The 51,625-nt window shown below is 71.9% G+C and carries 50 protein-coding genes (1 of these 50 only partly in view); 30 read left to right on the top strand and 20 right to left on the bottom strand.

From position 1 onward, the window contains the following. The first annotated feature begins 6 nt into the window (after window positions 1-6). A complete protein-coding gene (locus IE242_RS21780) occupies window positions 7-807 on the top strand; it encodes an ABC transporter permease (protein ID WP_229859241.1) in 801 nt (266 codons plus the stop codon). A 33-nt stretch (window positions 808-840) separates the two neighbouring features. Here the strand turns inward: IE242_RS21780 and IE242_RS21775 are convergent, their stop codons facing one another. Next, on the bottom strand, window positions 841-1,878 hold the full coding sequence (locus tag IE242_RS21775) for an LLM class flavin-dependent oxidoreductase (RefSeq protein WP_189861785.1): 1,038 nt from the start codon (window positions 1,876-1,878) through the stop codon (window positions 841-843). A 451-nt stretch (window positions 1,879-2,329) separates the two neighbouring features. Here IE242_RS21775 and IE242_RS21770 point away from each other — a divergent pair, with 451 nt between their 5' ends. Beyond that, complete coding sequence (locus IE242_RS21770; RefSeq protein WP_189861783.1) at window positions 2,330-2,995, top strand: fascin domain-containing protein; 666 nt, start codon at window positions 2,330-2,332, stop codon at window positions 2,993-2,995. A gap of 87 nt (window positions 2,996-3,082) precedes the next feature. Here the strand turns inward: IE242_RS21770 and IE242_RS21765 are convergent, their stop codons facing one another. Then, the gene (locus IE242_RS21765) at window positions 3,083-3,745 is read right to left on the bottom strand and encodes an NADPH-dependent FMN reductase (protein ID WP_189861781.1); all 663 of its coding nucleotides are present in this window, start codon (window positions 3,743-3,745) and stop codon (window positions 3,083-3,085) included. Window positions 3,746-4,058: 313 nt separating this feature from the next. Between IE242_RS21765 and IE242_RS21760 the strand changes: the two genes are divergently transcribed. Both IE242_RS21760 and IE242_RS21755 read left to right on the top strand, forming a co-directional pair. Further along, the gene (locus IE242_RS21760; protein WP_189861779.1) at window positions 4,059-4,649 is read left to right on the top strand and encodes a GVDTG sorting domain-containing protein; all 591 of its coding nucleotides are present in this window, start codon (window positions 4,059-4,061) and stop codon (window positions 4,647-4,649) included. 142 nt (window positions 4,650-4,791) lie between these two features. After that, window positions 4,792-5,412, top strand: coding sequence for a class F sortase (locus IE242_RS21755; RefSeq protein ID WP_189861777.1), 621 nt, complete (start codon window positions 4,792-4,794; stop codon window positions 5,410-5,412). Between the two features lie 61 nt (window positions 5,413-5,473). On the opposite strand, the gene IE242_RS21750 is transcribed toward IE242_RS21755, so the two are convergent. Next, a complete protein-coding gene (locus IE242_RS21750) occupies window positions 5,474-6,259 on the bottom strand; it encodes a sulfite exporter TauE/SafE family protein (RefSeq protein ID WP_189861775.1) in 786 nt (261 codons plus the stop codon). A 232-nt stretch (window positions 6,260-6,491) separates the two neighbouring features. On the opposite strand from IE242_RS21750, the gene IE242_RS21745 reads away from it, so the two are divergent. From IE242_RS21745 to IE242_RS21700, 10 genes are all read left to right on the top strand, one after another. Continuing rightward, window positions 6,492-7,709 carry an NAD(P)/FAD-dependent oxidoreductase gene (locus tag IE242_RS21745; protein WP_189861773.1) on the top strand — a complete coding sequence of 406 codons (1,218 nt, stop codon included), beginning with the start codon at window positions 6,492-6,494 and terminating at the stop codon, window positions 7,707-7,709. Next, a complete protein-coding gene (gene nirB / locus IE242_RS21740) occupies window positions 7,709-10,330 on the top strand; it encodes a nitrite reductase large subunit NirB (protein ID WP_189861771.1) in 2,622 nt (873 codons plus the stop codon). The genes IE242_RS21745 and nirB overlap by 1 nt, the downstream gene beginning before the upstream one ends. Beyond that, a complete protein-coding gene (gene nirD / locus IE242_RS21735; protein ID WP_189861769.1) occupies window positions 10,327-10,677 on the top strand; it encodes a nitrite reductase small subunit NirD in 351 nt (116 codons plus the stop codon). The genes nirB and nirD overlap by 4 nt, the downstream gene beginning before the upstream one ends. Before the next feature lie 264 nt (window positions 10,678-10,941). After that, a complete protein-coding gene (locus IE242_RS21730; RefSeq protein WP_189861768.1) occupies window positions 10,942-11,274 on the top strand; it encodes a trypco2 family protein in 333 nt (110 codons plus the stop codon). A 2-nt stretch (window positions 11,275-11,276) separates the two neighbouring features. Then, window positions 11,277-14,393: an NACHT domain-containing protein gene (locus tag IE242_RS21725; RefSeq protein ID WP_189861767.1), complete on the top strand. Its 3,117-nt coding sequence runs from the start codon at window positions 11,277-11,279 to the stop codon at window positions 14,391-14,393. 77 nt (window positions 14,394-14,470) lie between these two features. Beyond that, the gene (locus IE242_RS21720) at window positions 14,471-14,761 is read left to right on the top strand and encodes a hypothetical protein (RefSeq protein ID WP_189861766.1); all 291 of its coding nucleotides are present in this window, start codon (window positions 14,471-14,473) and stop codon (window positions 14,759-14,761) included. 10 nt (window positions 14,762-14,771) lie between these two features. Then, the gene (locus IE242_RS21715; protein ID WP_189861765.1) at window positions 14,772-15,746 is read left to right on the top strand and encodes a WXG100 family type VII secretion target; all 975 of its coding nucleotides are present in this window, start codon (window positions 14,772-14,774) and stop codon (window positions 15,744-15,746) included. A 56-nt stretch (window positions 15,747-15,802) separates the two neighbouring features. Next, a complete protein-coding gene (locus IE242_RS21710; RefSeq protein ID WP_189861764.1) occupies window positions 15,803-16,384 on the top strand; it encodes a TetR/AcrR family transcriptional regulator in 582 nt (193 codons plus the stop codon). 71 nt (window positions 16,385-16,455) lie between these two features. Beyond that, window positions 16,456-17,226 carry an SDR family NAD(P)-dependent oxidoreductase gene (locus IE242_RS21705; protein WP_189861763.1) on the top strand — a complete coding sequence of 257 codons (771 nt, stop codon included), beginning with the start codon at window positions 16,456-16,458 and terminating at the stop codon, window positions 17,224-17,226. Window positions 17,227-17,376: 150 nt separating this feature from the next. Then, entirely contained in the window at window positions 17,377-18,537 is a 1,161-nt protein-coding gene (locus IE242_RS21700; RefSeq protein WP_189861762.1) for an alkaline phosphatase PhoX, read from the top strand. 18 nt (window positions 18,538-18,555) lie between these two features. Here IE242_RS21700 and IE242_RS21695 read toward each other — a convergent pair whose 3' ends face one another. Next, on the bottom strand, window positions 18,556-19,050 hold the full coding sequence (locus tag IE242_RS21695; protein WP_229859227.1) for a DoxX family protein: 495 nt from the start codon (window positions 19,048-19,050) through the stop codon (window positions 18,556-18,558). A gap of 94 nt (window positions 19,051-19,144) precedes the next feature. Then, entirely contained in the window at window positions 19,145-20,020 is an 876-nt protein-coding gene (locus IE242_RS21690) for a VOC family protein (protein ID WP_189861758.1), read from the bottom strand. A gap of 85 nt (window positions 20,021-20,105) precedes the next feature. On the opposite strand from IE242_RS21690, the gene IE242_RS21685 reads away from it, so the two are divergent. Beyond that, window positions 20,106-21,056, top strand: coding sequence for an Lrp/AsnC family transcriptional regulator (locus tag IE242_RS21685; protein ID WP_189861757.1), 951 nt, complete (start codon window positions 20,106-20,108; stop codon window positions 21,054-21,056). A gap of 10 nt (window positions 21,057-21,066) precedes the next feature. Next, complete coding sequence (locus IE242_RS39220) at window positions 21,067-21,129, top strand: excalibur calcium-binding domain-containing protein (protein WP_189861827.1); 63 nt, start codon at window positions 21,067-21,069, stop codon at window positions 21,127-21,129. A 25-nt stretch (window positions 21,130-21,154) separates the two neighbouring features. Here IE242_RS39220 and IE242_RS21675 read toward each other — a convergent pair whose 3' ends face one another. Next, window positions 21,155-21,970 (bottom strand): class I SAM-dependent methyltransferase, encoded by an 816-nt coding sequence (locus tag IE242_RS21675; RefSeq protein ID WP_189861755.1) that lies wholly within the window; start codon window positions 21,968-21,970, stop codon window positions 21,155-21,157. A 56-nt stretch (window positions 21,971-22,026) separates the two neighbouring features. Between IE242_RS21675 and IE242_RS21670 the strand changes: the two genes are divergently transcribed. After that, complete coding sequence (locus tag IE242_RS21670) at window positions 22,027-22,746, top strand: GntR family transcriptional regulator (RefSeq protein ID WP_189861754.1); 720 nt, start codon at window positions 22,027-22,029, stop codon at window positions 22,744-22,746. A gap of 177 nt (window positions 22,747-22,923) precedes the next feature. Further along, window positions 22,924-23,472, top strand: a complete 549-nt coding sequence (locus tag IE242_RS21665) for a DUF6415 family natural product biosynthesis protein (RefSeq protein ID WP_189861752.1) — start codon at window positions 22,924-22,926, stop codon at window positions 23,470-23,472. A gap of 221 nt (window positions 23,473-23,693) precedes the next feature. Here IE242_RS21665 and ppdK read toward each other — a convergent pair whose 3' ends face one another. Both ppdK and IE242_RS21655 read right to left on the bottom strand, forming a co-directional pair. After that, the gene (gene ppdK, locus IE242_RS21660; protein WP_373299552.1) at window positions 23,694-26,441 is read right to left on the bottom strand and encodes a pyruvate, phosphate dikinase; all 2,748 of its coding nucleotides are present in this window, start codon (window positions 26,439-26,441) and stop codon (window positions 23,694-23,696) included. 460 nt (window positions 26,442-26,901) lie between these two features. Then, window positions 26,902-28,122 carry an ROK family protein gene (locus IE242_RS21655; protein WP_189861748.1) on the bottom strand — a complete coding sequence of 407 codons (1,221 nt, stop codon included), beginning with the start codon at window positions 28,120-28,122 and terminating at the stop codon, window positions 26,902-26,904. A 119-nt stretch (window positions 28,123-28,241) separates the two neighbouring features. On the opposite strand from IE242_RS21655, the gene IE242_RS21650 reads away from it, so the two are divergent. After that, on the top strand, window positions 28,242-29,714 hold the full coding sequence (locus tag IE242_RS21650) for an MGH1-like glycoside hydrolase domain-containing protein (protein WP_189861746.1): 1,473 nt from the start codon (window positions 28,242-28,244) through the stop codon (window positions 29,712-29,714). Further along, window positions 29,711-31,657 (top strand): amylo-alpha-1,6-glucosidase, encoded by a 1,947-nt coding sequence (locus IE242_RS21645; protein ID WP_189861744.1) that lies wholly within the window; start codon window positions 29,711-29,713, stop codon window positions 31,655-31,657. The genes IE242_RS21650 and IE242_RS21645 overlap by 4 nt, the downstream gene beginning before the upstream one ends. A gap of 15 nt (window positions 31,658-31,672) precedes the next feature. Here IE242_RS21645 and dusB read toward each other — a convergent pair whose 3' ends face one another. Then, window positions 31,673-32,815: a tRNA dihydrouridine synthase DusB gene (gene dusB / locus IE242_RS21640; RefSeq protein WP_189861742.1), complete on the bottom strand. Its 1,143-nt coding sequence runs from the start codon at window positions 32,813-32,815 to the stop codon at window positions 31,673-31,675. Window positions 32,816-32,910: 95 nt separating this feature from the next. Between dusB and IE242_RS21635 the strand changes: the two genes are divergently transcribed. From IE242_RS21635 to IE242_RS21625, 3 genes are all read left to right on the top strand, one after another. Beyond that, the gene (locus tag IE242_RS21635; protein WP_189861740.1) at window positions 32,911-34,356 is read left to right on the top strand and encodes an MFS transporter; all 1,446 of its coding nucleotides are present in this window, start codon (window positions 32,911-32,913) and stop codon (window positions 34,354-34,356) included. Window positions 34,357-34,458: 102 nt separating this feature from the next. After that, complete coding sequence (locus IE242_RS21630; RefSeq protein WP_189861738.1) at window positions 34,459-35,703, top strand: MalY/PatB family protein; 1,245 nt, start codon at window positions 34,459-34,461, stop codon at window positions 35,701-35,703. Between the two features lie 6 nt (window positions 35,704-35,709). Next, the gene (locus IE242_RS21625) at window positions 35,710-35,916 is read left to right on the top strand and encodes a hypothetical protein (RefSeq protein ID WP_189861736.1); all 207 of its coding nucleotides are present in this window, start codon (window positions 35,710-35,712) and stop codon (window positions 35,914-35,916) included. Between the two features lie 62 nt (window positions 35,917-35,978). On the opposite strand, the gene IE242_RS21620 is transcribed toward IE242_RS21625, so the two are convergent. Both IE242_RS21620 and IE242_RS21615 read right to left on the bottom strand, forming a co-directional pair. Further along, a complete protein-coding gene (locus IE242_RS21620; protein ID WP_189861826.1) occupies window positions 35,979-36,374 on the bottom strand; it encodes an SRPBCC family protein in 396 nt (131 codons plus the stop codon). Between the two features lie 5 nt (window positions 36,375-36,379). Beyond that, window positions 36,380-36,991, bottom strand: a complete 612-nt coding sequence (locus tag IE242_RS21615) for a CGNR zinc finger domain-containing protein (protein ID WP_189861734.1) — start codon at window positions 36,989-36,991, stop codon at window positions 36,380-36,382. Window positions 36,992-37,071: 80 nt separating this feature from the next. Here IE242_RS21615 and IE242_RS21610 point away from each other — a divergent pair, with 80 nt between their 5' ends. Both IE242_RS21610 and IE242_RS21605 read left to right on the top strand, forming a co-directional pair. Then, entirely contained in the window at window positions 37,072-37,527 is a 456-nt protein-coding gene (locus IE242_RS21610; protein ID WP_189861732.1) for a VOC family protein, read from the top strand. Window positions 37,528-37,570: 43 nt separating this feature from the next. Continuing rightward, the gene (locus IE242_RS21605) at window positions 37,571-38,029 is read left to right on the top strand and encodes a pyridoxamine 5'-phosphate oxidase family protein (RefSeq protein ID WP_189861730.1); all 459 of its coding nucleotides are present in this window, start codon (window positions 37,571-37,573) and stop codon (window positions 38,027-38,029) included. A 32-nt stretch (window positions 38,030-38,061) separates the two neighbouring features. Here IE242_RS21605 and IE242_RS21600 read toward each other — a convergent pair whose 3' ends face one another. The 6 genes from IE242_RS21600 to IE242_RS21575 form a co-directional block, all read right to left on the bottom strand. Beyond that, window positions 38,062-39,267, bottom strand: a complete 1,206-nt coding sequence (locus IE242_RS21600; protein ID WP_189861825.1) for a vWA domain-containing protein — start codon at window positions 39,265-39,267, stop codon at window positions 38,062-38,064. A 203-nt stretch (window positions 39,268-39,470) separates the two neighbouring features. Then, window positions 39,471-40,790: an AAA family ATPase gene (locus IE242_RS21595; RefSeq protein ID WP_229859223.1), complete on the bottom strand. Its 1,320-nt coding sequence runs from the start codon at window positions 40,788-40,790 to the stop codon at window positions 39,471-39,473. A 139-nt stretch (window positions 40,791-40,929) separates the two neighbouring features. Further along, a complete protein-coding gene (locus IE242_RS21590) occupies window positions 40,930-42,450 on the bottom strand; it encodes a hypothetical protein (RefSeq protein WP_189861727.1) in 1,521 nt (506 codons plus the stop codon). Window positions 42,451-42,560: 110 nt separating this feature from the next. Continuing rightward, window positions 42,561-43,148, bottom strand: a complete 588-nt coding sequence (locus tag IE242_RS21585) for a TetR/AcrR family transcriptional regulator (RefSeq protein WP_189861725.1) — start codon at window positions 43,146-43,148, stop codon at window positions 42,561-42,563. 38 nt (window positions 43,149-43,186) lie between these two features. Then, window positions 43,187-44,191 (bottom strand): aldo/keto reductase, encoded by a 1,005-nt coding sequence (locus IE242_RS21580; RefSeq protein WP_189861723.1) that lies wholly within the window; start codon window positions 44,189-44,191, stop codon window positions 43,187-43,189. 221 nt (window positions 44,192-44,412) lie between these two features. Then, complete coding sequence (locus tag IE242_RS21575; RefSeq protein WP_189861721.1) at window positions 44,413-45,795, bottom strand: glycine--tRNA ligase; 1,383 nt, start codon at window positions 45,793-45,795, stop codon at window positions 44,413-44,415. Between the two features lie 206 nt (window positions 45,796-46,001). On the opposite strand from IE242_RS21575, the gene IE242_RS21570 reads away from it, so the two are divergent. From IE242_RS21570 to IE242_RS21555, 4 genes are all read left to right on the top strand, one after another. After that, complete coding sequence (locus IE242_RS21570; protein ID WP_189861718.1) at window positions 46,002-47,000, top strand: zinc ABC transporter substrate-binding protein; 999 nt, start codon at window positions 46,002-46,004, stop codon at window positions 46,998-47,000. 26 nt (window positions 47,001-47,026) lie between these two features. Next, complete coding sequence (locus IE242_RS21565) at window positions 47,027-47,794, top strand: metal ABC transporter ATP-binding protein (RefSeq protein WP_189861717.1); 768 nt, start codon at window positions 47,027-47,029, stop codon at window positions 47,792-47,794. Between the two features lie 13 nt (window positions 47,795-47,807). After that, a complete protein-coding gene (locus tag IE242_RS21560; protein WP_189861715.1) occupies window positions 47,808-48,710 on the top strand; it encodes a metal ABC transporter permease in 903 nt (300 codons plus the stop codon). Window positions 48,711-48,801: 91 nt separating this feature from the next. Next, window positions 48,802-49,218, top strand: coding sequence for a Fur family transcriptional regulator (locus tag IE242_RS21555; RefSeq protein WP_189861713.1), 417 nt, complete (start codon window positions 48,802-48,804; stop codon window positions 49,216-49,218). Between the two features lie 56 nt (window positions 49,219-49,274). Here IE242_RS21555 and IE242_RS21550 read toward each other — a convergent pair whose 3' ends face one another. Genes IE242_RS21550 through IE242_RS21540 form a run of 3 tightly spaced genes read right to left on the bottom strand, consistent with a single transcriptional unit; the run spans window position 49,275 to window position 51,197 of the window. After that, a complete protein-coding gene (locus tag IE242_RS21550; RefSeq protein WP_189861712.1) occupies window positions 49,275-50,126 on the bottom strand; it encodes an isoprenyl transferase in 852 nt (283 codons plus the stop codon). 54 nt (window positions 50,127-50,180) lie between these two features. Next, window positions 50,181-50,927, bottom strand: coding sequence for a DNA repair protein RecO (recO, locus tag IE242_RS21545; RefSeq protein WP_189861710.1), 747 nt, complete (start codon window positions 50,925-50,927; stop codon window positions 50,181-50,183). A 30-nt stretch (window positions 50,928-50,957) separates the two neighbouring features. Then, entirely contained in the window at window positions 50,958-51,197 is a 240-nt protein-coding gene (locus IE242_RS21540; protein ID WP_189861708.1) for a hypothetical protein, read from the bottom strand. A 339-nt stretch (window positions 51,198-51,536) separates the two neighbouring features. Between IE242_RS21540 and IE242_RS21535 the strand changes: the two genes are divergently transcribed. Continuing rightward, window positions 51,537-51,625 carry the 5' portion of a helix-turn-helix domain-containing protein gene (locus tag IE242_RS21535; RefSeq protein WP_189861706.1) on the top strand. 754 nt of this gene lie beyond the right edge of the window, so the window shows 89 of its 843 coding nt (coding positions 1-89); it begins with the start codon at window positions 51,537-51,539; the stop codon falls past the right edge of the window.

Raw genomic sequence — 51,625 nt, 5'->3', positions numbered from 1 at the left:
ACCCCCCTGGCTCCCGCCCGCGCGACCCGGATCTCCCTCGCCGTACGCGACTCCTCCACCATGCTGCGCCGCAACCTGCTGCACGCCCGGCGCTACCCCTCCCTCACCCTGAACCTGCTGCTCAGCCCGGTCATGCTGCTCCTGCTCTTTGTCTACATCTTCGGCGACACCATGAGCGCGGGCATCGGCGGCGGCGACCGGTCCACGTATCTCGCGTATCTCTTCCCGGGCATCCTGCTGCTGACCATCGGCGGCACCACGATCGGCAGCGCGGTGTCCGTCGCCATGGATATGACCGAGGGCATCATCGCCCGCTTCCGCACCTTGGCGATCCACCGCGGGTCGGTGCTCATCGGGCATGTCGTCGGCAGCGTGCTGCAGTGCATGCTGAGCGTGGCGCTCGTCGGGGCCGTCGCGGTGGCGATCGGGTTCCGGTCCACGGATGCCACCGCCCTGGAGTGGCTCGCGGCGTTCGGACTGCTGGCGCTCGTCTCCCTGGCGCTGACCTGGATCGCGGTCGGAATGGGGCTGTCCAGCCCGAACGCCGAGGCGGCCAGCAACAACGCCATGCCGCTGATGGTCCTGCCGCTCCTGTCCAGCGCCTTCGTGCCGGTCGACGCGATGCCGGGCTGGTTCCAGCCGGTCGCCGAGTACCAGCCGTTCACCCCGGCCATCGAGACGCTGCGCGGGCTGCTGCTCGGCAACGAGATCGGCCACAACGGGTGGCTGGCCGTGGTCTGGTGCGTGGGGCTGGCCGTGCTCGGTTACGCCTGGTCCAAGTCGCTGTTCGACCGCGACCCGAAGTAAAGAAAGGCCGGCCGGCTGCCTGCCCTTCGGGGTTCAGGCAGCCGGCCGCCAGCCCAGCTCCGGCCCCAGATTCGTCGCGATGTCCGTCAGGATCTGGACGTAGTCCTCGTGGTCGAAGCTGAAGGGGAGGGCGAAGGCCACCTCGTCGATCTCGCGGAACGCGGCGTGGGCGTACAGCCGCTCCGCGATCTCCGCCGAGGTGCCGACGAGGTCCGGGGCGAACAGCAGGCGGGCCGGGCCCTGCGGGGACGTGGTGCGCGGCAGGCGCTGGGCCGCGTACGCCTCGTACTTCGCGCGCTGCTCCGTCGTCGCGCTGTCCGTGGGGATGACCACCAGGCCCTGGGAGACGCGGGCGGCGGCCCCGTCCGGGTGGTGGGCGCGGAACTCCCGTACGTGAGCGAGCTGGATGCCGGCGAAGTCGTGACCACCCGGCTCGGAGTCCGGCCCCTCCGCCTTCACCACACTGCTCGTCAGGAAGTTCATCCCGTTCTCGCCCGCCCAGCGCGCCGAGTTCAGGCTGCCTCCGCCGTACCACATGCGGTCGCGCAGGCCCGGCGAGTGCGGCTCGACGCGGTCGGAGAACACCTCGATGCCCTCGACCCCGCTGAAGTCCGTGGCCGGTTCGCCTCCGACGAAGTCCAGCAGGCGGCGCACCCGCTCGTAACCGAAGTTCTCCACCTCGGCCGAGTCCGGGTACAGCGCCTCCTTGACCTGGTCGTAGTGCATCGGCGGGCCGACGCTCACGCCCGGGTTGAGGCGCCCCCCGGAGAGAACGTCCACCGTCGCCAGGTCCTCGGCGAGGCGGAGCGGGTTCTCCCAGCCGAGGGGGATGACGGCGGTGCCGAGCTCGATGCGCGTCGTGCGCTGCGAGGCCGCCGCCAGGACGGCCACCGGGGACGAGATGCCGTACTGGAGGTGGCGGTGCCGTACCCAGGCGCTGTCGAAGCCGAGCCGCTCGCCCAGCTCGATGATCTCCAGGGTGGACTCGTGGCCCGGGCGGGGGTCCGCCCCGTCGAACAGCCCGATGGTCAGGAAGCCCAGCTTCCGCAACGGTTCCGAGGGCAGCGGCACGGGGCTTCTCCTCCGTCGTGCGAGTCCAGTCGTCCTGCCGATTGTCGCAGGTGCGCGCGGGCCGTTTCCGAACAGGACCCCTCGAAGTGAATTCCACAGGAACTGGAAGTTGCACTGGAATTAACGGGGAACCTCCTGATCAATGATGTGACGACCCCCGAAAAACACCTGCCGTAAATGACGCCTCACCAGTTACTCTTGCCGTCGCTTCGCCACGTGGCGAAGCGGCTGCCGTAGCGCCCGGGGAGGGGCGCTGACCGCAGTTGTCGGGGGGTGAAGAATTCATCGCGGGCCCATTGTCCCGACTCCGACTCCGACTCCGCCTCCGCCTTCCCGAAATTCTCCCGGATCCATCCGTATCCATCCGTGTCCGTCTGCCCGTCTGCCCATCTGTCCGTCTGCCCGTCTGTCCGTCCGCCTGACGAAAAGGTGAGGAATACCTGTGCGACGCATGACCTCCGCCCTTCTGTCCCTGAGCGCCCTCGTGGCGGCCACCGCGCTCGCCGCGCCCGCCGCCGAAGCCGCCCCCCGGGCCGACCGTCCGACCGCCGTGCCCGCCGGGTGGGAGGCCGTGGACGGTGCCGACCTGGCGCGGATCAACGCGGAGGCGGAGACCCGGCGGGCCCCGTCCGCCGAGCGTGACGGTGTCTCCGCCCTGGCCGCGGAGACCGATCTCGTGGCCATACAGTCGGTCAAGAACTCCCGGTTCGTCGCCACGGAGAAGAACTACGCCGCCCCGAACACCGGTGCCCTGCGGGCCCGCTCCGAGGCGTACGCCGGCGGCTGGGAGGGCTTCGCCTTCGAGTGGGACGAAGCCAACGAGACGTTCGCCATCAGATCCCTGGCCAACGACCTCTACGTGGCGGTCGAGAAGAACTTCACCGGCAAGTCGCAGAACCTGCTGCGCGCCCGCTCCGAGAGCGCGGGCGGCTGGGAGCGGTTCAACCTGTACTACAGCGAGACCCTGGACCGCTGGGCGATCCAGTCCACGCTGAACGGGCAGTTCGTCGCCATGGAGAACAGCTACACCGGGTCACTCCAGTACGCGCTGCGCGCCCGCTCCGCCGACATCAGCGGCTCCTGGGAGGAGTTCGTCATCTACACCCTCGAGGGCTGACGTCCGTCATTCCCGATGATCCCCGGTACCCGCGCGCTGCGCGGGTACCGGGGCCTTTTCTTCGGTCCGGCCCTTCACCCCGATCCTTCAGCCCGAGTACGGCCTCTTCTCCCTCGCCTCCCGCAGGGCCCGCGCCCACCACACCAGCTGGTCCAGCATCACCTTCGCCGCCGCCTCCGGCCCCGACGGGTCCTTCGGGCGGCCTTCGTCGTCGAAGGCCCCGTGCGCGTTGTGGAAGGACACCGTGTCGCGGATCGTGACCGCGTGGAGCTCCGCGAAGACCTGCCGCAGGTGTTCCACCGCGCGCAGGCCGCCCGCCAGACCGCCGTACGAGGCCAGGGCCACCGGTTTGGCCCGCCATTCCTGGTAGTGCCAGTCGATGAGGTTCTTCAGGGCCGCAGGGTACGAGTGGTTGTACTCGGGGGTCAGGACGACGAACGCGTCGGCGGCCGAGAGGAGCGGAGTGACCCGCGTGAGCGTCTCCGTCGCCTCGGGGGTCGGTGAGAGCGTCGTGGGCAGCGGGACGTCTGCCACGTCCACGACGTCCGCCTCGATGTCGTCGCGGGACCGGATCCGCTCCAGCAGCCAGTCGGCCACCACGGTGCCGAAGCGGCCCTCGCGGTTGCTGCCGACGACCAGGGCGACGCGGACGGGCGTCTCGGAGACAGGGATCTCAGAAGGGATCTCAGAAGGGATCTCGGAGACGGAGGTCTCAGAGACAGGAATGCCATCGGTTCCGTTGGTCCTCATGGCCACACAGCCTCGTACCTCAACCTTTCTTCAGGTCAAGCGCCGGGGCGGAATCGCCACCCGCCGGCACCACCGGCCGGCGTGGTCACCCGTTCACCGTCCGGTGCCCCGCTCTTCGCATTCTTTTCGGCGCCGGCCCGCCCGTACGCCCGTGACCTGCCGGAACATCACCGTCCCGGGACGGACGTCCGGCTGCCCTGACACCCGTTCACCTCGTATGTGACGGGCCATCAGCAAGCGCTCCGTCCCCTGTGCCACTTACCTCGGAAGCAGCCCGCAGGAAGAACCGCTGGAGGAAGAGGGAGCAAGCACCATGCGACGTACCGCCCGGCTGCTGACCGGTACCGTGCTCGCCGTCATCGCCGCGGGTCCGGCCGCCGCGCCCGCGTACGGCACGGTCCCCGGAGCGGACACGGACGGGGGCGCGGGGAAGGTCACGGTGTACCCGTCCGGCGTCGTCCCCGGCGCCGAGGTGACCGTGGGCACCGGGGCCTGCGGCCCGGACGGCACCGCCACGGGCGACGCCTCCGCGGTCGGCGCGGGCACCTTCGGCCTGGCGCCCCGCGCCCACGGCGAGCACGCGATCGGGCGCTTCACGGTGCCGCCGGGCGCCCAGCCGGGGACGTACGAGATCGTCGTACGGTGTGCGGGGGGCGACCGGGACACGACCGGGGAGGCCGCCGACGTCGAGGGGGCCGAGGAGGTCAAGGCGACCGGTGACCTCGTGGTCACGCTGACGCCCGGCCATGCGCAGGTGCATCCCAGAGGAAGCGTGAAGACGGGGGTCGGCGGCGCGCTCGGCCCCGACCCCGTGCAGACCGCGGCGGGCGTGGCGGCCCTCGCCGTCGCCGCCGCGGGCGGTACCTGGCTCCTGCATCGCCGGGCGAGAGGCGACGGGATCTGACGGGCACCCTCCGCTGTCCGTCCGCCGGTACCGCCGACTCCTCCCCTCCGGGCTCCGCGCCCCCCGCCCGGAGGGGAGGACACCACATCAGGAGGGCGGACCTCGTCGGGATCGCCAGGATCTTCGGGCCTCAGGAGGCCGCGTGCGCGTCAGCAACACGGTCATAGCCGGCGTCACCGTGCTCGCCCTCTGTTCCGGCGTCTGGCTGCTGCACGACCCCACCGTCTCCGGCGTCCCGCCCCAGCCGTCGGCGGCCGAGGCCCACGGCACCCGCGCGGCCACCACGGAACCGGACACTCCGACCCTGCCGCCCGCGCTGCCCGATCGCGTCCGTATCCCCTCGATCGGCGTGGACGCCCCGCTCATGGGCCTCGGCCTCCTCCCGTCGGGCAGCCTCGACGTACCGCCCGCCGCCGCGAAGAACCTCGCCGGCTGGTACGAGGCGGGCACCACGCCCGGCGAGACGGGCACCGCGGTCATGGCCGGGCATGTCGACAACCGCGACGGTCCCGCCGTCTTCTACTCCCTGGGCGCGCTGCACAAGGGCGCCCGCATCGACGTGGACCGCAGGGACGGCACCGTCGCCCGCTTCTCCGTGGACGCCGTCGAGGTGTACGACGCCCGGGACTTCCCCGACGAGAAGGTGTACGGCGCGGCCCGGCGCCCCGAGCTCCGGGTGATCACCTGCGGGGGCGGCTACTCGAAGCGGACGGGATACCAGGGGAACGTGGTGGTCTTCGCCCATCTGACGGACACCGGCTGACGGGCACCGGCGGAACGCCCCCCGGGCGAGCGCAACCGCTGTCTCACACCACCCGCCGCCCTCACGCCACCCACTGCTCGTACCCCATCTTCACCACCAGCGCGAACACCACCGTCAGCAGCACCACGCGCACGAACCCGCTCCCCCGCTTGAGCGCCGTCCGCGCCCCGACCGTCCCGCCGACCAGGTTGAACACCGCCATGAGCGCGGCCAGCTGCCAGTACACCGTGCCCTTCCAGGCGAACATCGCGAGGGCGCCCGCGTTGGTGCAGCAGTTGACGATCTTCGCGGTGGCGGAGGCGGTGACCAGGTCCAGGTGGAGCAGCGCGGTGAGGGCGAGCACGAGGAAGGTGCCCGTGCCGGGGCCGATCAGTCCGTCGTAGAAGCCGATACCGACGCCCGCGAGCCCGATCGCGGCGAGGACGCGGCGCGCGGAGACGGGCTCGGTCGAGGGAGCCGAGCCGAAGGCGGGGCGCAGGATCACGAACGCGCCGACCGCGAGCAGCACGACCATCACGACCGGCTTCAGCACCTCCGTGCTCAGCCCGGCCGCCACGAGCGCCCCCGCCGTCGACCCCGCGAGCGCCGCCAGCCCGATCCGTACGGCGATCCCCACGTCCACCCGCGTCTTGCGCGCGTACGTCACCGCCGCACCCGTGGTGCCGACGATCGCGACCGCCTTGTTGGTGCCGAGCGCGTACTGGGCCGCCGACGCGCCGTTCGGCAGGCCGAGCAGCAGGGCCGGGAGCAGCAGGAGACCTCCGCCGCCCACCACGGCGTCGATCCAGCCGGCCGCGAGGGCGGCGATGCAGAGGACGACGACGGAGGTCAGCGATATGTCGGGCATGATCGCGACCTTAGGACCGAGATGGGTGGACAGTCCATCGACCTGAGCGTCTTCTGAGGCTGCGGGGCCCTCGGCAGCACAACGGGTCCGCGGGTCCGGGCCCCTCGGCGGCGGAACAGGCCCGCGGGTCCGGGCCCCTCACAGTCGGGCCGCCCGCGGGCTGAGGGCAGCGTTCCCCACGGGAAACAACGGTGATGCGGCCGGGTAACACCGGCACCGCACGCTGCCGTACATGACCTCGAATACGCGTGTGGTGGTGATCGGCGCCGGCCTCGCGGGCGTACGGCTCGCCCGGCGGCTCGGTGAGCTCGGCACGCCCGCGCTGCTGATCGGCGAGGAGGAACACCGCCCGTACAACCGGGTCCTGCTCGCCGAGGTGCTGGCCGGCCGCTACAGCCCCGAGGTGATCGCGCTGCCCGCGCCCGCGGAGCTGACCCGTGCCCGGGTCACCGGCATCGACCGGGCCGCCCGGGAGGTCCGCTGCGCGGACGGCTCGGTGATCGCATACGACACGCTGGTCCTGGCGACCGGCTCCAACCCCGTGCTCCCGCCCCTGCGCGGCCTGTTCACCCCCGACCACGAGCTCCCCGAGGGCGTGCACGCCTTCCGCACCATGGACGACTGCCTGGGCCTGTCCAAGGCGGTACGGCCGGGGGTGCGGGCGGTCGTCATCGGCGGCGGGCTCCTCGGGGTGTCCGCGGCCCGCGCGCTGGCCGTGCGCGGCGCACAGGTCGTGCTCGCCCAGCAGTCCGAGCGGCTGATGGAGCGGCAGCTCGACCCGGCCGCCTCGCGGCTGGTCCACCGGCATCTGGGCGACCTGGGCGTGGAGGTGCACACCGAGTGCCGGGTGCGCGACGTGCGCTGCGTCGGCGGTGCGGTCCGCTCGGTGGAGATGGCCGACGGATACGCCCTCGACGCCGACCTCGTGGTGCTGGCCTGCGGGGCCCACCCGCGCGTGGGCCTCGCCCGGGCCGCCGGCCTGGAGATCCGCAAGGGCGTCGTCGTCGACGACGAGCTGCGCACCTCCGACCCGCACATCCACGCCGTCGGCGACTGCGCCCAGCACGACGGCACGCTGTACGGTCTCGCCGCCCCGGCCTTCGAACAGGCCGACGTCCTGGCCCGGCTGCTCGCCGGTGACGCGCACGCCCGCTACACCGGCACCCGTTCGCTGACCCGGCTCACCCTCACGGGGGACGGCAGTCCGTTCGACCTCGCCGCGTTCGGCGAGACCGAGGCGCGGCCGGGCGACGACGTCGTCCAGCTCACCGATGCCACCCGCGGCACCTACCGCAAGGTCGTCGTCCGCGACGACCGCCTGGTCGGCGGGGTCCTCGTCGGCGAACTCGGCACCGTCGGCGCGCTGGCGCGCGCCTGGGAGGGAGCAGAGCCGCTCCCGTCCGACGGCGGGCCCCTGCTCCATCTGCTCACCAATGACGGAGGCTCCTGATGTCCACGGCCACCCCGGAGAACAGCCCCACGATCGTGCTCGTCGGCCACGGCATGGTCGGCCAGCGCTTCCTCGAGGCGCTCGCCGAGCGCGGCCTGACCGCCACGCACCGCGTGGTGGTGCTGTGCGAGGAGCCTCGGCCGGCGTACGACCGGGTCCAGCTCACCTCGTACTTCTCGGGGAAGACCCCCGAGGACCTGTCCATGACGGACATGGCGTTCATCGAGGAGCACGGCATCGAGCTGCGCGTCGGTGACCCGGCGGAGAGCGTCGACCGCGAGGCGAAGAAGGTGACCGCCCGCTCCGGGCTCGTCGTCGACTACGACATCCTGGTGCTGGCCACCGGCTCCTACCCTTTCGTGCCGCCGGTGCCGAACAAGGACGCCACCGGCTGCTTCGTCTACCGCACCATCGAGGACCTCCTCGCGATCGAGGAGTACGCGCGGACCAGGGCGACGACCGGCGCGGTGGTCGGCGGCGGTCTGCTCGGCCTGGAGGCGGCGGGGGCGCTCAAGGGGCTCGGGCTGAACGCCCACATCGTGGAGTTCGCGCCGCGCCTGATGCCGGTGCAGGTCGACGAGGGCGGTGGCGCGGCACTGCTGCGCACCATCGAGGAGATGGGCCTGAGCGTCCACACCGGCGTGGGCACCCAGGAGATCGTCGTCGGCGAGGACGGCGCGGTCACCGGCATGAAGCTGTCCGACGGCTCGGAGCTCGCCACCGACATGGTGGTGTTCAGCGCCGGTGTCCGGCCCCGCGACCAGCTGGCCCGCGACTGCGGTCTGGCGGTCGGCGAGCGCGGCGGCATCAGTGTCGACGAGCAGTGCCGCACGGTCACCGACCCGCATGTGTTCGCGATCGGCGAGTGCGCGCTCGCGGTGGACGGGCGGGTGTACGGCCTGGTCGCGCCGGGCTACGAGCAGGCGCAGACGGCGGCGGCGACGATCGCCGCGGACGAGGCGGCCTTCACCGGGGCGGACCTGTCGACCAAGCTGAAGCTGCTCGGCGTGGACGTGGCCTCCTTCGGCGACGCGCACGGCACCGCCGAGGACTGCCTGGACGTCGTCTACTCCGACTCCCGCTCGGGCCTGTACAAGAAGCTGGTCATCGGCCGTGACGGCACCCTGCTGGGCGGCATCCTGGTCGGTGACGCGGAGGCGTACGGCACGCTGCGGGCGCTCACGGGATCGGTCCCGCCCATCGCGCCCGAGGCGCTGGTCCTGCCGGCCGGTGCCGGGGCCCCGGCGCAGCTCGGCCCGTCCGCGCTGCCGGACGAGGCGGTCATCTGCTCCTGCCACAACGTCACCAAGGGCGCCATCCGTGGCGCCGTCACCGAGCACAAGTGCACCACCGTGCCCGAGGTGAAGAAGTGCACCAAGGCGGGCACCGGCTGCGGCAGCTGCGTGAAGGTGCTCGGCCAGCTGGTGGACGCCGAGCTGGAGGCGAGCGGCATCGAGGTCGACAAGGGCCTGTGCGGCTGCTTCGCCCAGACCCGCGAGGAGCTGTACGAGATCGTCCTCGCCCTGCGCGTCACCTCGTACCAGGAGCTGCTGGACCGGCACGGCCGGGAGGCGGCGCGCGGCGGCGACGGCTGCGAGATCTGCAAGCCCACGGTCGGCTCGATCATCGCCTCCCTCGCGCCCACGATCGGCGCCGACGGCTACGTCCTGGAGGGCGAGCAGGCGGCGCTCCAGGACACCAACGACCACTTCCTCGCCAACCTCCAGAAGAACGGCTCGTACTCGGTCGTCCCCCGCATCCCCGGCGGCGAGATCGCTCCGGAGAAGCTGATCGTGATCGGCGAGATCGCCCGGGACTTCGGTCTCTACACGAAGATCACCGGCGGCCAGCGCATCGACATGTTCGGCGCCCGGGTCGAGCAGCTCCCCTCCATCTGGGCCCGGCTGGTCGACGCGGGCTTCGAGTCGGGGCACGCGTACGGCAAGTCGCTGCGCACGGTGAAGTCCTGCGTCGGGCAGACCTGGTGCCGCTACGGCGTCCAGGACTCGGTCCGCATGGCGATCGACCTGGAGCTGCGCTACCGGGGACTCAGGTCGCCCCACAAGCTCAAGTCGGCGGTCTCCGGGTGCGCCCGCGAGTGCGCCGAGGCCCAGTCGAAGGACTTCGGCGTGATCGCCACCTCCAACGGCTGGAACCTGTACGTCGGCGGCAACGGCGGCGCCACCCCGCGCCACGCCGACCTGCTGGCCCAGGACCTGTCCGACGCCGAACTGATCCGCCTGATCGACCGGTTCCTGATGTTCTACATCCGCACCGCCGACCGGCTGGAGCGCACCTCCACCTGGCTGGAGCGGATCCCCGGCGGCCTGGACCACGTACGGGACGTGGTGGTGCACGACTCGCTCGGCATCTGCGACGAGCTGGAGTCCCTGATGGCCGCCCATGTCTCCCACTACCGCGACGAGTGGGCGGAGACCATCAACGACCCGGAGAAGCTGGCCCGGTTCGTGTCCTTCGTGAACGCGCCCGACACCCCCGACCCGGTGGTCGCCTTCGTCCCCGAGCGCGACCAGATGAAGCCCGACCTGCCGCTGCTGTCCATCGGCCTGCGGCCCGCCGAGACCCTGGAAGACGTCCTGGAAGGAAGCGCCCAGCGATGACCCTGGCACCCGAGACGACCGACCTGAAGATCGAACTCCGGCTGAACGAAGACTGGTTCACGGTCTGCGACCTCAGCGCGCTGTTCCCGGGCCGCGGGGTGGCGGCCCTGCTCCCGGACGGTCGCCAGGTGGCCCTGTTCCGCGACCGGAACGGCCGGCTGTACGCGATCGACAACCGCGACCCGTTCACCGGTGCGGCGGTCCTCTCCCGCGGCCTGACCGGCACCCACCAGGGCCGCCCGTTCGTCGCCTCGCCGCTGCTGAAGCAGCGGTTCGACCTGGAGTCGGGGCAGTGCCTGGACGACGAGACGGTACGGATCGCCACGTACGAGGTACGGGCGCAGTGACATCCGGCGTACGGACGTAGGGGGACGAGTCCGTTCGCCATGGCCCGGAGCCGCGGTGCTCCGGGCCATGCCGTCCTGCTCAGCGTGGTGTTCAGCTGCCGTGCCAGAGCCTGCGGCCGAGGCCGGGACCGGCGGCGACGGTCCGCTGAGCTCGACGTGCCCGAGCTGCCCCGCCACGGGAAGTACGCGGGCAGGGTGCACCCCGTCTCGCGGCGGGCTAAGTTAACGGTGGTGACGCGAGGGCCAGTTGGTGAGCGGGGGACAGTGAGCGACAGGATCGAGCTTGCCGAGGTGGTCGGGGCCGTGCGCGACGGCCTGGTGGAGGCCGCGAGCCAGGGAGCCGGCAAGGGACTCCGCTTCGAACTCGGCGACATCCAGATGGAGTTCATGGTCGAGGTACGCCGCGACGCCCGGGCGAGAGGCGGCGTCAAGGCGTGGGTCGTCGACGCGGGCGCGGAGGCCGGCCTGTCCGCAGCCCGTACGCACAAGGTCTCGTTCACTCTGAAACCCAGGGACACGGCGACGGGCCAGGACTGGCTCATCGCCGACGACGACGAAGGCGATGTGAGCGGCTTCCCCGCCGCGGCCCGGGACTGATCGTGCTGCCCAGAGACCGGGGCGGCCCCGTCACGGAACGGCTGGTCGCGGTCCGCTGTGGGGGCCGCCGGGGCAGTGGCTATCTCCTCTCCCCGCGCATCGTCCTGACCGCCGCTCACGTCGTCGCGCAGGGCTCCGACCTCCGGGTCCACATGCCCGGAAGACATGAGCCGGTGCGGTGTGAGCGCGTCTGGCAGCGCGAGGACCCGTCCTGCGACGCCGCCCTGCTGCTGGCCGGCGAACCGCTCACCGACGACGACCCCGACCGTGCCTGGAACCGCTGGGGCAGGGTCAGCGGCATCGCTCCCCTGCCCGGCTGCGAGGCCATCGGCTATCCGTACGTCCAACGGGACGGCGCGGGCCACCTGGAGAGCGAGCACGTCACCGGCACCCTCAAGCGCGGCTCCGCGCTGATGAGACAGGTGTACGTGATCGACATCGACCAGGTGCCCGCGCCCCGCACCGGCGGCGGCTCGCCCTGGGCCGGATTCTCCGGTGCCGCCCTCTTCGCGCGGGGCCTGCTGGCCGGGGTGGTCACCGCTGACGCCGAGGGCTGGCGGCACAGTCGTATGAAGGCCACACCGGCCGGGGAGTTACTGGGCGACCCCTCCTTCGTGGGAATCCTGGCCGAGTTCGGCTGCCCCGTCCCGGACCTCCGCGATGTCTCCGGCCCGGCGCCCGACCCGGACGCGGAGTTCGAGGAGCGGTACGCCGCCTACGTCCGGGCCCGGCACAGTCGCCTGACGATCTACGGCGTAGATCTGAACCATGACCGGGAATGGCCGCTGGACGCCTCCTACCTGAGCCTGGAGGCCAGGTTGACGCAGCGCCGCCCCGGAACCTCCGGCTGGCCCGGCCGCACCGTCCCGTTACCGGCCGACCAGGCCCTGTCGAGCCGGGACCGCGTGCTGTTGCGCGGAGTCGCGGGGTCCGGCAAGACCACCCTCGTCCAGTGGCTGGCGGTCTCTGCCGCCGGTGGCCGGGCGAGGGGCGCCCTGGCCTACCTCGACGGGCGCGTACCGTTCGTCCTTCCCCTGCGCCACCTGGCCCGGGGCGGAGCCCAGCTGCCGCTGCCCGAGGGCTTCCTGACCGCCGTGGGCTGCCCCATCGCGGGGACCCAGCCGAGCCGCTGGACGGACCGTGTCCTGGCCGGCGGGCGCGGCCTGCTCCTCGTCGACGGCATCGACGAGATCCCGGAACCGGACCGCGAGCGCACCCGCCACTGGCTGCGCGACCTGATCGTCGCCTATCCGGACAACCTGTGGCTGGTCACGTCCCGGCCGTCCGCCGTGGGCCACGACTGGCTCGCTCCCGCCGGGTTCGCCGAACTGGCCCTCGCCCCGATGAAGCGCGACGCGGTCACGGAGTTCGTCGAACGCTGGCACACCGCCACGGGGGCCGGCACGTCCCTCGCCCGCAGGCTGCTCGCCGCCGTCCACACCAAGCAGGACCTGGCCGCTCTGGCCACCAACCCGCTGATGTGCGCCCTGATCTGCGCCCTGCACCGCGACCGTCAGGGCTATCTGCCGCACGGCCGCAAGGAGCTGTACGACGCCGCGCTGTCGATGCTGCTGGAACGCCGGGACCAGCAGAAGGGCCTCGCCGAGACCATCGGCGTCCAGCTGACGAAGGAGCCGCAGATCAAGCTGCTCCAGAAGCTGGCGTACTGGATGATCCGCAACCAGCACACCGAGCTCCATCGCAGCCGCGCCCATCAGATCGTCACAGCCGCCCTCCCCTCCGTACCCCAGGTGGCGCGACTCGGCGACGCACAGCAGGTTCTGGACCATCTGCTGCTGCGCAGCGGACTGCTGCGCGAGCCGGCGGTGGACGCGATCGACTTCGTCCACCGCACCTTCCAGGACTTCCTGGCCGCGCGGGCGGCCGTGGAGGAGGGCGACTTCGGCCTGCTGGCCGACAACGCGGACAAGACCCAGTGGGAGGACGTCATCCGGATGGCCGTCGCCCACGCTCGTCCCCGGGAGTGCGCCGCACTGCTCAAGAAGCTGGTCGAGCTCGGTGACCAGCGCGGCGACCGCCGTGTCCACCTGCTGGCCATGGCGTGCCTGGAGCACGCGGCGGAGCTGGACGAAAAGGTCCGCAGGTCGGTGGAGGACCGGGCGTCGCGCATCATCCCGCCCCGCACCATCGAGGAGGCGGACGCGCTGATCAAGGTCGGGCCGATGCTTCTGGAACTGCTGCCGGGCCCGGAAGGTCTCACCGAGTGGGAGGCCGGCTACGTGCTGGAGACCGCCGCGGGAATCGCCCACGACGCGGCTCTGCCCCTGCTCGCGCGGTTCTGCGCGGCACCATGGCCCCGGGTGCGGGAGCGGGTCGTGGACGCCTGGGGATCGTTCGACGCCGCCCGCTACGCACAGGAGGTGATCGCGCACCTCCCGGCCGACGACATCCTCACCGTCAGGACGCCCGGGCAGCTGGCGGCCCTGCGGGAGCTCGGCGGCCGACCGCGGATCCGGCTGCGCGGCGACTTCGACGAAGCCGCGCTCACCGCCGCGGGCCCGCACCCGCCCGGCAGCTCATACGAGCTGGTGGTCAGCAAGAACAGCTCCCTCACGGGCCTCGGCTTTCTCAGGGAGTGGGCAGGACTGCGCCGCCTCACCCTGTCGAACTGCCCGAACATCCGGTCCGTCGACGCTCTGGCGTGGCTGCCCGACCTGGAGCACCTCTCGGCGGCCGAACCGGGCCGGTTGCCCGTTCTTCAGGACATCGGGCGGTGGCCCGCGTTGCGGTCGCTCGTTCTCGGGACGGACAACAGCCCCTCGTGCGCGGCGGGCTGGGAGGCGGTCCAGCGTCACCCGGCGCTGGAGGACCTGACGATCTCGTCGCATGCGCTCGCCTGGCTCCCGCCGCGGCAGGCCGTCACCGGGCTCCGGCGGCTGGCCCTGGTCGGCTCCCTGCCCTACGGCCACCTCGCGGCGATGCCGGGGCAGTTCCCGAACGTGTCCGTCCTCGACCTGGGCGGCGGCATCCGCGCCGAGACGGCCGGGGTACGGCCCTTCCCCCGGTTCCCGGCACTGAAGCAGCTGATCGTCCGCGAAGGGACCGCACTGACCGGCCTGGACCGGCTCTCCGGCGTGGAGATCTTCGAAGTCCCGTAAGTCAACTCGCCCCTACGGAAGGACGGAAGAATAGTAGTCTTCCGCCACACGAGACCTGAGTGACGGGGAGGGGCTCATTGGCTGTGCAGCGCTACCAAGTCGACCTGGACGAAATGGACTTGGCACTCCGCCGGCTGTACGGCATCGTCCGTCGCATGGACGCCGCGGCATCGAAGGCCCGTTACGAAACCGGCCTGGCCCGTGAATCGCTCGGCACGGGATTCGACGAGGTGTACGAGTTCTACGCCGAACAGGCCGCGGTGAAGACGCACGTGGAGGATGTCACCACCCATCTCTGTGCTTTCGCCGAAGAACTCACCCGCAAATTGAAATGGACACGGGGCGCCTACGAAGACGCGGAGTATTAGGCACAGCCGCATGGCAGAGAAGGAGTACGACTACCTGCCGCCGGGCCGGCGCTATGCGAGCAGGCACTCCACCGCGTTCGCGGCCAAGAGCCTGCCGCAGATGAAGGCGATGGTCGTGCACGCCGACCCTGAGCAGGCCCGGACCGCCGGCCACGGCTGGGACGCGTTCCGCGCGGACCTCGTCGGAGGGGAGGACGGCGGTGTCCTCGGTATGCTCGACGCCGTTGTCGCCCGGCTCATGCAGTCCTGGCAGGGCGAAGCGGCCGAGGCGTTCCGCGGAGAGGCGGAGCGCTTCCGCCACAAGATCGCCGACACCGCCGAATACGCCGGGTACCTCTCCGTCGCCCTGCAAGGCGCCGCGAACGCGTTGCAGGAGTACAAGCCCCACATCGACGCGATGACCCCGGCCGACGACGCCCCGGACAGCCGGGCGCGGATCAGCGCGGACCGGACGAGCAGGGTGAACGCCGAGGATCTGCTGAACGCCGACCGGGGCGGGCTGTCCGCCGCCGAGCAGCGCGCTCTCGAAGCGGCCGTCGTGATGGAGCAGTTGGGCGCCGCGTACAACTCGCAGGTCGAGGCCATGGGGTCCTGGAGCCGGGACAGCTTGACCGCGCCGACCTGTCCAGGCCCGCCCGGCGGTACCCCACCGCTGGCGGAGGTGCGCCCGATCCCGTACTCCGTGTCGCCCCGCCATGCCCCGCTGCCCCCTCGCCCACGTCCCGCCGAGCCGCCGGGCCGGCCGGGGACGGGTGGCGTCTTCGGGGGCCGGAGGAGGAGCACCGACGCCGCCTCCGCCACCGGCCGACGGCCCGATGCCGTCCCAGGCGTCACGGGCGGCATCCTGCAGCAGGACTCCGCGCGCAGCAGGAACCGGACCGTACCGGTTGTCCTCCTCGGCGCCGCCCTTCCCATTCCGCGTCCCGGCCCGGCGGCCTCGCAGGGCGGCTCCGGACTCCACCGGGGCCGCGGCCAGGGCCGTTGACATCACACACCAAGATTTCTTGACTGATCGTTCTCGATTCCCCTAGCCTCCCGTACATGGCCAGGACCAAGGAGTTCGATCCGGACGCCGCGCTGCAGGCAGCCCTGGAGCTGTTCTGGCGGCGCGGCTACGAGGCGACGTCGATGTCCGACCTCGTCGAGCACCTCGGCATCGGACGCGCCAGCCTGTACGCGACCTTCGGCGGCAAGCGCGAGCTGTACCTGAAGGCTCTTGACCGCTATCAGCAGACGCGCGCCGAGCTGCTGCGGGAGCTGTCGCAGCCGGGCCCGGCCCTGCCCGCCGTACGCGCGGCCGTACGACGGTTCTGCGACGAGGCGGCGGCCGAGGAGAGCCGTCTGGCCGGCTGCTTCGTCACCAACACGGCCGCCGAACTGGCCCCGCACGACCCGGCCGCGGCCCGCCGGGTCGAGCACAGTTGGGACCGGACCGAGACCCTGTTGCACTCGGCCCTGGTCCGCGCCCAGGCACGGGGGGAACTGGGCGCGGACCGCGATCCGCTCGCCCTCGCCCGGATGCTGCTGGTGCTGATGCAGGGCCTGAGGGTGGTCGGCAAGGCGTCGGCGGACCCGGCGCGCGTCCGGGATGCGGCGGAGCAGGCACTGGCACTGCTCGACTGAACCGCACACACAGCGGGCGGCGCCTTTTTGTGCCCGCATACTGAACCGATCGGTCAAGAAAAGGGGAGATCATGACCATCAGGCATCGCTTCACCGGCCGAACCGCCCTCGTCACCGGCGCCGGCTCCGGCATCGGGCGGGCCGTCGCCCTGGCCTTCGCCGCCGAGGGGGCGAACGTCGTCGTCGCCGGGCGGCGGCGGGAGCCGCTCGACGAGACGGTGGACCTGATCGAGCGGGCGGGAGGCAAGGCACTGGCCGTCACCGCCGATGTCTCCGCCGCGGCCGACATCCAGGCCGCCGTCGACGCCGCCGTGGAACACTTCGGCTCGCTCGACGTGGCGGTCAACAACGCGGGCGTCTTCCGCGGCGGCGCTTCGCTCACCGATCTGCCCGAGGAGGACTGGCACACCCAGCTGGACATCAACCTCACCGGAGCGTTCCTCGCCCTCCGCGCCCAGGTCCGCCGGATGCGCACCCAGCCGTCCGGCGGCGCGATCGTCAACATCGCCTCCAACATCGGCGTGCACCGGCGCGCGCCCGGCATCGCCGCCTACGCCGCCACCAAGGCGGCGGTGTCGGTCCTCACCCGGGGAGCGGCCCTGGACCACATCGCGGACGGCGTGCGGATCAACGCGGTCAGCCCGGGCCCGGTCGACACGTCCATGTCGCTCAGGCCGGGCGAGACCGAGGCCGGGCGGGCGGAGCGGATGCGGACCGACGCGCCGCTCGGCCGGGTCTCCACGGTCGAGGAGGTGGCGGCGGCGGTGCTGTACCTGGCGTCGGACGACGCGGCCTCGACGGTGGGCACCGACCTGGTGGTGGACGGCGGCGCCACGGCCTGACCGCCGAGCGGCACGGTCGCCGATCGGCCCGACCGCCGGACAACCGTCATGACTTGTCCATGACCCGTCAACCCAGCTCCCCTAACGTCCTGGCCGCGCGACCCCGCCGCCGATCGGCGGCGGGCCCGGTCATGACACCTGGGAGCGAGAGTGGAACGTCGTCACCTCCTGCGTACGGCCGCCGTCCTCGGCGGATCGGCGGCCGTCTTCGGCGGCACCCTGTGGCGCGGCGCCGCGTACGCCGCGCCGGCCCAGCCCGGCACCGGCCCGTACGGCGCCCTCGGCTCGCCCGACGCCAACGGCATCCGGCTGCCCAGCGGCTTCACCAGCAGGGTGATCGCCCGCTCCGGGAAGACGGTGTCTGGCACCTCGTACACCTGGCACAACGCCCCGGACGGCGGCGCCTGCTACCCGGACGGCACGGGCTGGATCTACGTCTCCAACTCGGAGATCAACCCATCCGGCGGCGCGAGCGCGGTGAAGTTCTCGGCGGCGGGCACCGTCACGGGCGCGTACCGCATCCTCTCCGGCACCCGCCAGAACTGCGCGGGCGGCAAGACCCCGTGGAACACCTGGCTGTCCTGCGAGGAGGTGGACCGGGGCTACGTCTACGAGACCGACCCCTGGGGCACGAAGCCGGCCACGCGCCGCGACGCGATGGGCCGCTTCAAGCACGAGGCGGCCGCGGCCGACCCCGTCCGCAAGGTCATCTACATGACCGAGGACGTCACGGACGGCTGCTTCTACCGCTTCCGCCCGACGACCTGGGGCGACCTCTCCTCCGGCACGCTGGAGGTCCTGGTCGCGGGCACCGCCACGAGCGGCTCCGTCACCTGGTCCCGGGTCCCCGACCCGACCGGCGCCACCGCCACCCGCAACCAGGTCTCCGGCGCCAAGCGCTTCAACGGCGGCGAGGGCTGCTACTACGCGGACGACACCTGCTGGTTCACGACCAAGGGCGACAACCGCGTCTGGCAGTACAACGCGGCGGCCCAGACCATCGAACTCGCCTACGACGACTCGCTGGTGACGTCCGGCACCGCTCCCCTGACCGGCGTGGACAACGTCACGGGCACCGCATCCGGCGACCTCTTCGTCGCGGAGGACGGCGGCAACATGGAGATCTGCGTCATCACGCCGGACGACGTGATCGCCCCGTTCCTCCGCATCGACGGCCAGTCCGCGTCCGAGATCACGGGCCCGGCCTTCTCCCCGGACGGCACCCGCCTGTACTTCTCCAGCCAGCGCGGCACGACCGGGAGCTCGTCGGGCGGGATCACGTACGAGGTGCGGGGGCCGTTCCGGACCTGACGTCTCCTCGTGTTCCGTTCACGGGGCGTACCGGCTTCTCGTCGGCACGCCCCGTGAACGACGCAAGGACGGCTTCGCCCTGTCGGTGGGCGAGGCCGCCCACAGAGCGATGGCGATGAAGAGCATCTGCTCAGGGATCCTGAACCACAACGGCGTGGCCGGATCCCCGTTGAGCGGGATGCCCTCGATGGCGGCGTGGACGTTGGCCGGCAGCAGCAGTACGAAGAGCGCCGCCAGTCCGATTCCGGCCGTCGGGCGGGTGGCTGTCCGGACGAGTCCGGCGGCGCCGAGGAGTTCCAGTACACCGGTCGCGTAGACCAGCACGCGGGGGAACGGGGCGAAGGGCGGGACCATGGCCACCAAATCGTCGTGGCTGGGCATCACGCTGCCGCTCTGTGGGGTGAAGTGCGCGGTCGCGGTGGCCACGAGCATGACGGCGAGACCGTGTACCGAGCTGGCTCGCCAGGTGGCGAACCGGTTGATGCCCGACGTACCGAGGAGACGGAATGCCATCGTCGGGCCGACAAGAAGCATGAGGGTTCCGAACACGAGTGTCCTCCGACAGTGAGTGACAGGACGCGCGGGGTGAGGGGGACGGCGGCCGCGTTCAGCCGGCGGTGAAGAACAGGCCGGCTCCGTATGCGTGGCGAGCGGAGACGAAGAACCCGGCGCCGGTCGGCCGGGTCACCGTGCCGCCGCCCTCGACGACCTTCCGGGCGTCGTCGACGTCCTCGACGACGACGGTCATGGCGGCCAGGTACGAGGAAGCCGGGGCCGGTTCGCCGGGCAGCACCTCTTCGGCGTCCGAGGCACGGACGATACGCAACCGCGCAGCCGACGCGTCGAGCACGGTGAGGGGGCCTTCGCGCCCGGGGGCTGTCCGCAGAATGCGGCTGTACCGGTTCGTGACCGCGTCGCACTCGGCGTCGTCGGCCACGATCCATACGGCGCCGAGGCCGCGGGCACCGTTCGGGTGGCCGAGCCAGCGGGGCTGGTGCACATGACGGCGGGTGAGGTGCTGAGCCACTCCCACGTAGCCCTCCGGCGTCGTGCTCGGGTCGAGGTGCACGGCGCGGGCCCGGACCGTGCGCGGCCCTTCCTCGGTGTCGATGTCGCGCTCCAGGCCGAGCACGCCCGAGGTGCGCAGCCCGGCGTCGTCCAGTCGGCGGTGGGCGGCTTCGGCGTCGTCGGTGTCCAGGTTGAGCAGTCTGAAGCCCTCGTACTCGTCGGCCATCGCCCTGGTGTGCCAGGGGTCGGGTGCGGACTCGTCGACGATGCCCAGCAGTTCTATGTACGACCCGCCGAACAGTGCGCACCGGTTGGCGGTGCAGCCGGGCACCGGCGCCTGACCGGGCCGCCCGCCCAGGAGGTGCCGCGAGCGGGGACTGAGCGTGAACCCGAGGGAGAGGAAGGTCCGCTCCAGCCCGTCGAGGTCGCGGGTCAGGATGCCGGTGTGATGGATGCCGTGGATGTCACCTGTCATGGGATCGATACTTCATCGGACGCCCGGCCCGGCTCCCCGAATGCCGCCACCACGCCGCTATCCGACGCCGACTTACACTGACCCGGTGGATTCGGTCACGCTCGACCTAGTCGACCTGCGGCTCCTGCACGCCCTCCAGCTCGACGGACGTGCCGCCTTCAGCAGGATCGCCGACGTTCTCGGTGTCTCCGACCGCACCGTGGCCCGCCGCTTCGGCAGGCTCCGGGCCACGGGCGTCGCCCGCGTGGCCGGTGTGACCGACAGCCACCGCACCGGTCACGCCCAATGGCTGGTACGCCTGCGCGTCCTGCCGTCCGGCACCGCGCCGCTCGCCCGCGCGCTGGCCCGCCGCGAGGACACCGCCTGGGTGACCGTCGTCTCCAGCGGCACCGAGATCGTCTGCATCTTCCGCGTCGCCGGGGAAGGCCCGGCGCCTCTGGGCGCGTTGGGCCGTCTCCCCCAGGTCACGCAGGTCGATGCACACCGGCTGTTGCGTCCCGTGATGGACCACCGTTGGATCGGCCGGACCTCGGCGCTCACCGACGACCAGATCACCGCGTTGAGGCCGGCCGCCGCCGCGGACACCGATCCGGTGCACCTGACCGACCTCGACCGACGTCTGCTCCCCGCCCTCGCCGCAGACGGCCGTGCCGCCTGCCCGGATCTCGCCCGGCAGGTCGGCTGGTCGGAATCCGCCGTCCGTCGCCGCCTGGACGAACTCCGCCGGTCAGGCGTTCTCCTGCTCGACGTCGAGGTCGACTCCGGCCTGTTCGGCTTCTCCGTGCAGAGCCTGCTGTGGCTCACCGTCGCACCCGCCCGGCTCGGCAGCGTCGCCCGGACGCTGGCCGACGACCCCGAAGCGGCCTTCGTCGGCACCACGACCGGCCCTCACAACCTGGTCGCCATCGCCGTCTGCCGGGACGCCGGAGCTTTCCACACCTATCTGACCGACCGCATCGGCTCGCTCGACGGCGTCGCCCGAGTGGAGACCGCGCTGATCGCCTCCTACACCAAACGGGCCGCCTCGGCACGCTGAGAACAATGCGGTGGGCGACGCGGGCTACGGGCGCCACCTGGACCGGGACGGAGACGGGGTCGGCTGCGAGTGACGGCGGGCGGCAGGGAGCCGCACCGTCACGCTGGTCGGCGCCCGATCGCGAGCAGGTGGGAACTCGCCGCCAGCAGCTCCGGGTACGGTTCGGCCATCCGCGCCGCCGTCAGTGCGGACTCGAACAGGTCCGTGTCCCGGAACGACTCGCCGGTGTTCCGCTCCGCCGCCGCGAGCATGGACCAGGCCGGCCCTTCGACACCGAAGACCTGAGCGTCGGCGAATCCGGCCGCGGCGATCTCGTCGCGCAGTTCCTCGCCCCGGTGGAAGTAGGCGGCCGTGAAGGCCTTCTTCCCATCATGGATCTGCTTGGCCAGGATGTCGCCGATGCTCTGCCGCATGGATGCCTTGTGCAGATGAGCGAACGCCGTGTGCTCGAACAACGACGCGTACCGGTTGATGCCGGCCGCCGCCAGGAGGCCGCCCGGCTTGAGTGCGCGATACGCCTCGGCGAGGGCCTGGTCGCGGTCGGCCCGCTCGATCAGGTGGTAGAGCGGGCCGAGCATGAGCACGATGTCGTGAGAGGCATCCTCGGCCGAGAGCTGGCGCGCGTCTCCCAACTCAGTCGTGGCACCGGTCCGTTCAGCCTGCTCGACGTGGCGGGGAATCGGGTCGACCAGATGCACCGTGTAACCGTCCTGGACGAGCCAGCGCGCATGGGCGCCCGGGCCGCCTCCGACGTCCAGGACCCGGGCGGGCGGGGCGGGAAGGAAGCGGCGGAGCAACTCCTGGGTGCGCACCATTTCCAGGAGTCCGTCGGCCGTCGCGGTCAGGCGGTCCGCCTCGTCGATCGTCTCGGAGTAGAACCTGACGATCTCCGGCGCTACCTGTGGGCTCGTCATGCGTGCATTCTGGAGCTTCACAGGTGGACCAGTCCAGTGATCGGAAAGCGAGCCCCATGCCACTGCTGAAGTACGAGCAGATCGCCGAGGATCTGCGCACCCGGATCGCCAACGGCGAGTTCGGCGCCAACGACCTCCTGCCCTCGGGTCGTGACCTGGCCGAGCAGTGGGGTGTATCGCGGGCCACCGTCGTCAAGGCGTACGACGTGCTGCGTGGTGACGGACTGGTCGTGGCTCGCCAGGGCGCCGGTTTCACCGTGGCGGAGACGCCGCTCGCACGGCCGGCGGGCGGACGCCGGGCGGGCTCCGCCCGGGTTGCCGGTGGAGCTCCGTACCGGCGCCTCGGTGTCCCGAGCCGTACGGCACCACCGCCTCGCATCGCCGAGGCCTTGGGCCTTGGGGCTAGCGAGGAAGCCCTGCGGCGAGCCCGGCTGGTGCTGCTGGATGACGGCTCCCCGCACAGCCTCGTGACGGCCTGGTTCCCACCGTCGGTCGCGGACGCGGCTCCGCGTCTGAGTTCGAAAGGCCCGATTTCAGAGGGCACCACACACTACGTTCGCCGCGAGACGGGCCGCTTCCCCGTGGAGGGCACGGACATCACCACGGTGCGGCTGGCCGATGCCAGCGAGGCGCAGTTGCTGGAGGTGGAGCAGCCCGCCGCAGTGGCAGTCGTGTTGCACGTAGCGTTCGACCAGGAGCATCGACCCCTTGTATGCGAGGAGGGAGTGACCCCGTCGCACGTCTTCGAGCAGGCCGACAACTACCCGATGGGGTAGGCAATCCGACACACCTCTTGACTGGACCGGTCCACCGGTCCGGTTTCCTCGTAGCACTGTACAAGCCCCCCGCCTTCCAGTCGGGTCGGCCCTTGTCCGGCTGCCGCATGACGGGCCCCGGCGACCGCTCGCGACGGTCCCGGGGCGTGGCCAACGCTACGAAGGAGCGTCAACACCATGAACGCTACAACCCCGACGGATCCCGGGGTCAAGATGACCCTGCGCGTCTACACCGTGGATCTGCACGGCTCCATCAAGGAGGATCGCGGCACTGTACACATTCCGCGCAGCCGGGAGCTTCCCCCGCCGTCCCTGGAATACCTGCCGTGCACGTGTCCTCGCTGCCGGAAGCCGGAGCAGTCGGACGGCGCTCCGGCACAGCCCGTGGGTGCGGCCGGATCCGGCTCGCTCCTGGACATCGGGGCCATGCGCGCCGCCGCGCACGGCTTCCTCGCCTCTCCGGCCGTACCGCGCTACGAAGCCGTGCAGCGGGAGGCCCATCGGTTCTCCGGCGACCTGTCGAAGCTGATCGCCCACATCGAGCAACTCACCCACGCCAGCGAGAAGGCCGACGTTCCCGCACAGGTGGCGCTGGCTGGTGTGGCCGAGGCCCGCCGTCGCATCGGTCTGTTGGAGCGGCCCGGTCTGCTCGGTGAAGTCGAGCGCGTCAAGAAGCTCGCCCGGTCCGTGGTGTCGCTGTGCGATCACTACGACATCCTGCGCTGAGTCACCACCCAGCCCCTGGGTGAACGGGGCCCCGCGGCGACCGCGGGGTCAGGGTCGTACTCAAGGCACGGAAGAGGGCGGCACCCCCCGCACGGGATGCCGCCCTCTCTCGGTGGGCCGGAGTCGCCGTCGCGTCGGCGAGGGTCAGGAATGACGGGCGGCGACTCCGGTGGTCGGTGGTTCGTACGGGCTCCTACGGCCTCGCCGGTGGCCGCCGGAGGCTAGCGGTGGTCGCTGCCCTCCGACTGCGTCGCCGCCCGGCCCGCTTCCAGCCGCGCCACCGGGATGCGGAACGGAGAGCAGGAGACGTAGTCGAGCCCCACCTCGTGGAAGAAGTGGACCGACTCCGGGTCGCCGCCGTGCTCGCCGCAGACGCCGAGCTTGAGGTCGGGGCGGGTGGCGCGGCCGGCCCGGGCCGCGGACTGCACCAGGGAGCCGACGCCGTCCTTGTCGATGGTCTCGAACGGCGAGACTCCGAAGATGCCCTTCTCCAGGTACGCCGTGAAGAACGAAGCCTCCACGTCGTCGCGGCTGAAGCCCCAGACCGTCTGGGTCAGGTCGTTCGTGCCGAAGGAGAAGAACTCCGCGGCCTCAGCGATCTGGCCCGCCGTCAACGCGGCGCGCGGCAGCTCGATCATCGTGCCGATCGCCAGCTTCAGCTGCGTGCCCGTCGCCTCCTGGACCTCCGCGATGACCTGGTCGGCCTCCTCGCGGACGATCTCCAGCTCCTGGACGGTGCCCACGAGCGGGATCATGATCTCGGCGCGCGGGTCGCCCTTCGCGGCCTTCCGCTCGGCCGCCGCCTCGGCGATCGCCCGGACCTGCATGGTGAACAGACCCGGGATGACCAGGCCCAGGCGTACGCCCCGCAGGCCCAGCATCGGGTTCTGCTCGTGGAGCCGGTGGACCGCCTGGAGCAGGCGGAGTTCGTTCTCGTGGGGCTCCTGGCGGGACTCCGCCAGGGCGACACGGACGGAGAGTTCCGTGATGTCCGGGAGGAACTCGTGCAGCGGCGGGTCGAGCAGGCGGATGGTGACCGGGAGGCCGTCCATCGCCTCGAAGAGTTCGACGAAGTCCTGCTTCTGGAGCGGGAGGAGCTGCTTCAGGGACTCCTCGCGGTCCGTCTCCGTGTCCGCCAGGATCAGGCGTTCCACCAGCTCGCGGCGGTCGCCGAGGAACATGTGTTCCGTACGGCACAGGCCGATGCCCTGGGCGCCGAAGCGGCGGGCGCGCAGCGCGTCCTCGGCGTTGTCCGCGTTGGCGCGGACGCGCAGCCGGCGCTTGCGGTCGGCGAAGGCCATGATGCGGTGGACCGCCTCCACCAGCTCGTCGGCGTCGTCGGCGCCCGCGTGCATCCGGCCCTCGAAGTACTCGACCACCGGGGACGGGACGACCGGGACCTCGCCCAGGTAGACCTTGCCCGTCGAGCCGTCGATCGAGATGACGTCGCCCTCTTCGACGACGCGTCCGCCCGGCACCGTCATGCAGCGGCGCTTGGTGTCGACCTCCAGCTCCTCCGCGCCGCACACGCAGGTCTTGCCCATACCGCGGGCCACCACGGCCGCGTGGGAGGTCTTGCCGCCGCGCGAGGTGAGGATGCCCTCGGCGGCGATCATGCCGTCCAGGTCGTCGGGGTTGGTCTCCCGGCGGACCAGGATGACCTTCTCGCCGGAGCGGGACCACTTCACGGCGGTGTACGAGTCGAAGACCGCCTTGCCGACCGCCGCGCCCGGAGAGGCCGCGATGCCCCGGCCGACCTGTTCCGTCCTCGCCTCCTCGTCGAAGCGCGGGAACATCAGCTGGGCGAGCTGGGCGCCGTTGACGCGCTGGAGCGCCTCGGTCTCGTCGATCAGGCCCTGGTCCACGAGCTGCGTGGCGATGCGGAAGGCCGCACCCGCCGTGCGCTTGCCGACGCGGGTCTGGAGCATCCAGAGCTGCCCGCGCTCGATGGTGAACTCGATGTCGCAGAGATCCTTGTAGTGGTTCTCCAGGGTCTCCATGATCTGCATGAGCTGGTCGTACGACTTCTTGTCGATCGACTCCAGGTCCGCGAGCGGGACGGTGTTGCGGATGCCCGCCACCACGTCCTCGCCCTGCGCGTTCTGGAGGTAGTCGCCGTACACGCCCTGGTGGCCGGAGGCGGGGTCGCGGGTGAACGCCACGCCCGTGCCCGAGTCCGGGCCGAGGTTGCCGAAGACCATCGAGCAGACGTTGACGGCCGTGCCGAGGTCGTGCGGGATGCGTTCCTGGCGGCGGTAGAGCTTGGCACGGTCGCCGTTCCAGGAGTCGAAGACCGCCTTGATGGCGAGGTTCATCTGCTCGCGCGGGTCCTGCGGGAAGTCGCGCCCGGCCTCGGTCTTGACGATCTTCTTGAAGCGGGTGACCAGCTTCTTCAGGTCCGCGGCCTCCAGCTCGGTGTCGACCGTGACCTTCTTGGCCTCCTTGGCCTTCTCCAGCGCGTCCTCGAAGAGGTCGCCGTCGACGCCGAGGACGGTCTTGCCGAACATCTGGATGAGGCGGCGGTAGGAGTCCCACGCGAAGCGCTCGTCGCCGGCCTGCTGCGCGAGGCCCTGGACCGACTTGTCGGAGAGGCCGATGTTCAGGACGGTGTCCATCATGCCCGGCATGGAGAACTTCGCCCCGGAACGGACGGACACGAGGAGGGGGTTGTCCGCCTGGCCGAGCTTCTTGCCCATCCTCTCCTCGAGCGCGGTGAGGTGCTCGCTCACCTCGTCACGGAGTGCCACCGGCTCCTCGCCGCTGTCGAGGTAGACCTTGCAGGCCTCGGTGGTGATGGTGAAGCCGGGAGGGACCGGGAGGCCGAGGTTGGTCATCTCGGCGAGGTTGGCGCCCTTGCCACCGAGCAGGTCCTTGAGGTCTTTGTTGCCCTCGGTGAAGTCGTAAACGAACTTCACGTCCTCAACGCTCTGAGCCGTCCGGCCTACGAGAGGATCTTTGTTTTCCGACACGGGTCCCAACTCCTTGAGGACGCGGTGGCTGCCCTGACGGCGAGGAACATACCCAGATCGAAGGCACCTGGGTACGTCCACTTGTGCGTCATGCGCCCGTAACCCGTCGTCAGCCAGCAGATCGAAAGTCAAGGCTTGGCAAGGGGATGGGTCGTTGTGCGTTCAACTCTTGAACGAATCTACCCTCGTAGACCTCGGCGGATGCTCACATGAGCGTCAATTCACACGATTGAGTTCGGCCGATGAACAATCAAGGGGTGGCACTGAGTGCCACCCCTTGAAAACCCGGACATACCCAAGATCTGCTCATCTGAGCGCCACCCCTATCAGGGGTGGCGCAAATCACGCCGTCGAGAGGAGCCGGATTTCACCATGCGGACCAGGTGACAGCCCCTGACACAGAGCGAAACACGCCTGTCACAGGGGCGGGTCACAGGGACACCCGCACGGACACCCTTACTCAGACCCCCAGCGCCGCCAGCCGCTCCTCGGCCCGCTCCGGCCCGTACAGGTGCTCCACGACCAGCGCCCCCGCCCCCACCAGCGCCGCCCGCTCGCCCAGCCGCGCGGTCACCACCTCCAGGTGCGCGGTGGAACGGGGCAGCGCCCGCTGGTACAGCAACTCCCGTACGCCCGTGAGGAAGGGGGTTCCGGCCAAATCTCCGGCGATCATGAGCACGCCGGGGTTCAGGAGGGTCACCACCGTCGCGAGGACCTCCCCCACGCGGCGCCCGGCCTCCCGCGCCAGCGCCGCCGCCTCGGGATGGCCGGCCGTCAGCAGGTCGCGGACGTCCGAGCCGGAGGCCGCTGGCACCCCCGCCCCGGCCAGCCGGCGCGCCACGGCACCGCCGCTCGCGACGGCGGCCAGACAGCCGTACGCACCGCATCTGCACAGCGCGTCGGAGCCGTCCGGGACGCGGATGTGGCCTATGTCCCCGGCGCCCCCGTCGATCCCCCGGTAGATCGTCCCGCCGACGACGACGCCCGCCCCGATGCCGGTCGACACCTTGACCAGGGCGAAGGCCGTGCAGTCCGGGTATCCGGCGCGCTGCTCGCCGTACGCCATGAGGTTGGCGTCGTTGTCGACGAGGACGGGGGTGTCCGCGCTGCCGTCCGCGTGCTCGGCGAACGCGCGGGCCAGGCGCACCCTTATGTCGTAGCCGTCCCAGCCCGGCATGATCGGCGGCTGGACGACCCGGCCGGTGTCCGTGTCCACCGGGCCGGGCACGGCCAGCCCGATGCCGCACACCGCGTCGGCCCGCCGGCCCGTCTTCTCCAGCAGCGCGGCGAACCAGCGGCCGAGCCGGTCCAGTACGGCGTCGGGGCCGTCCTCGACGGCCAGCGGGCCCGAGTGCTCGGCCTGGATCTCGCCGGTGAGGGAGAGCACGGCGGCGCGGGCGTGCCGGGTGTCGAGGTCGGCGGCGAGGACGACGGCGTGGTCGTCGTCGAACTCGAGGGTGATCGAGGGGCGTCCGCCGAGCGGGGAGTCCACCGGTCCCCCGGCGCCCTCGCGCAGCCAGCCCGCCCGGAAGAGGCGGTCCAGGCGCTGGCCGACCGTGGCCCGGGACAGTCCCGTGGCCTGCTGGAGCGCACCGCGCGTGGTGGCCCGTCCACTGCGGACCAGGGCGAGCAGATCCCCGGCGCCGGCGTGTCCACCCGCCTTCGCGACCTTTCCGCTCATGTACACCCCCTTGCACTTCCCAACTCTGCATTACATATTGGGTTTTGCGTGTTAACTAGACGTAACTCTATGGTAGCCGCGACCGAACCGGCCGGATCGATGCCCTCGGGGAGCCCTGTGTGGACCGCACCACCCAGCTGACCGCCCGTCGTACGGCCCGCACGGGCCCCGCTCCCGCGGCCGACGTATACGAACCGGCCGAACCGGCCGAACCGGCCGAACCGACCGGACCGGCCGGATCGCTGCGCGCGAGAGCCGCCGGGGTCCTGGAGTCCAACTGGACGGGGACGTCCACGGTGCCGTCGCGCGGCCTGTACCCGCACCAGTGGTCCTGGGACTCGGCGTTCATCGCCATCGGGCTGCGCCGTCTGTCGCCGTCACGGGCGCAGACGGAGCTGGAGACGCTGCTCGCCGCGCAGTGGGGCGACGGCCGGATCCCGCACATCGTCTTCAACCCCTCCGTGCCGCTCGACGCCTACTTCCCGAGCCCCGACTTCTGGCGCTCCTCGGCCGCCGGACGCGCCGCGGGCGCCCCGCGCACCGTACAGACCTCGGGCATCGTGCAGCCACCGGTGCACGCGCTCGCCGCGTGGCTGGTCCACCGGGCCGATCCCGGCCTGTCGCGGGCGCGCGGCTTCCTGGCCCGGGTGTACCCGAAGCTGGCCGCCTGGCACCGCTATCTGCTGCACCGCCGCGACCTGGGCGGCGGCGGGCTCGCGTCCGTGGTGCACCCGTGGGAGCAGGGCATGGACAACTCCCCCTGCTGGGACGCCCCGCTGTCGCGCGTCGCCCCGGCCCCCGCCCGCTCCTTCCGCCGCGCCGACCTGGCCCACGGCGCCGCCGGGGACCGGCCGACCGATCTGGACTACCAGCGGTACGTGCGGCTGGCGGCGGAGTACCGGGACCGGTCGTACGGGGACGAGGCGAGCGGCGGCTTCGCCGTGGAGGACCCCGCCTTCAACGCCCTGCTGATCGCCTCCGAGCACGCGCTGGCCCGGATCGCGCGGGAGCTCGGCGCCACGGGCACGGCCCGCCGTACGCGTGCGGAGCGGCTGACGGCGGTGCTGGTGGACCGGCTGTGGGACCCGGCGGAGGGGATGTTCCTCTGCCGCGACGTGTACGGGGCGGGGCGGTCGGGCCGCCTCCTCCCCGAGCGGAGCGTCTCCGGGCTGGTCCCCCTCCTGCTGCCGGATCTGCCGCGCTCCGTCACCCGCGCCCTGGTCCGTACGGCGTGCGGGCCGCGTTTCGGACTCGGAGGGCCGGCGCGTCTCGTCCCCAGCTACGACCTCACCGGGGCCTCCTTCGACCGGCACCGTTACTGGCGGGGACCGGCCTGGTTCAACACGGCCTGGCTGCTGGAGCGCGGGCTGCGGCGGCACGGTGAGCGGGCGCGGGCCGACGCGCTGCGGGCCGACTTCCTGCGCACGGCCGCGGCGTCCGGGTTCGCGGAGTACGTGGACCCGTACACCGGCGCGGCCCGCGGGGCGGCCGGCTTCGGCTGGACCGCCGCGCTCACGCTCGACCTGCTGCACCACGACGGCAGTGACCACAGCACTCACCACAGCAGTGACAGGGGAGGGAACCGGGGATGACGGACCGGCATCATCTGCTCGTGCGCGGCGGAACGTTCCTGGCCGTGGGGGACCGCGGGGACATCAGCGGGGTGCACGGCGGCACCTCCCCGGACGGGCTGTTCGTCCGGGACGCCCGGCACCTCAGCCGCTGGCAGCTCACGGTGGACGGCGCCCTCCCGGAGGCGCTGACGCCGGTCACCGACGGCGACACCGCGCGCTGTGTGCTCGTGCCGCGCGGCGGCCGCCAGGAACCGCCCGCGTACACGCTCTTCCGGGAACAGGCCGTCGCGGACGGCGCGCTGGTGGAGTCGCTGCGGGTGACGAGCAACCGCCCGGTGCCCACGACAGTCCGGATCGCGCTGACCGCGGACGCCGACTTCGCGGACCAGTTCGAGCTCCGCTCCGACCACCGCACGTACACCAAGACCGGCGCCGTGCGGTCCCGCCGGGTCCTGGACGACGGTGTGGAGTTCGGCTACCGGCGCGGCGAGTGGCTGTCCCGTACGACCGTCACGGCCGATCCCGCGCCGGAGGGGGTGGAGGAGACGGGCACGGGCGCCCGGCGGCTCGTCTGGGCCCTGGACCTGGAGCCGCACGGATCGGCCGAGCTGTCCCTGCGGGTCGCCGCGCGGCCGCACGGCACGAGCGGCACCGCCGAAGGCCGCGCCGTGCCGACGTCACCGGCCGCCGCGCGCGAGCAACTGCTGGCACTCGAGGCGGAGTTCACCGACGGCGTGCCCTTCCCGACGGCGTGGCCGGAGCTCGCGGCGGCCTGTGCGCGCGGTCTCGCGGATCTTGCCGTGCTCCAGGTCCCCGCGACCGGCCCGGACGGCGAGGAACTGCGCGTCCCGGCAGCCGGAGCCCCCTGGTTCCTCACCCTGCTCGGCCGCGACGCGCTGCTGACCTCCCTCTTCGCGCTCCCCTACCGTCCGGACCTCGCGGCCGCCACACTCCCCGCCCTCGCCGCCACCCAGGCGACCGAGACCGGTACGGGCGTCGTGGCACAGCCGGGGAAGATCGTGCACGAGGTGCGCCACGGGGAGCTGGCCCACTTCGGGCAGGTGCCGTACGGGCGCTACTACGGCTCGGTGGACGCCACCCCGCTCTTCCTGGTCCTGCTCGGCGCGTACGTGGAGCACACCGGCGACGCGGCGCTGGCCCGCCGTCTCGAACCGCACGCGCGCGCGGCGATCGGCTGGATGCTGGACCACGGCGGCCTCACCTCGCGGGGCTACCTCGTCTACCGCGCGGACCGGGGCGGCCTCGCCAACCAGAACTGGAAGGACTCCCCGGGCGCCATCTGCTCGGCGGACGGCGCGCGCCCCACCGGGCCCGTGATGGCGGCGGGCGCCCAGGGCTACGCGTACGACGCGCTGCGCCGCACCGCCCAGCTGGCCCGCACGGTGTGGGCGGACGAGGTGTACGCGGCGCTGCTGGAGCAGGCCGCGGGCGATCTCCGCGACCGCTTCCAGCGGGACTTCTGGATGGCGGAGCAGTCGTTCCCCGCGCTGGCCCTGGACGGCGAGGGCCGTCCCGTGGACGCCCTCGCCTCCGACGCGGGCCATCTGCTGTGGTCGGGCCTGCTGGACAAGGAGTACGGGGAACTGGTCGGCCGGCGGCTGCTGGAGCCCGACTTCTTCTCCGGCTGGGGCGTGCGCACCCTGGCCGCCGGGCAGGCGGCGTACCACCCGCTGTCGTACCACCGCGGTTCGGTCTGGCCCCACGACAACGCGCTCATCGCGCTCGGCCTCGCCCGCTACGGCCTGCACGACGAGGCCCGCGCGGTCGCGCACGGCCTGGTGGACGCGGCGGCGGCGACGGGCCACCGGCTGCCGGAGGTGCTCGCCGGGTACGACCGGGCCGGGCATCCGGAGCCGGTGCCGTATCCGCACGCCTGCGTACGGGAGTCCCGGTCGGCGGCGGCTCCGCTGGCGCTGCTGACGGCCGTGGGAGGCGCCTGAGCGGCCGGGGAGCTCTCAGCCGCCGGAGGTGTCCAGCTCCGCGTCCTCGCTCACGCCCGCGCAGTCGTACGGGTCCTTCAGCCAGCCGTCCGGGAGGACCACCCGGTTGTTGCCGGAAGTGCGGCCGCGCGGGCCGTCGGCGCCCGTCGGCCAGGGCTGGTCGAGGTCCAGCTCGTCGAGGCCGGAGCGCAGCTCCTCCAGCGAGGACGTGATCGCGAGGCGCTTGCGCATCTCCGAGCCGACCGCGAAGCCCTTGAGGTACCAGGCCACGTGCTTGCGGAAGTCGATGACGCCGCGCGCCTCGTCGCCGATCCACTCGCCGAGGAGCGTGGCGTGGCGGACCATGACGTCGGCCACCTCGCGCAGCGTCGGGCGCGCGAACCCGTCGTGACGGCCCTCGAAGGCGGCAACCAGGTCCGCGAACAGCCACGGGCGGCCCAGGCAGCCGCGGCCCACGACCACACCGTCGCAGCCGGTCTCGCGGACCATGCGCAGGGCGTCCTCGGCCGACCAGATGTCGCCGTTGCCGAGGACGGGGATCTCCGGCACGTGCTCCTTCAGGCGGGCGATGGCGTCCCAGTCGGCCGTGCCGCCGTAGTGCTGGGCCGTCGTCCGGCCGTGCAGCGCGATGGCGGTCACGCCCTCCTCGACGGCGATCCGGCCGGCGTCGAGGTAGGTGAGGTGGTCGTCGTCGATGCCCTTGCGCATCTTCATGGTGACGGGCAGGTCACCGGCCCCGGACACGGCCTCGCGCAGGATCGCGCGGAGCAGGTTCCGCTTGTACGGGAGGGCCGAGCCGCCGCCCTTCCGCGTCACCTTGGGGACCGGGCAGCCGAAGTTCAGGTCGATGTGGTCGGCGAGGTCCTCGTCCACGATCATGCGGACGGCCTTGCCGACGGTCGCCGGGTCCACGCCGTACAGCTGGATCGAGCGCGGCTTCTCGCTCGCGTCGAACTTGATCAGCTGCATGGTCTTCTCGTTGCGCTCGACCAGCGCCCGGGTCGTGATCATCTCGCTCACGAACAGGCCCTTGCCCCCGCTGAACTCGCGGCACAGCGTGCGGAACGGCGCGTTCGTGATCCCGGCCATGGGGGCGAGCACGACGGGCGGCCGGACGGTGTGCGGGCCGATGCTGAGGGGGGAGAAGGACGTGGGCATTCCCCCATTGTCGCCCATGCCGACTGCTCGCACCGGTACCCGGTGTATTGGTCATTAGTTAGGCGCACTACTTAAGCTGGCCTACGATGGAACACATGCCCGAGCTCAGCCACCGCCGACGTCTGCTGGTGCTCGCGATCTGCTGCATGAGCCTGCTGATCGTGAGCCTCGACAACACCGTCCTGAACGTCGCCCTGCCGGCGATGGAGCGCGACCTGGACGCGAGCGTCTCGGGTCTGCAGTGGACGATCGACGCGTACACCCTCGTCCTCGCCTCGCTGCTGATGCTCGCGGGCTCGACGGCCGACCGGATCGGCCGCAAGCGCGTCTTCATGGCGGGCCTGGTGGTCTTCACGATCGGCTCGGTGCTCTGCTCCCTCGCCCCGGACCTGAACTGGCTCGTCGCCTTCCGCATGGTGCAGGCGGTCGGCGGCTCGATGCTGAACCCGGTCGCCATGTCGATCATCACCAACACCTTCACGGACCCGCGTGAGCGCGCCCGCGCGATCGGTGTGTGGGGCGCGGTGGTGGGCATCTCCATGGCGGCCGGCCCGCTGGTCGGCGGGCTGCTCGTGGAGTCCGTCGGCTGGCGCTCGATCTTCTGGATCAACCTGCCGGTGGGCCTGGCGGCGCTGCTGCTCACCCTGCGCTTCGTCCCCGAGTCCCGCGCACCGAAGGCCCGCCGCCCCGACCCCGTCGGGCAGCTCCTGGTGATCGTGCTGTTCGGCTCCCTGACGTACGCGATCATCGAGGCGCCGCACGCGGGCGCCGGCACGGTCCTGCCGTTCGGCGCGGTCGCCCTGGCCGCCCTGCTGGGCCTGCTGTGGTACGAGCGACGCCGCACCGAACCCCTCATCGACCTGCGCTTCTTCCGCTCGGCACCGTTCAGCGGGGCGACGGTGATCGCGGTCAGCGCGTTCGCGGCGCTCGGCGGCTTCCTCTTCATGTCCACCCTGTACCTGCAGAACGTGCGCGGCCTGAATGCCCTGGAGGCGGGCCTGTGGATGCTGCCGATGGCGTTCATGACCTTCGCCTGCGCGCCCCTTTCCGGCCGTCTCGTCGGCAGCCGGGGCCCGCGCCTCCCGCTGCTGGTCGCCGGGTGCGCGATGACGATGAGCGGGCTGCTGTTCGCGGTCTTCGAGGCCGAGACGCGGAACGCCACCCTCTTCATCGGGTACGTCCTGTTCGGCATCGGCTTCGGCTTCGTCAACGCCCCCATCACCAACACCGCCGTCTCCGGCATGCCCCGCGCGCAGTCCGGGGTCGCCGCCGCGGTCGCCTCCACCAGCCGCCAGCTCGGCCAGACGCTGGGCGTCGCGGTGATCGGCGCGGTGCTGGCGGCGGGGGTGAGCTCGTCGTCGTACGCGGACTCCTTCGTGTCCGCCGCCCGGCCCGGCTGGTGGATCCTCACCGGCTGCGGCCTCGCCGTACTGGCCGTGGGCGCGCTCACCACCGGCCCCTGGGCGCGCCGCACGGCCGAGCGGACGGCGGAGCGTCTGGAGAGCCCGGAGATCCGGAAAGCGGCGGGCGTACGGCGCTGAGCGGACGCGTAGACGGGATGTCGCAAAAGTACGCCTGATATTCAGGCAAACCGACCCTCTCCCTCTGGCGTGACGCATGGGGCCTGCGTCACGCTGTGGCATATGACGCAGGCATCTGATCGCATAACCGCATCCACCGACGCCGCATCCACCGACACCGCGCCCGCCGACGACGGCGCGAATCCGCTGCACCGGCTCTCCCTGGGCCAGTTGCGGCGCCGCACGAGCATGAAGTGGCGGACCTACCCGGAGGACGTCCTCCCCCTGTGGGTGGCCGAGATGGACGTCCCGCTGGCCGAGCCGGTCGCGCGGGCGATCACCGAGGCGGTCGCGCTGGGCGACACCGGCTACCCGGCCGGGACGGCGTACGCGGAGGCGCTCGCCGAGTTCGCCCGCAAGCGGTGGGACTGGGACGGCTTAACGGTGAGACGCACGGCGATCGTGCCCGATGTGATGCTGGGCGTGGTGGAGATGCTCAAGCTGGTCTCCGGGCCGGGCGATCCCGTCGTGGTCAACTCGCCTGTGTATCCACCCTTCTACCAGTTCGTCCGCCACATGGGACGTCCCGTGATCGAGGCCCCGCTGGACCCGAAGGGGCGGATCGACTTCATAGCGCTGGAGGGCGCCTTCATGCGGGCCGCCCGGGGCGCGAGCCGGAACACCGGCCGGCCGGCGTACCTGCTGTGCAGCCCGCACAACCCGACCGGGACCGTGCACACCGCCGACGAGCTGACCCGGGCCGCGCGGCTGGCGCGGGCGTACGGCCTGCGTGTCGTGGCGGACGAGATCCACGCCCCGCTGGTGTCGGAGAGCGCGTCGTTCGTGCCGTATCTGAGCGTGCCCGGCGGCGAGAACGGGCTGTCCCTGATGTCGGCGTCCAAGGGGTGGAACCTGGCCGGGCTGAAGGCCGCCGTCGCGATCGCCGGGCCCGCCGCGGCCGACGATCTGGCCCGGCTGCCCGAGGAGGTGGGCCACGGCCCCAGCCACCTCGGCGTGATCGCCCACACCGCGGCCCTGCGGGACGGCGGCGACTGGCTCGACGCCGTGCTCTCCGGCCTGGACGACAACCGCCGGCTGCTGGCCGGTCTCCTCGCCGAGTACCTCCCCGCGGTGCGCTACACCCCCGCGGAGGCCACCTACCTGGCGTGGCTCGACTGCCGGGAGCTCGGCCTCGGCGACGACCCGGCGGACGTCTTCCTCCGGCGCGGCCGGGTCGCCCTGAACTCCGGGCAGGACTTCGGCACGGGCGGGGCGGGGTTCGTCCGGCTGAACCTGGCGACGTCCCCGGACCTGATCACCGAGGCGGTCCTGCGGATGGCGGCCGCGGTCGCCAACGGGCCACACTGAGGAACCGTGCCACAGACGAACAGGAGCAAGGTCAGCCGCTGGGACCAGCACGGGCGCCTGCACACCGTCCACGTACGCCGCTCGGGAGTGCAGCGCACGCTCAGCTGCGACACGTGCGGCTGGCACCGGGGCGCGCAGTTCCTGCCGTGGCTGAAGGCGGAGGAACACCTCGCCGAGGCTCATCAGGCGACGGTTGACCCCACGGCGGCGTGACCGGTGGGCCGGCCCGGCGGCGTGACCGAGGGCCGGCCCGGCGGCGCAGAGCGCGGCGCGCGTCAGGCCGGCCCGTCGAGCGCGGCGGCGACCTGGTCCATCACCCGCTGCCAGTGGGCGCGTCGCCGCTCGCGTTCCGCTGCGCTCGCCAACCGCTCCTGGTGGAAACGGAGCCGGGTCCGGTCGCCCGGGGCGGCCCGGAGGGCGACCTGGACGGTGGTGGTGCCGTGAGTGACCCGGATGCGGTCTCCCGGACGGTAGCCGCGCACCTCGCCGCCCACGCCTCCGGCGGTCCCGTACGGCGCTCCGCGCTCCGGTTCGAGCACGGCGCCGGGTCCGAGCCAGAGAGCGAGGCCGTCCGCTCCGCTGATGAAGTCCCATACGGCGTCCGGCGGATGGGGCAGCGTACGGGAGACCCCGATCTGCCAGCCGGCGTCCTTGGTGAGTCCGGTGGTCACGACGGTCACCCTTCCCCTTCCTCGGGTTTCTCTTCGCTCCGGCGCGCACGCAGGGCCCGCACCTTGTGGCGGTTGCCGCAGTGCTCCATCGAGCACCATCGGCGGCGGCCGGGCCGGGAGACATCGGCATAGACGAGGTAACAGCGCTCGCCGGCGCACATGCGGACGCGTTCCGCGTACGGCCCGGTGAGCAGGTCGACGGCGTCGCGGGCGACGGTGGAGAGCAGCTGGGCCCCGGTCGCCGGCCCGGCCCAGGCCCGCTCCTCCGCCTCCCCGATCACGGGGACCAGGGGCGGCCGGGCGGCCGCTTCGTTGAGGACGTCGAGGTCCGCCCGGGTGCCGGCCGGCACCCCGAACTCGGGCAGTCCCCCGCACGTCCGCGCGACGACGGTACGGAACAGTGCGTCGCGCACCCGCCGGGCCAGGTCGACGTCCGGCTCGGTGAGCCGCAGCACGGGTGTGGGCGTGATCCTTGAGCGCTCGGCCCAGGCGGCCAGGTCCCCGGGCTCCTGGAGGATCTCGTACCGGCCGAAGGCGCCGGGTCCGCCCGTGGTGAGCAGTTCGAGACAGAGCGCCCCGGCATCGAAGTGATAGGCGTTGCCCGCTGCGGAGCGCATGACGATTCCCGGCACGACCACCACCCTGATTCCGCTGAACCCGTGGACGACGAACTCTTGTAACCAATATAACTGGTTACATGACGGCACTGAACTGGAAACTGGTCATCGACACCCGCGACGCCCTCGCCCTGGCGGACTTCTGGGCCGCCGCGCTGGAGTACGCGGTGGAGGACCAGACGGCACTGATCGACCACCTGCTCACGGCGGGCGACCTCCCCGAGGCGGCGGTCACCGAACACCACGGCCGCCGCGCCTTCCGCGGCTACGCGGCCGTCCGGCACCCCGAAGACCCGTACGACCCCTTCACCGGCATCGGCAAGGGCCGCCGCCTGCTCTTCCAGGACGTCCCCGAGCCGAAGACGGTGAAGAACCGCCTGCACATCGACGTCCACGCCGCCCCGGGCGAACGCGACAAGACGGTGGCCCGCCTGGAGACGCTCGGCGCCACCCGCGTGGAGGAGATGGACAAGGGACCGGCGGGCCACTGGTGGCTGATGCGGGACCCGGAGGGCAACGAGTTCTGCGTGTCCTAGGGACATCGGAATAGCCGTACCGGGCAAGGGAGTTGCTCCTGTCATGACTCAACGCCCGGGCCCCCGCGTCCTGTCCGACGAAGCCCTGTCCGCCCTCATCGGCGAGCAGCGCTTCGGCACCCTCGCCACGGTCAAGCGCAGTGGCCACCCCCACCTGACCACCATGCTCTACAGCTGGGACCCCGAGGCCCGCGTCGTGCGGTTCTTCACCACGGCGGACCGCGTCAAGGTCAAGCACCTGCGGCGCGAGCCGCGCGCGGCCCTCCACGTCCCCGGCGACGACGTGTGGTCCTTCGCCGTCGCCGAGGGCGAGGCCGAGATCTCCGGGATCACGACGGTCCCCGGTGACGAGGTCGGGCAGGAGGTGCTGGCGATGCTGCCGGAGGACATGCGCCCGGAGGACGAGAACGCGTTCCTGGAGCAGCTGGTCGCCGAACGCCGGGTGGTGATCCGGCTGAAGGTGGACCGGCTGTACGGGACGGCGCTCGACGTCGACGGTTAGACAGGCTCCTCCCGCTCGCGCCACCGCCCGCCTCAGCCGATGGTGACGACACGCGCCCAGGACGGCGGGGTGTCCGGAACGTAGTCGGGGTCCTCCTCGTCCACGGCACGGGCGGGGCGGGGGAAGAGACCGACGACGGTACGGCAGGGCGGCTGCGCGGAGGGCCACGGCGTCTGACCGTCCGTCAGGGCCACGATCACGTCCGGGCGGGGCCCGGAGCGGAGCGCCCGGGCGAAACCGGAGCGCAGGTCCGTTCCCCCGCCGCCGACCAGCTCGATGTTCTCGGCCCGGCAGAGCGGGACGGCGACCCCGGCCGCCGCGTCGCAGGAGATCACCGAGATCAGGTCACGCCGCCCGCCCACGGCCCGCGAGATCGCCGCCACCTCCAGCAGCGCACTGCCCAGCTCGGCGTCGCTCACCGACCCGGAGGTGTCGATCACGACGCAGACCCGGGGCGGCGTACGGCGCAGGCTCGGCAGCAGCACTCCCGGGACACCGGCCGAACGCCGGGACGGACGCCGGTAGCTGTGGTTCTCGCCCACCCCCGGCGCACCCGCCGCCGAGCGGACCGCCGCCCCCAGCAACTGCTTCCACGGCTGCGGCGGATGGAACGCCTCGTCCGCCCAACGGCGCCACCCCTCCGGCGCGTCGCCCGGCCGGCCCTTGATCCCCTCCGCGACCCGGAAGCGGACCGCGTCCCGCTGCTGCCGGCTCAGCCCGTGTGCCCGGTCGGGCCCCAGCTCCCACGGCCGGTGCTGTCCGTCGGCGCCGCTGCCGCAGTCCAGCCAGGCCAGGTCGGCGGTGAGCCCGGACATCGACGCCGTGCGCAGGTACTCCTCCATCAGGAGCCCCTCGGGCAGCCGCAGCAGCGAGGGCAGCACCGCCCCCGCGGGCAGGGGCAGGCCGTCACCGTAGATGTCGTCGTTGATCTCGAAGTCGGCGGCGATGTTCCGCCGCAGCCTCTCGCCCGGCCCGTGCTCCCCGTGCTCCCGCGCATACCGCTCGCCCCGCCCGTGGTGGTCCCGGAGCAGATGGGAGACCTCGTGCACCCAGACGCCCGCCAGTTCCTCCACCGGGGTGCGCGCCACGAAGCCGGGCGACACGTAGCAGCGCCAGTGCGCGTCCACCGCCATCGTCGGCACCGACCGGTCCTCCACCACGTGCAGCGCGAAGAGCGCGGCGGCCAGGTAGGGACGGACCTTCACCGCGTGCAGCCGGGCGGCCAGCAACTTCTCCAGGTCGAGCGGCAGTCCGGGTGGGCCGGTCGGCCCGCCGGAGCCGGCCGGCCCACCAGAGCCGACCGGCTCACCGGAGCCGGCCGGCGGCCCCGGCACGGTGGCCCGCACCGGGCGCGGCGGCGCGGGCCGGGACATCGGGCGCGGCACCGGATGCGGCAACGGGTGCGGCAACGGGTGCGGTCCCGGGCGTTTCGCGACCCCCGTCATCGGCGTCCCCCCGTCGCACGCCCGGCGTCGGCCGCCGCCGCGGCCCGCTCCGCCGACCGCTCCACCGACCGGTCCGCCCGCCGAGCCACCCCCACGACCCCGGCCAGCCGCTCCACCGCCTCCGGTACCTCCCAGTCGTCGCGCCGCAACCCGGCCAGCGCCGCCGCCGGGGCGACCAGCAGGTCCGGGGCGCCGGTCTCCAGTGCCCGGACCAGCACCGCCCAGCCCGCCTCCCACCGTGCGCGCTCCGGCCGCGCCCCCACGGCGGCCACCACCGCCTCCAGCGCCGCCTGCCGCAGATCGCCCCGCACCGGCAGCTCGGCGGTGGGCGGATCGGCCAGCAACGACTCCGGGTCCGGCAGGTCCATCCGGTCCAGGTGGGCGAGGAGTTCGAGCCCCGGTCCGTCCCCCACCGCGCCCCGCACCAGCAGCGCCAGCACCTCCCGGGAGACGTCGGCCGCCGTGCCGAAGGCCAGCAGGGTCAAGGCGGCCTCCCAGCTCCGGGGCGAGGGCCAGGCACCGCCGCGCCGCGTCTCGGTGCTCGGCAGCCGGTGGATCAGCGTCGGCCGGGCCTCCAGGAAGCCGCAGACCGCTCGCCGGGCGAAGGCCACCGCCTCCGCCAGCCGTTCCGGCTGCAGCCGGGGCAGTTCCGCCCGGGGCCAGACCCCGCCCAGCCCGCGCACCACTACCTCCCGGTCGTGCACCCAGTACAGATGCACGAACCGGTTGGCCAGCGGCGGGCTCAGCTCCCATCCGTCCGCCGCCGACGCGCGCGGATTGGCGGCGGCCACGATCCGTACCCCCGGGGGCAGGTGCAGCGCACCGACCTTCCGCTCCAGGACGACCCGGAGCAGCGCGGCCTGGACGGCCGGGGTGGCGGTGGAGAGCTCGTCCAGGAAGAGCAGCCCCCGCCCGGCCCGTACGAGCTCCACGGCCCATTGCGGCGGAGCCATCGGTACCCCCTGCACCGCCGGGTCGTCCCCCACGACGGGCAGCCCGGAGAAGTCGGACGGCTCATGGACGCTGGCGATCACGGTCGTCAGCGGCAGGTCGAGGGAGGCGGCGAGCTGTGTCAGGGCCGCGGTCTTTCCGATGCCCGGCTCGCCCCAGAGCAGCACGGGCAGGTCCGCCGCGACGGCAAGGGTGAGCGCTTCGAGCTGCTCGTCGGGGCGCGGCTCGGTGGTGGTCGTCCGCAGGAGGGTCAGGAGGTCGTCGGCGAGAGCGAGCCGGGTGCCGGTCACGGATGCGCCGGCGGGGGTGGGTGCGGGCTGGTCGGCGGCCGGGGCCGGGGAGGGGAGGAGGGTGCTGGAGGTCATGGGCATCACCTGGGGGTGGGAGAAGGGAGAGGACGGTCTGTCCGGATGTCGTGGGGCGTGCGGCGCCGACGCACAGCGCGGGAAGGGGACCGGGTACTCCGGCGGAGGCAGCCGGTCAGCCGGTCAGGAGGTCAGGAGGTCAGGAGGTCAAGCTGGTGCGGGGCCGGGCCCGGCTGCTCCGCTTGCGGCGGATCGAGGGAGGCGTACGGCGGTCGAGCCGGGGACGGTGGCCCGTCTCCGCCGGCCTCACGCCTGAGGCGTCCCCGCCCCCTGCGGCACCGGTCCTGGTACCGGCACCGGGGTGCACCGCGACCAGACCCGAGCGGAAGAGCCCGTGGTCGATGCGGCGGGCCGCGGCCGACTCCAGTTCCTCCCGGAGCGGTCCGTCACGCAGGACCGCGCCGGGCCCGAGCAGCCCCTCGACCACGGCCAGTGCCCCGGCGACGTCACCGTGGCCGAGCCGTTCCCGGACCGCGGGAAGTTCCGCCGGGTCGCGGTGCACCGCGTCGATCGCCCGCAGGCAGGGCAGCGCGGGACCGCCGAGCGCCACCAGCAGGTCCTCCCGCCGCAGCTCGGCCGGGTCGTGATCGATCGCCGTCAGCACCCCGTCCCGCAGCGCGATCCGGTGGACCTCGCCCCGGCACTCCACTCGGTGCGGATCGCCCGGACCGTGGGCGGGACCGGCCGCCATCGGTGCCGAGCCGGGCGCAGCCACCGGACCCGCGGCCGTCACCGATCCGGAGACCGCCACCGGTCCGAAGCCCGTCAGCGCCGCGGCGACGAGCGGATGCAGCCGCTCGGCCGTGACCAGCCCGGTCCGCAGCAGTTCCAGGTCCGGGAGGACCCGGGCCGCCGCCTCCGGCAGCACCGGAAGCGCCGCGACCTCCTGCGGCGGCAGCGCCTCCCGCAGCTGCCGATACGCCGGGACGTGACTGTCATCGGGCCCGACGAGTTCGAGCACTGCGCGGTTCCGCGCGCCGAGCCGCACGGTGAAGGCCCCGCGAGGGCGCCGTCCCTCGGCCCGCAGCAGCAACTCCGCCTCGGCGGCCCAACACGCCACTGCCCAGGGGGAGTCGTGGCGGGTGGGCCGGTCGGGCGGCGCCATGGACGGTGGGCCGCCGGCACCGCACCGCCGCGCCAGTTCGCCGCTCCGTCCGGCGTCCCAGAGATGCCGGTGCAGATCGAGCCGGAAACGCCGGTCGGGATGCGGATGCGGATGGCGTGCGGGAGCACGGTCCCCGGACCCGTCCCACAGGGCCAGGGACATCCGCTGCCCGGCGTCCGCCCAGGCCGGCGGTGTGCGCACCACCAGGTGCGCCGTCGTGGCGCCGTAATCCCGGTAACGGGCCAGGGAGACGGTGAGGCCGGGCCGGAGCCGCCCGTCCGGGGCGATCCGAGGCATGTGCCAGCGGAGCAGATCCGGTGCCAGTCGGCGCAGATCCGAGCGGATACGGGTGACGAGTTCGGTGCCGTGGCGGTCGCGCACGGCGCGCAGATCGAGATCGACGTCGATCCGGGCGGCGGCGCAGGCCCCCGCCCAGTCACCGGCCGCACGCCGTGCGGTCGCGGTCTCGATCATGGACGGTGGCACGGCGTACTCACGCACGCGCTGCCACATCAACAGATGGGCCGGAATCCGGTTCGCGAGGTGATACGCCATCAGCGCTCACCTTGCACGAACGATTCCCCCAATCCACACGAGGAGAAGTTCATCATCCCGCGCATCCTAACCAGCACGATGACGATCTGTCAGCCCGCCGTCCCGCGGGCTCAGGCCCGCAGCCCCCGCAGCACCAGCTCCACCACCGCGTCGAACTCCGTCTCGATCCCGGGCTGTTCCCAGTCGCGGGCGTAACACGGGTCGTGGAAGCGGCCGGTGGCGTCGAAGAGGGCGCGGGCCGTGGTCGCAGGGGCGGCGGAGGTGAAGACGCCACGCCCGACGCCGTCCTGGACGATCTCCGTCAGCTGGCCGGTCAGATCGGCGATGTGCCGGTCGACCACCGCGCTGTTCTCACCGATCAGCACCATGTACGTGGCGAAGAGCTCGGGATCGTCGCCCGCCTTGTGGCGCTTGGCCGTGAACAGGGCCGTGAACCAGTCCCGCAGCCGCGCCTCCGGGTCGCGGTCCCCGGCGGCGATGCCGGAGAGGGACGCCGACGTACGGTCCAGCCACCGTTCGGTGACGGCCTCCCGCAGCGCGGCCTTGGTCCGGAAGTGCCGGTACACGCTCCCGTGGCTGACCCCGAGCGCCCGGGCCACGTCCACGACGGTGGCCTTCGCCGGGCCGTGGCGGCGCAGCACCTCCTCGGTGGCCTCGAGGATGCGCGCGGCGGTGAGGGTCTCGGAGGTGGGTGCCATGGGCAAGACCGTACCCGGCCGGTTCCGGTCGCCGGCGGTCAGCGTTCGCTGTCCAGGTGGGCCATCTGCGCCTCCGGGTAGCGCTCGCCCGCCGCGGCACCCTCCGGGACCGCCTCCTCGATCGCCTTCAGCTCGGCCTCCTCCAGCGTGACGTCGAGCGCGCCCAGCGCCTCCGTCAGCCGGTCCCGGCGGCGGGCGCCCACCAGCGGCACGATGTCCTCGCCCCGGGACAGCACCCAGGCGATCGCGATCTGGGCCACCGTCACGCCCTTGTCGTCGGCGATCTTCCGCAGCGCCTCGACCAGGTTCAGGTTGTGCCGCAGGTTCTCGCCCTGGAAGCGGGGCGAGTGGGCGCGGAAGTCGCCCGCGGCCAGCTGCCGGTCGGCCGTGAAGTGGCCCGAGATCAGGCCGCGCGACAGCACGCCGTACGCGGTGATGCCGATGCCCAGCTCGCGCGTGGTCGGCAGGATGTCCCGCTCGATGCCGCGGGAGATGAGCGAGTACTCGATCTGGAGGTCGGAGACCGGTGCCGTGGCGGCCGCGCGCCGGACGGTCTCGGCCCCGGCCTCGCTCAGGCCGATGTGCCGTACGTACCCCTTCTCCACCAGCTCCGCGATGGCGCCGACGGTCTCCTCGATCGGCACATCGGGGTCGACGCGGGCGATCCGGTAGACGTCGATGTGGTCGACGCCGAGGCGCTGGAGCGAGTACGCGGCGAAGTTCCGCACCGCGGCCGGGCGGCCGTCGTACCCCGACCAGCCGCCGTCCGGGTCGCGCAGTGCGCCGAACTTCACGCTGACCAGCGCCTGCTCGCGCCGCGCCGCCGGGGCGGAGCGCAGCGCCTCGCCGATCAGCATCTCGTTGTGGCCCATGCCGTAGAAGTCGCCGGTGTCGAGCAGGGTCACGCCCGCTTCGAGCGCGGCGTGGATCGTGGCGACGGACTCGGCCCGGTCCGCCTCTCCGTACAGCGCGGACATACCCATGCAGCCGAGGCCGAGGGCGGAGACGCGGGGGCCGGTGTTGCCGAGGGAGACGGTGCGCATGCGGACTCCTTGGGTTGTCGTGATCCGTGGGGACGGGCCCCGCGGAGGACGTGTACCCAGCCTGGCATGACAGCTGACAGATTTCAATATCTGTCAGCTGTCACACGTTCATCCCCCGGAAGCGGAAACCGGGCCCCGGAAGCAGAGACCGGCAGCAAAAAACCGGGTGGGCCGGAAGGATCCGGCCCACCCGGTGGGCATGTACGCGTTCAGCGGAGCGTTCAGCAGCCGATCAGCCGGCTCGCCAGGTAGCCCTCGATCTGGTCCAGCGACACCCGCTCCTGCTTCATCGAGTCACGCTCGCGCACCGTCACCGCGTTGTCGTCCAGCGTGTCGAAGTCGACCGTCACGCAGAACGGCGTGCCGATCTCGTCCTGGCGGCGGTAGCGGCGGCCGATGGCGCCGGCGTCGTCGAACTCGACGTTCCAGTGCTGGCGCAGCGCCTGGGCGAGGCCCTTGGCCTTCGGGGACAGCTCCGCGTTGCGGGACAGCGGCAGCACCGCGACCTTCACCGGGGACAGGCGCGGGTCGAGGCGCAGGACCGTACGCTTCTCCATCTTGCCCTTGGCGTTGGGCGCCTCGTCCTCGACGTAGGCGTCGAGGAGGAAGGCCAGCAGGCTGCGGCCGACACCGGCCGCGGGCTCGATGACGTAGGGGGTCCAGTGCTCGCCGGCCTCCTGGTCGAAGTAGGAGAGGTCCTGGCCGGAGGCCTTGGAGTGGGCGCTCAGGTCGTAGTCGGTGCGGTTGGCGACGCCCTCGAGCTCGCCCCACTCACTGCCGCCGAACTGGAAGCGGTACTCGATGTCCGCGGTGCGCTTGGAGTAGTGGGAGAGCTTCTCCTTGGGGTGCTCGTACCAGCGCATGTTCTCTTCACGCAGACCCAGGCCGGTGTACCAGTTCCAGCGCTGCTCCATCCAGTACTCCTGCCACTTCTCGTCCTCGCCCGGCTTGACGAAGAACTCCATCTCCATCTGCTCGAACTCGCGGGTGCGGAAGATGAAGTTGCCGGGCGTGATCTCGTTGCGGAAGGACTTGCCCATCTGCGCGATGCCGAACGGGGGCTTCTTGCGCGCGGCGCCCTGCACCAGGGCGAAGTTGGTGAAGATGCCCTGCGCGGTCTCGGGACGCAGGTACGCGACGGAGCCGCTGTCCTGGGTCGGGCCGAGGTGCGTGGAGAGCAGGCCCGAGAACTGCTTGGGCTCGGTGAAGGTGCCCTTGTTGCCACAGTTGGGGCAGGCCAGGTCGGCGAGGCCGTTCTCCGGGGCGCGGCCCTTCTTCTCCTCGTACGCCTCCTCCAGGTGGTCCGCGCGGAACCGCTTGTGGCAGGAGGTGCACTCGGTCAGCGGGTCGGTGAAGGTGGCGACGTGACCGGAGGCGACCCACACCTCGGGGGCCAGGATCACGGACGAGTCGATACCGACGACGTCCTCGCGCGAGGTCACCATGTAGCGCCACCACTGGCGCTTGAGGTTCTCCTTGAGCTCGACACCCAGCGGTCCGTAGTCCCAGGCGGCGCGCTGACCGCCGTAGATCTCGCTGCACGGGAATACGAAGCCACGGCGCTTGCTCAGGCTGACGATGGTGTCGATCTTGTCGGCGGCCACGGTGCTCTCTTCATTACGACGACGGGCGACGAAGCGACCACTTCCGGGCGATCAGGGCGATCCGCGACGGTCGGAACCGCCGCTCCAGGCCGCCTCGGAGCGTTGCTTCAGAGCGAATGCTTCAGGTTACCGGCGGAGGCTCCCCTGCAATCAAATCGGTACCCGGGACGACTCTTTGTTGACAACGGTTTCCATATTTGTTGAAAATGGGTGTCATGAACGGCATACGACTTCGTCGACGACCCCTGATCACCGGCACCGCGGTCGCGGCGGCCACCGCCCTCGGCATCGGCGCCCTCTCGGCCTGCTCCTCCGACTCGAGCGCCGCACAGGGCAACACCGACAAGTTCGACGTCGTCGCGTCGTTCTACCCGCTCCAGTACCTCGCCGAGGAGATCGGCGGGGACCACGTGAACGTGACCACCCTGACCGAGCCCGGCCAGGAGCCGCACGACCTGGAGCTCAGCACCAAGCAGACCGCCGGGCTGGGCGAGGCGGACGCGGTGCTGTACCTCAAGAGCCTCCAGCCCGCCGTCGACGAGGCCGTCGCGCAGTCCGGCGTCAAGGACAAGATCGACGCGGCCACGCTGACCACGCTGGAGGACCACGGCGACGTCTCGCACGACCACGCGCACGAGGGCGAGGAGCACGCGGAGGAGGAGCACTCCGAGGAGGAGGAGAGCGGCCTCGACCCGCACGTCTGGCTCGACCCCGTGAAGTACGCCGAGATCGCCCAGGGCGTCGCCAAGGCCTTCGAGAAGGCCGACCCGGACAACGCCGCGGACTACAAGAAGAACGCCGAGGACCTGGCCGGCCGGCTCGACGCGCTGAACACCGCGTACGAGGACGGCCTGAAGAACACCGAGACCAAGGTCTTCTTCACCAACCACGCCTCCTTCACCTACCTCGCCGAGCGCTACGGCCTGACCGCGGAGGCCATCAACGGTCTCGACCCGGAGAGCGAGCCCAGCCCCGCCCGGATCAAGGAGCTCCAGGAGGAGGCCAAGGCGGACGGCGTGACCACGGTGTTCTACGAGACACTGGTATCGGACAAGACCGCGAAGACCCTCGCCAAGGACGCGGGCCTGAAGACCGACGTCCTCGACCCGCTCGAGGGCATCACCGACAAGTCCAAGGGCGAGAACTACATCGAGGTCATGGAGTCCAACCTCAAGGCGCTGCAGACCGCCCTCGGCGCCAAGTGAGCCGAACGACCGTTCTGGAGGCACCTGTGAGCGAGCCCGTCATATCCCTGCGCGGCGTCCGCGCCGAACTGGGCTCGCGCCCCGTCCTGCGCGGCATCGACCTCACCGTGAACCGCGGTGAGGTCGTCGCGCTGCTCGGCGCGAACGGCTCCGGCAAGTCGACGGCCGTACGCAGCGTCATCGGACAGGTACCGGTCGCCTCCGGCGAGATCGAGCTCTTCGGCACCCCCCGGGCCCGCTTCCGGGACTGGAAGCGCGTCGGGTACGTCCCCCAGCGCACGACGGCCGCGGGCGGCGTGCCCGCCACGGTGACGGAGGTCGTCTCCTCCGGCCGGCTCTCCCGCGCCCGCTTCGGCATGCTGCGCAAGGCCGACCACGAGGCCGTACGCCACGCCCTGGAGCTGGTCGGCATGGCGGACCGCGCCAAGGACTCGGTGAACGCCCTCTCCGGCGGCCAGCACCAGCGCGTCCTGATCGCCCGCGCCCTCGCCTCCGAACCCGACCTGCTGATCATGGACGAGCCCATGGCGGGCGTCGACCTGGCCAGCCAGGAGGTCCTCGCCGCGACCCTGCGCGAAGAGGTCGGCAAGGGCAGGACCGTGCTGCTCGTCCTGCACGAGCTGGGCCCGCTGGAGCCGCTCATCGACCGCGCGGTCGTGCTCCGCGACGGCTGCGTCGTCCACGACGGTCCTCCGCCGAAGGCCGTGGGCCAGCACGCGCTGCCCGGCCACGACCACGTCCACCCGCACGAGGCGGCCGACGCCGCCCCGATCCGCACCGGTCTGCTGAGCTGAGAAGGCACGCACCATGGAAATCCTGAACTACGCCTTCATGCAGCGGGCGCTGCTCGCCGCCGTCCTCGTCGGCATCACCGCGCCCGCGATCGGCATCTACCTCGTCCAGCGCCGCCAGGCCCTCATGGGCGACGGCATCGGCCATGTCGCGATGACGGGCGTCGGTCTCGGCTTCCTGCTGTCGTGGTCCCCCGTCTGGATGGCCACGCTCGTCTCCGTGCTCGGCGCGGTGCTGATGGAGCTGATCCGCTGGTACGGCCGCACGCGCGGCGACATCGCGCTGGCGATGCTCTTCTACGGCGGCATGGCGGGCGGTGTGATGTTCATCAACCTCTCGCCGGGCGGCTCCAACGCCAACCTCACCTCGTACCTCTTCGGCTCCCTGTCCACGGTCTCCGAGGAGGACGTGACGGCGATCTGCCTGCTGGCGGCCTTCGTGGTGCTGGTCACCCTGGGCCTTCGGCGGCAGCTGTTCGCCGTCAGCCAGGACGAGGAGTTCGCCCGGGTCACGGGCCTGCCGGTGCGCGCCCTGAACCTGCTCACCGCGGTCACGGCGGCGGTCACGGTGACCGTCGCGATGCGCGTCGTCGGCCTGCTGCTCGTCTCCGCGCTGATGGTGGTGCCCGTGGCGGCGGCCCAGCAGCTCAGCCGCAGCTTCGCGGCCACGTTCGCGATCGCGGTGGCCATCGGCGTCACCGTGACGCTCGGCGGCACCGTCACCTCGTACTACCAGGACGTGCCGCCCGGCGCGACGATCGTGCTGCTCACCATCGCCGCGTTCGTGCTGCTCACGGCGCTGGCGACGCCGCTGGCCAAGCGGCGCGCGAAGGCCGCGGGGCGGCCCGTGGGCGACCCGGCGGAGTGCGTGCTCACGGAGTCGGCGGAACAGACGGTTCCGGCCGGCCGCGGTGGCTGAAGGGGGCCCGGAGTCCGGGCGACGTCTGACCGGGCCGGGTCCGTGCTGGCACAATGGCCCGGCAAGGCGCACACCTGAGGAGGAGGCGACGGTGACGACCGCTGGACCCGTACGGGGCCGTTCCACCCGGCAGCGTGCAGCCGTGGCGGCGGCGCTCGACGAGGTCGACGAGTTCCGCAGCGCGCAGGAACTCCACGACATGCTCAAGCACAAGGGCGACTCGGTCGGGCTCACCACGGTCTACCGCACCCTGCAGTCCCTCGCCGAGGCCGGCGAGGTCGACGTCCTGCGCACCACCGAGGGCGAGTCGGTGTACCGCCGGTGCTCGACCGGCGACCACCACCATCACCTCGTCTGCCGCCTCTGCGGCAAGGCGGTCGAGGTGGAGGGCCCGGCCGTCGAGAAGTGGGCGGAGGCCGTCGCCGCCGAGCACGGCTTCGTGAACGTGGCGCACACGGTGGAGATCTTCGGCACGTGCGCGGAGTGCGCGAGCGCCTCCGGCGACTGACCGGGAACGGGTGGGGCGAGGGAACCGGTGACGGTTCCCTCGCCCCACCCGTGTGTTCAGCCCTGCTCCGGCCGCCCCCGCATCGCCCGCTCCATCGCGAGCAGCTCCTCGTTCGGGACGGCGCCGCCGAAGCGGCGGTCACGGGAGGCGAACTCGACACAGGCGCGCCACAGGTCGCGGCGGTCGAAGTCCGGCCACAGCACGTCCTGGAAGACCATCTCGGCGTAGGCGCTCTGCCAGATCAGGTAGTTCGACGTGCGCTGCTCGCCGCTCGGCCGCAGGAACAGGTCCACGTCCGGCATGTCCGGGTAGTACAGGTACTTCGCGAAGGTCTTCTCCGTGACCTTGGACGGGTCGAGCCGCCCCGCCTTCACGTCCTCCGCGAGGGCCAGCGCCGCGTCCGCGATCTCGGCCCGGCCGCCGTAGTTCATGCAGAAGTACAGCGTGAGCCGGTCGTTGTCCTTGGTCTGTTCCTGGGCGACCTGGAGCTCCTTGGCCACCGACTTCCACAGCTTGGGCATCCGCCCCACCCAGCGCACCCGCACCCCGAGCTCGTCGAGCTGGTCGCGCGTCTTGCGGATGAAGTCCCGGTTGAAGTTCATCAGGAAGCGCACCTCGTCCGGCGAACGCTTCCAGTTCTCCGTGGAGAAGGCGTACAGGGAGATGGCGCCCACGCCCATCTCGATCGCGCCCTGGAGCACGTCCATGACGCGCTCGGCGCCGACCTTGTGGCCCTCGGTGCGCGGCAGCCCCCGCTCCTTGGCCCAGCGGCCGTTCCCGTCCATGACGATCGCCACATGCTTCGGGACCAGCTCACCGGGGAGCTTGGGCGCGCGGGCACCGGACGGGTGCGGCTCCGGCGTCCTGTACTCGCGGCGCTGACGCCCCAGGAACCCGCGTACGGCCATGTGCTTCACGTCTCCTAGCGATGATTCGGTTCGGCCTGAGTGGCTACTTGGTGGCTACTTCTCCACGTAACGCAGCGAACGCAGCCCGCGTTCAAGATGCCAGTGCAGATACGCGGAGACGAGCCCGCTGCCCTCCCGCACGTACCGCGCCTCGCACGCGTCGGCCGTCGCCCAGTCTCCTCCGAGCAGCGCCCCGAGCAGCGCGAGGGCCTGGGGAGACGGTACGACACTGCCGGGCACCCGGCAGTCCACGCAGACGGAGCCGCCGGACGCCACCGAGAAGAACCGGTTCGGCCCTGGCATCCCGCACCGGGCGCAGTCGCCGAAGCTGGGCGCGTACCCGTTCACGGCGAGGGAGCGCAGCAGGAAGGCGTCGAGCACGAGGTGCGGTGCGTGCTCGCCACGGGAAAGAGTCCGCAGCGCCCCGACGAGCAGCAGGTACTGCTGCACCGCCGGCTCGCCCTCGTGATCGGTGAACCGCTCGGCCGTCTCCAGCATGGCCGTCCCGGCGGTGTAGCGGGCGTAGTCGGTGACGATCCCGCTCCCGTACGCCGCGATGGTCTCACTCTGTGTGCACAGCGGCAGCCCGCGCCCGACCAGCTCGCTGTTCCGCGCGAAGAACTGCACGTCCACGTGGGAGAACGGCTCCAGCCGGGCCCCGAACTTCGACTTGGTGCGCCGCACGCCGCGGGCCACGGCCCGTACCCGGCCGTGACCCCGCGTGAGCAGCGTGATGATCCGGTCCGCCTCACCCAGCTTCTGGGTGCGCAGCACGATGCCGTCGTCGCGGAACAGACTCATGCCGTCCATTCTCGCCCACGGCGCCGGCGCCTAGGGCACTTCCCCCCGGCTGCGGGCGTTCTCGTAGGAGGTGGCCGCGCGCAGCCGCTCCTGCGCCGTCGCGGCCCGTACGTCCGCGGGGTCGCAGTCCCACTCCCGCCCGCCGCCGACGGGCCGGAGCTGGACGTACGGCCCTTCATGTCCCATGACGCGGCCCACCTCCCCGGTGGTGATGTCGACGGCGTACGAGCCGACCGGCGGCGTCGGCCCGCTCCCCCGCGTGACACTCATCGCAGGGCCGCCGCGAGGCGCGCCGCGGCGTCCACGGAACAGCTGCCCAATTCCACCGGCGGACAGGGCGCCTTCCGGGCGAGAGCCTCCGGCTCGATCCGCAGTGCCGGCAACATAATTCCCGCGTCCGCGAGCGCCTGCCGCAATTCCTCCACCGTTTCCTCCGCCTCTTCGACGCAGCGCGCCGAGTGTCGTCCCCCGCCTGCTGCACATGCTTCCTTCACGGTGCTCCCCTGCGTTATTGAGTTTCATTCTTCGCACCTCCAGGATGACGCCGTATGCCTACACTCGGCACTCGTCCGCGCTCTACAAGTTCAGGGCAGTACTTGGGGGTTGGCCATGGCCAATGGTTCGCAGGGTTCTCGGCAGGCGGCGTGGGAGTTCTTCGGCGCGGAGCTGAAGAGGCGACGGGAGAACGCGGCGCTGAC

Source organism: Streptomyces poonensis, from assembly GCF_014650915.1.
GTDB classification, from domain to species: domain Bacteria; phylum Actinomycetota; class Actinomycetes; order Streptomycetales; family Streptomycetaceae; genus Streptomyces; species Streptomyces poonensis.
The sequence above is the reverse complement of the archived record's forward strand: the minus strand, read 5'-3'. Positions and strand labels throughout refer to the sequence as shown.

Bases quoted from the DNA above. Each gene is read 5' to 3' on its own strand.
- IE242_RS21770 (WP_189861783.1), top strand. From the start codon at position 2,330: ATGACCTCCGCCCTTCTGTCCCTGAGCGCCCTCGTGGCGGCCACCGCG.
- IE242_RS21765 (WP_189861781.1), bottom strand. From the start codon at position 3,745: ATGAGGACCAACGGAACCGATGGCATTCCTGTCTCTGAGACCTCCGTC.
- IE242_RS21760 (WP_189861779.1), top strand. From the start codon at position 4,059: ATGCGACGTACCGCCCGGCTGCTGACCGGTACCGTGCTCGCCGTCATC.
- IE242_RS21750 (WP_189861775.1), bottom strand. From the start codon at position 6,259: ATGCCCGACATATCGCTGACCTCCGTCGTCGTCCTCTGCATCGCCGCC.
- IE242_RS21745 (WP_189861773.1), top strand. From the start codon at position 6,492: ATGACCTCGAATACGCGTGTGGTGGTGATCGGCGCCGGCCTCGCGGGC.
- nirB (WP_189861771.1), top strand. From the start codon at position 7,709: ATGTCCACGGCCACCCCGGAGAACAGCCCCACGATCGTGCTCGTCGGC.
- nirD (WP_189861769.1), top strand. From the start codon at position 10,327: ATGACCCTGGCACCCGAGACGACCGACCTGAAGATCGAACTCCGGCTG.
- IE242_RS21715 (WP_189861765.1), top strand. From the start codon at position 14,772: ATGGCAGAGAAGGAGTACGACTACCTGCCGCCGGGCCGGCGCTATGCG.
- IE242_RS21710 (WP_189861764.1), top strand. From the start codon at position 15,803: ATGGCCAGGACCAAGGAGTTCGATCCGGACGCCGCGCTGCAGGCAGCC.
- IE242_RS21705 (WP_189861763.1), top strand. From the start codon at position 16,456: ATGACCATCAGGCATCGCTTCACCGGCCGAACCGCCCTCGTCACCGGC.
- IE242_RS21695 (WP_229859227.1), bottom strand. From the start codon at position 19,050: ATGGCATTCCGTCTCCTCGGTACGTCGGGCATCAACCGGTTCGCCACC.
- IE242_RS21690 (WP_189861758.1), bottom strand. From the start codon at position 20,020: ATGACAGGTGACATCCACGGCATCCATCACACCGGCATCCTGACCCGC.
- IE242_RS21675 (WP_189861755.1), bottom strand. From the start codon at position 21,970: ATGACGAGCCCACAGGTAGCGCCGGAGATCGTCAGGTTCTACTCCGAG.
- IE242_RS21670 (WP_189861754.1), top strand. From the start codon at position 22,027: ATGCCACTGCTGAAGTACGAGCAGATCGCCGAGGATCTGCGCACCCGG.
- IE242_RS21665 (WP_189861752.1), top strand. From the start codon at position 22,924: ATGAACGCTACAACCCCGACGGATCCCGGGGTCAAGATGACCCTGCGC.
- IE242_RS21655 (WP_189861748.1), bottom strand. From the start codon at position 28,122: ATGAGCGGAAAGGTCGCGAAGGCGGGTGGACACGCCGGCGCCGGGGAT.
- IE242_RS21645 (WP_189861744.1), top strand. From the start codon at position 29,711: ATGACGGACCGGCATCATCTGCTCGTGCGCGGCGGAACGTTCCTGGCC.
- dusB (WP_189861742.1), bottom strand. From the start codon at position 32,815: ATGCCCACGTCCTTCTCCCCCCTCAGCATCGGCCCGCACACCGTCCGG.
- IE242_RS21635 (WP_189861740.1), top strand. From the start codon at position 32,911: ATGCCCGAGCTCAGCCACCGCCGACGTCTGCTGGTGCTCGCGATCTGC.
- IE242_RS21630 (WP_189861738.1), top strand. From the start codon at position 34,459: ATGACGCAGGCATCTGATCGCATAACCGCATCCACCGACGCCGCATCC.
- IE242_RS21615 (WP_189861734.1), bottom strand. From the start codon at position 36,991: ATGCGCTCCGCAGCGGGCAACGCCTATCACTTCGATGCCGGGGCGCTC.
- IE242_RS21610 (WP_189861732.1), top strand. From the start codon at position 37,072: ATGACGGCACTGAACTGGAAACTGGTCATCGACACCCGCGACGCCCTC.
- IE242_RS21605 (WP_189861730.1), top strand. From the start codon at position 37,571: ATGACTCAACGCCCGGGCCCCCGCGTCCTGTCCGACGAAGCCCTGTCC.
- IE242_RS21595 (WP_229859223.1), bottom strand. From the start codon at position 40,790: ATGACCTCCAGCACCCTCCTCCCCTCCCCGGCCCCGGCCGCCGACCAG.
- IE242_RS21590 (WP_189861727.1), bottom strand. From the start codon at position 42,450: ATGGCGTATCACCTCGCGAACCGGATTCCGGCCCATCTGTTGATGTGG.
- IE242_RS21585 (WP_189861725.1), bottom strand. From the start codon at position 43,148: ATGGCACCCACCTCCGAGACCCTCACCGCCGCGCGCATCCTCGAGGCC.
- IE242_RS21580 (WP_189861723.1), bottom strand. From the start codon at position 44,191: ATGCGCACCGTCTCCCTCGGCAACACCGGCCCCCGCGTCTCCGCCCTC.
- IE242_RS21570 (WP_189861718.1), top strand. From the start codon at position 46,002: ATGGGTGTCATGAACGGCATACGACTTCGTCGACGACCCCTGATCACC.
- IE242_RS21560 (WP_189861715.1), top strand. From the start codon at position 47,808: ATGGAAATCCTGAACTACGCCTTCATGCAGCGGGCGCTGCTCGCCGCC.
- IE242_RS21550 (WP_189861712.1), bottom strand. From the start codon at position 50,126: ATGGCCGTACGCGGGTTCCTGGGGCGTCAGCGCCGCGAGTACAGGACG.
- recO (WP_189861710.1), bottom strand. From the start codon at position 50,927: ATGAGTCTGTTCCGCGACGACGGCATCGTGCTGCGCACCCAGAAGCTG.
- IE242_RS21540 (WP_189861708.1), bottom strand. From the start codon at position 51,197: ATGAGTGTCACGCGGGGGAGCGGGCCGACGCCGCCGGTCGGCTCGTAC.